Consider the following 56,286-nt stretch of genomic DNA (forward strand, 5'->3'; position numbering starts at 1 on the left):
CGCCAGTCGTTGAAGTCGCCGGCGACGATCACCGGTGCATCGTCGGGCAGGTCGGCGAGGCGTTTTCGCAGCAGTTTCAGCTGTGCGTTGCGATGACTTTCACGCAGGCCCAGGTGCACGCAGATCGCGTGCAATTCGCGAGCGTCTCCCGGCAGGCGCAGCACGCAATGCAACAGACCACGGTTTTCATGACCGCTGATGGAAACGTCGAGGTTGTCGTGGCGCACGATCTGGAATTTCGACAGCAGGGCGTTGCCGTGATCGCCCTCCGGATACACCGCGTTGCGCCCGTAGGCGAACTGCGGCCACAGGCTGTCGGCGAGGAACTCGTATTGCGGCATCGTCGGCCAATTGTTGTAGCGCTTGGGATGGTGTTCGTGGGTGCCGTGGACTTCCTGCAGGAACACCACGTCGGCGGACACGCTGCGGACCGCTTCGCGCAGTTCCGGGAGAATGAAGCGACGGTTCAGCGCGGTGAAGCCCTTGTGGGTGTTGACCGTCAGTACCGTGAAACGACGCACCGTGGTGATGACGGTGGCGTGTTCATCGGTGACGCCGACCGGCTCGGGAATGCTCATGACGGCATGCCCGCAGGGGGGTGGCGCTGGTCGCGCCAAGGGGCAGGGCGCCCCTTTGAGTCATCGATGCGAATCGCCGCCATGCCGTCCTCCCGTCGAAAGTCCTCGTACCGCCTCTGTCTATTGGGGACTGCGGGCGGTTCGAGAAAGTTTCGGCGGGACTACGGACGGTCGGTATTCGCCGGATCAGTGGCCGGTAATGACGCGAGCAGAGCCTTCAGCGGGTTCGGCATACACCGGACCCAGCCGGTCGAGGCGACCGCTCAAGGCTGTCAGGGCCAATGCCACCAGCACCACCAGCCCGCCGATCCACGCGGTGTGGATCAGGCCGATGTGTTCGACAATCAGCCCGCCACCCCAGGCACCGCCGGCGATCCCGAGGTTGAACGCCGCAATGTTCAGCCCTGAAGCCACATCGACTGCCTGCGGCGTGTGATGTTCAGCCTGACGCACCACGTACACCTGCAAACCCGGCACGTTGCCGAAGGCGACCGCGCCCCAGACCAGCACGGTGGCCAGTGCCAGCCACGGGTTGCCGGCGGTGAAAGTGAGCACGAACAGCACGGCGGCGAGCAGGGCGAAGATGATTTTCAGGGCGCTGATCGGCCCGCGCTTGTCCGCCAGTTTGCCGCCCCAGATATTGCCGACGGCGACCGATACGCCGTACACCAGCAGCACCAGGCTGACCGTGCCGGCGCTGAAGCCCGAGATGTCCTGAAGAATCGGCGCCAGGTAGGTGAAGGCAATGAACGAGCCGCCGTAACCGATGGCGGTCATGGCGTAGACCAGCAGCAGGCGCGGCTGTTTGAGCACCTGCAACTGTTGCAGCAACGAAGCCGGCTTGCTGTGGGCGATGTTTTTCGGCACATACAGCAAGCTGCCGATGAACGCGATGACGCCCAGCGCCGACACGGCGAGGAAGGTTTCACGCCAGCCGAAATGCTGACCGATGAAGGTGCCCAGCGGTACGCCGGTGACCAGTGCCACGGTCAGCCCGGTGAACATGATCGCAATCGCGCTGGCGGCCTTTTCCTTGGGCACCAGGCTGGTGGCTATGGTCGAGCCGATGGAGAAGAACACGCCGTGGGCAAGGCCGGTGACGATCCGTGCCAGCACCAGCGATTCATAACTCGGCGCCAGCCAGGCCAGCAGGTTGCCGAGGGTAAACAGCACCATCAGCGACAGCAGCAACAGTTTGCGCGGGACTTTGCCGGTGAGCGCGGTCAGCACCGGCGCACCGATGGCCACGCCGAGGGCGTAGAGACTGACCAGCAGACCGGCGGACGGCAGACTGACGCCAAGATCGGCGCCAATGGTGGGAAGCAGGCCAACGATGACGAACTCGGTCGTCCCGATGGCAAATGCGCTGAGCGTCAGCGCGAGCAAGGCAATGGGCATGACAGCACTCCGGTTGAGGATTGAATGGAGCGCAGTGTCGGGGTTTGGCGAGGGAGGAAAAATACAGGGATGGGCATTTGATATTTGACTTGGGAGCAAAGATCAAACGCTGCCCTCAAGGCGTTCTTGAGCTCAATGCCGAATCAGTTTGTTGCGCACCTGTTCCATGGAGACCTGATCCAGCTCCGGCCAGAACTGCTGCTTGCCGGCAATCTCGGCCGCCACCGGCAACCCGTCGCGATACACCAGCCGGTTGCTCGCCAGCGCCGGCACTTTCGCGCCCGGCAACAAAGTGCCGGCGAGGTTCAGCGGATCGACCCCGCACACCGCGATCAGGCTGCCGTCATGGGGGCGACGGCGCACTTCGCGCAGCAGCGGAATCGCCTCGGGCAGGGCGAATTGTTCACCGGCCAGGCCACTGACAAACCGCCCGCCGCGAATCTCGCCTCGGGCCTCCAGCCGGTGAAAGGTGCGCAGGAGTTCGCGCCAGCTCGGCAGCCAATCGGCTTCGCGTTCCAGCAGGCGCCAGAACACCACGCCGTATCGGCGCAACAGAGTCATGGCGATGTGTTCGAGTGTCTCGGGCGGCGCTGTCTGGCTGCTTTCCGCGACTGACCCACGACGTAAAAGCGCCCAGCGCCCGGCATCGTCCATGCCACCCACGAACGCCCCGCGCCCGCGTCGACTGCTGCGTTGCTGGCGCTTGCTCGCCGGGGTGATCAGTGCCCGCAGGCCGGCAAAACTGTCGGCGTTCACCAGGCCAGCGCCGACCAGTTCCTGCAAGGCGATTTCCAGTTCGGTGCGCAGCAGGTGCGCTTCATGAATCAGCTCATCGAAAAACAGCGCCCCGTGCTGATTGAGGGCCTCGAAGACTTTCTGCGTTTTAGGCGACAGTTCACTGATCGGCGTCTGCTCGGCCAGTGCGCTCCACAACCCGACCTGACTGCGCGGCAACAGCACCACGGGCGTACTGCGCAGCGCCGTGCCGCTGGTTTTTTGCCGGGCGCTGAGGCGTGTCCACACCAGTTTTCCGCTGCGGCACAAATCATCCAGCCAACTCGGTGAATAGTCCTTGAGCCGCGCCGGAAGAATGTCGCTGTCCCACGCCGAGGCGGCAGCCGGATAGCCTTCGAACTGACCGACAATCGCCGGCAACACGGCGCTGCCCTGACCCCGGGTGGACGGGGAGACATGCTGCCAGTCGAACAGGAAACGCATGAAATCCTGCAACGCCACCGGTTCGATTTCCCGGCGCAGGCGCTTGACGGTGTAGCGGTGAATTCGCGCCAGCAGATGCCGTTCGCACCATTCTTCAGTCTTCAGCCCCGGCGTGAATTGACCGCGCAGTACATAGCCTTCGCGTTCCAGTCGGGCGAGGGCTTGATGGACGTGAGCGGGCAGCAATGACAGCGGTTGCGCGATGGCCTCCAGTGGTAGCGGGCCGAATGCACTCAGCCGTGCGCGGATGACTTCCACCAAGGCATCGTCGGCGGTCCAGACTTCATCAAAACCGGGCAGGGCTTGCAGTACTGAAGATGCCTGTGGATAAAGCGCTTGCAGACAGGTCAGGCGTTCTCGCGCCAACCAGAGCGAATGCTCGGGATCGATTTGCAGTTGGCAGGCTCGACCCGTGTCGGCCAACGCATTCAGCCAATCGCGCCAATGCAGGTTGGCCTCGACTTCGCGGTCGCTGATGCAGGCCAGGCTCATCAGCGCTTCGTGCATTTCATCGGGGCTGTTCGGCGTTGGCCAGGCTTCTTCACGTACGGCGGTGATCGCGTCGGCGTCCAGCGCACCGAGGTCATCGGTGGATTGTGGATCGCTCCAGCGGCGGTTGAGCACAGCCTGGGTGCGACGCTCTTCCAGCGGCGCGTCGTCGAGAAAGGTGTAGGGGCGTGCGCTGAGGATTTCCGCCGCCAGCGGCGAGGGCGCCGGCAGATCGCGGGCGATCAGGCGCACTTCGCCGCGTTCCATCCGTCGCAGGAGAACGAGCCAGCCCTCGCTGTCCATCGCTTCGTGCAGGCAATCGTCGAGGGTCTGTTCCACCAGCGGATGCTCGGGGATTTCCCGTTCGCCGGCGAGATTTTCCAGGCAGGCGATCTGATCGGGAAACACGCTGGCGATCAGGTCTTCGCTTTTCATTCGCTGCAACTGCGGCGGGACTTTTCGCCCGCCGACAAAGCGCGGCAGGGCCAGCGCCACCCCGGCGTTCCAGCGCCAGCGTACGCCGAACAACGGCGCATCCAGCACCGCTTGAATCAGGATGTGCTCGGCGCTGTTGCTGCGCAGATAACGCCAGACCTCGTCGAGTTCGAAACTGTGGCTGGTGGACAGCGACAGCACGATGGCGTCTTCGCTGGCGGCGGCCTGCAATTCGAAATTGAAGGTGCGGCAGAAGCGCTTGCGCAGGGCCAGGCCCCAGGCGCGATTGATACGGCTGCCGAATGGCGAGTGGATGATCAGTTGGGTGCCGCCGGATTCGTCGAAAAACCGCTCCATCAGCAGCGTGTCCTGGGACGGCAGGGCGCCGAGGGAGAGGCGGGCTCGGGCCAGATAATCCACAAGCTGTTCGGCGCTGGCCAGGTCCAGTCCCAGGGTTGCGGTCAGCCAGTCGAGGGCCGGTTGCAGGTCGCCGGGGCTGGCGCTCAGCAGTTGATCGAGCTGTGCCTGCAGGCGGGCCACGGCCATCGACAATTCGGCGCTGCGACCGGGCGCCTCGCCGAGCCAGAACGGAATGGTCGGCGGTTGGCCCTGGGCATCCTCGACCCGCACCTTGCCGGTTTCCACCCGCAGGATTCGGTAGGAGGTGTTGCCGAGCTGGAACACATCGCCGGCAATGCTTTCCACGGCGAAGTCTTCGTTGACGCTGCCGATGTTCAGGCCCTGAGGTTCCAGCAGCACGCTGTAGTCGGCGTTGTCCGGGATAGTGCCGCCGCTGGTCACGGCCGTCAGTTGCGCACCGCGTCGTCCGCGCAAGGTTCGGCTTACAGCGTCGCGGTGCAGGTAGGCGCTGCGGATGCCCTGACGGCCGTTGTAGCCCTCGGCGAGCATGGTCAGCAGCGCCTGATAATGCTTTTCGTCGAGGTCGGCGTAGGGTTCCGCGTGACGAAGCAGTGCGAGTAACGTGTCCTCGGCCCACTCCTGGCAACTGACCTCGGCGATGATCTGCTGCGCCAGCACATCCAGCGGCGCTTCGGGGATGTGCAGGGTGTCGAGTTCGCCCCGGCGCACGCAGTCGAGCAGCGCGGCGCATTCGATCAAGTCATCGCGGGTGGTGGCGAACAGGCGCCCCTTGGGCGTGCCGCCAACCTGGTGTCCGGAACGGCCGACCCGTTGCAGAAAACCGGCAATCGAACGCGGTGAAGCGATCTGGCACACAAGGTCGACCTCACCGATGTCGATCCCCAGTTCCAGCGATGCAGTGGCGATCAGCACTTGCAACTCGCCACGCTTGAGTCGCTGTTCGGCGTCGAGACGAAATTCCTTGGCGAGGCTGCCGTGGTGCGCGGCCACCGCGTGTTTGCCGAGGCGTTCGCTCAGGTGCCGGCTCAGGCGTTCGGCCAGGCGCCGGGTGTTGACGAAAATCAGCGTGGTGCGGTGTTCGCGGGCGAGCGTGGCGAGGCGGTCGTAGACCAGCTCCCAGACATCATTGGCCATGACCGCCGACAACGGCACCGGCGGCACTTCGATGCCCAGATCCCGTGGACGGGCGTGGCCGATGTCGATGATTTCGCACGGGCGCTCATGGCCGACCAGAAACCGTGCGATCGCATCGATCGGTTTTTGCGTGGCCGACAGGCCGATGCGGGTCAGCGGTTCGGCGCACAGCGCCTGCAAGCGTTCGAGGCTCAGGGCCAGGTGGCTGCCACGTTTGCTGGCGGCAATGGCGTGGATTTCATCGACGATCACCGTGCGCGTGGTGCCGAGCATTTTGCGCCCGGACTCCGAACCGAGCAGTACGTAGAGCGATTCCGGGGTGGTCACCAGAATGTGCGGCGCACTTTTGCGCATGGCGGCGCGGTCTTTTTGCGGGGTGTCACCGGTGCGTACGGCGGTGGTGATTTCCAGTGCCGGCAGGTCCATTTGACGTAACTGGTCGGTTATCCCGGCCAGCGGATTCTGCAGGTTGATGCGGATGTCGTTGGACAACGCCTTGAGCGGCGAAACGTAGACCACCAGCGTCTCGTCCGGCAGACCGTCCGGGGTTTCCAGGCCACGGTGGACCAGATCGTCGAGCACCGCGAGAAATGCGGTGAGGGTCTTGCCGGAGCCGGTGGGCGCGGCGATCAGCGTCGAGCGACGCTGGCGGATCAACGGCCATGCGCGGGCCTGGGCGGCGGTGACCGTCGCGAATGTGCGGCTGAACCAGGCGCTGACAGCGGGGTGGAAGCCTGCCAGGGCCGCGTCCTTGGGGAGGGGCAGATTCATGGCTTCAGTTATGCGGGTGAGCGGGCGAAGTTGCAAGTACCGCTGGGGATCTACACTTTACGGGTGACGGTTGCGCACTAAACCCGCAAAATGCAACGATTCCGGCAATTATCGACGACGGTGCCACGAGCATCGTCGCTAAAGCCATCGTTCCAATCAGACTGGGCCTGCTGACTCTATGCGAATGCGCCTTATGTTACTGGGCGGCGGAAATGCCCTTGGGCAGGCGCTGATTCGCCTCGGTGCGGAGGAAGACATCGGTTTCCTCGCCCCCCGCCCGCCCGAAGACGGCTGGGATGCCGCGAGCCTGACACAACTGCTCGACGACACCCGTCCCGATGCATTGATCAACCTTGCCTACTATTTCGACTGGTTCCAGGCCGAGACCGTCAGCGAAAGCCGTCTGTCGGGCCAGGAACGCGCCATCGAGCGTCTGGCCGAACTGTGCCAGCACCACAACATCGTGCTGGTGCAACCGTCCAGCTACCGGGTATTCGACGGTTCCCGTGCCACCGCCTACAGCGAAAAGGACGAGCCCGTGCCGTTGGGCCTGCGCGGTCAGGCGCTGTGGCGGATCGAGCAGAGCGTACGCGCCACTTGCCCGCAGCACGTGTTGCTGCGCTTTGGCTGGCTGCTCGATGACAGCCCGGAAGGCACCCTCGGGCGATTCCTGGCCCGTGCCGAACAGCCGGAAGAATTGCTGCTGGCTGACGACCGTCGCGGCAATCCGACCCCGGTCGACGATGCGGCCCGGGTGATCATTTCGGTGCTCAAACAACTCGATTGCGCCGCGCCGCTGTGGGGCACTTACCACTACGCCGGCCACGAGGCGACCACACCGCTGGCGCTGGGGCAGGCGATTCTCACCGAGGCTCGCAGCCTGCATCCGCTGGCGATCGAAGAACCGACCGCCCAGGCCCACGCCGCGCGTGAGGATGCCGCTGAAGAGCCGCAACACGCGGTGCTGGCCTGCAAGAAAATTCTGCACACTTTCGGGATCAAGCCGCGCGCCTGGCGTGCCGCACTCCCGGGCTTACTGGATAGGTTTTATCGCCATGGCTGACGGCCCTGTTTTAATCACCGGCGGCGCCGGTTTCATCGGTTCGCACCTGACTGACGCGTTGCTCGCCAACGGCCACTCGGTACGGATCCTCGATGACTTGTCGACCGGCAAACGCAGCAACCTGCCGCTGGACAATCCCAAGGTCGAGCTGATCGTCGGCGACGTCGCCGATGCCGCGCTGGTCGCCCAGGCGATGCTGGGTTGCAGCGCAGTCGCGCACCTGGCCGCCGTGGCGTCGGTGCAGGCGTCGGTGGATGATCCGGTGAAGACTCACCAGAGCAATTTCATCGGCACGCTCAACGTCTGCGAAGCGATGCGCGAGGCCGGCGTGAAGCGCGTGCTGTTCGCCTCCAGCGCCGCGGTCTACGGCAACAATGGCGAGGGCGAGTCGATCAACGAAGACACGCCGAAAGCGCCATTGACGCCGTATGCATCGGACAAACTGGCCGGCGAGCACTACTTCGATTTCTACCGTCGCCAGCACGGTCTGGAACCGGTGATCTTCCGCTTCTTCAACATTTTCGGCCCGCGTCAGGATCCGTCCTCGCCGTACTCCGGCGTGATCAGCATCTTCAGTGAGCGCGCGCAGAAAGGCTTGCCGATCACCGTGTTCGGCGATGGCGAGCAGACCCGGGATTTCATGTACGTCGAAGATCTGGTCGACGTGCTGGTGCAGGCCCTGGAAAAACCTGAAGCACAAGTCGGCGCGGTGAACGTCGGCTGGAATCAGGCGACCAATCTCAAGCAGATGCTGGCCGCGCTGGAAGCAGTGGTCGGTGAACTGCCGCCGGTCAGCTATGGCCCGGCGCGCTCCGGTGACATCCGTCATTCGCGTGCGAACAACGCTCGGCTGCTTGAGCGATTCAAGTGCCCGACGCCAACGCCGATGAGCGTCGGCCTGGCACGTCTGCTCGGCCGCTGAGCTTCTCGCAGACATGAAAAAGGCGCCTTTTGACAGGCGCCTTTTTCACGGCCGGAAATCGGATTTCAAACACATTTCCTGTAGCGAGGGAGCTTGCTCCCCGGTCGATTGCGTAACATCGCCGTCAGTTCTGAGTCTGCCCGCCACCAAGCCTCATTCACCACCACGTGAACGTTCTTTGATTGCTCGCTTAGAACTTGTAGCCCAGACCGACCATGTACACAAATGGATCGACATCAACATTCACTTTTGCTCGGGTGCCCGGCGCAACGGCGTTGTTCTCGACGGTGGCGCGGGTGTCGATGTCGATGTAGCGCACCTGGGCGTTGAGCATGATGTTGTCGGTCAACATGTAGTCCGCACCGACCTGCCAGGCCAGGCCCCAGGAGTTTTTCGCCTTGAAGTTGCTGAAGCCGTTGGACTGGGCTTCGCTGCCGACGTGTTCGTCGTAGATCCAGGTGTAGTTGATGCCGCCGCCGATGTACGGCTGGAACGCCGACTTCGCGTCCAGCGGGTAGTAGACGACGCTCAGGGTCGGCGGCAGGTGTTTCAGGGTGCCGAGCTTGCCGTTGGCGGCTGGCAGTGCGGTGCCCTTGAGCTTCACGTCATGCTCGAACGGGGATGCGGCCAACAGCTCGATACCGATGTTGTTGGTCAGCATGTAGGCGAAGTTCAGACCCAGTTGGGTGTCGCTGCTCATGGTCGCCTTGCCGCCCAGGTTGGTGCCGCTCAGCGGACCCTGATCGACCTTGACGCTGGAGCTGTCGGCCTTCGGGTTGACGGTGATCGCACCGGCACGAACGATGATGTCGCCGGCTTCGTGGGCGTGGGCGAGCGGGGCTGCGAGCGCGAGGGCAAACAGCGAAGCGCTGAGCAAGGACTTGTTCATGGAAGCTCCCAAAGGACGTTAAAAATGTTTGATGTCCTATGGTACGAATCCGTCTGATACGGTCTTTTGACTCAGCTCAATGAAACAGTGATGGACGGTTTTTTTGTGGAACCTTTGCTCGCGAAGCCGATTTGGCGGGCTATAACTGATTGCCGGATTTACTCCGGCAGCTCGTAGACGTAAATCTTGTCTGCGTCCATCTGATACCCGGCATCGGCCAGTTCGCTGGTGGACGCCTTGACCTGCAACGGCCCCTCGACCCAGTACGGCTGATACAGCTCGTCGAGCTTCACGCCGACGGCGCTTTTCACATGCACGATCTGGTTCGACGGTGGTGGCGGCACGTGGATGCAGGCGCCGAAATACGGCACCAGCAGGAAGTCCGTGGTGCGGCCTTCCTCGCTGACTTCCAGCGGCACGATGTAGCCCGGCAGGCGGATGTTCTGGCCGTCGAGGCTTTGCACCACCGGTGCGTTGGGCAAGTCCTGCTTGGCTGCCGGCGCGGATTCGGCGGACAGCGCGTCGCTCATCTTCGACAGGTCATGCAGCGGCGTCATGTTCGGCACTTCGGGCGCCGCGTCCGGCGGGATCATCTCCGACCAGGTCAGGTCTTTCGGCGCCGCTGCCCACACGGGCAGGGCGACCAGCAACAGCAGCGCAAGGACAGCGCGGGGCATGGTGAACATCCTCATAAACGGATCGACAGGCCATCGGCCAATGATTGGCGATACGCGCGCCAGGCCGGCACGCTGCCCATCAGCAGCGCGGCAGCCAGAATGCCACCGAGCAGCGTCCATTCATACTCGCTTGGCCATGCGAGCGGCAGATACAAGCCGTAATTGGCCTGCACATAACCCTGTGCCGCGGCGATGCCGATGTACAGCAACGCCAGCCCGGCGATCACCCCGGTCAGCGCCAAAGCAAATGCCTCCAGCACCAGCAGGCTCGCGATGTGCCACGGCCGCGCACCCACCGAACGCAGGATCGCCATCTCGCGGCGGCGTTCGTTGAGGCTGGTGAGAATCGCCGTGAGCATGCCGATCAACCCGGTCAGCACCACGAACAACGAGACCACGAACAGCGCTTTTTCAGCGGTGCTCATCAGGCTCCAGAGTTCCTGCAAGGCCACACCTGGCAGGATCGCCAGCATCGGTTCGCCACGGAATTCGTTGATCTCCCGTTGCAGCGCGAAGGTGGAAATCTTGCTGTTGAGGCCGAGCATGAACGCGGTGATCGCTTGCGGCGTCAGGTCCATGTTGCGCGCCTGATCGGCACTGATCCGCCCGTTGCCACGGGCCGGCACACCGTTGTGCCAGTCGATGTGGATTGCCTCCATGCCACCGAGGCTGATGTGCAACGTGCGGTCCACCGGCGTGCCGGTGCGCTTGAGAATGCCGACCACGGTGAACGGTTTGTCATCGTGCTTGACCAGACTGATCGCCGCCACACCGTGGGCCAGTACCAGTTGGTCGCCGAGCTTGTAATGCAGCGCCTCGGCCACTTCGGCACCGAGTACCACTTCGAACGGATCGGTAGCAAAGGCGCGGCCGTCGGCCAGTTCCAGATGCTGCTGGCGACCGTACTGGTAATGCTCGAAATAGGCTTCGGTGGTGCCCATCACCCGATAGCCGCGATGGGAATCGCCGAGGGACATCGGGATCGCCCACTTCACCTTCGGGTTGCTGGCGAAGTGTTCGAAGCTGTCCCAGCGGATGTTGTTGGTGGCGTTGCCGATGCGAAACACCGAATACAGCAGCAGGTTCACCGAACCGGAACGGGCGCCGACGATCAGGTCGGTGCCGCTGATGGTGCTGGCGAAACTGGCCTTGGCTTCGGTGCGCACCCGTTCCACTGCCAACAGCAGACAGACGGAGAGGGCGATGGCGAACGCGGTGAGCAGGGCGGTGAAGCGGCGGTTGGCGAGGCTGGCCATGGCCAGACGGAACAGATACATCTCAGACCTCGGCAGACGTGGCGGCGCGATTGAGTTCGGCCAGGGACAGGTGACGGTCGAACAGCGGCGCCAGACTCTGGTCGTGGCTGACGAACAACAGGCTCGACCCGGCCTCACGGCACTCGGCGAACAACAGGCGAATGAAGTTTTCCCGGGCGTCGTAATCCAATGCCGAGGTCGGCTCGTCGGCGATCACCAGTTCCGGCTGACCGATCAACGCGCGCGCAGCGGCAACCCGTTGCTGTTGACCGATCGACAGCGAATCGGCACGGCGTCCGAGAATGCCTTCGTCCTTCAAGCCCAGGTGGGCGAGCAGGGTGGCGGCTGCCTGATCGACACTGCCATGACGCTGTTTCGCACGTTCTGCGCGCAGCTTCGAAAAGTGGCACGGCAGCTCGACGTTCTCGCGCACCGAGAGAAACGGCAGCAGGTTGAACTGCTGGAAGATGTAGCCGGTGTGATCGACACGAAAGCGATCGCGAGCGCCGGCACCCAGTTCGGTCAGTTCCTGGCCGAGCAGGCGAATGCTGCCGCGACCGGGCTTCTGCACCCCGCCGAGGAGGCCGAGCAGGGTGGTCTTGCCGCTGCCGCTGGGGCCCTTGAGGAACAGGGTTTCACCCGGTTCCAGACGAAACGCCGGGATGTCCAGCAGCGGCGGGTGACCGGGCCAGTTGAAGCCCAGGTCGGACAGTTCGATGAGTGCTTGGGTCATGGTGCCGGTTCGTGATCAGAATTTCAGGGCGGCGGATTTGGCCGTCACTTCCGTGCCTTGCTGGCCGTTCGGGCTGATCAGTTGTACCTGAATTTTCTGGGTCGCCGGGAAGGTATTGAAAATGTTCGCCAGATCCAGAGTAGTCAAGGCGCCCGGTGCTGCGCAGGTGAACTGGTAGTGAGCGTGGATTTCGCTGTGATCGTGGTGATGCGCTTCGCCGCCCTTGGCGTCTTCATCGTGGTCATCGTCGTCATGATCGTCGGCATCCGGCTTGTCACCGAACAGCGGGCTCGACAGTTCCTGACGGGTGACCTTGCAACCGGCGGCGGCCGGCAGGCTGAACAGCGCCAGCGGTTTTTCGAGTTGCGCGCGAGCGGCAGCGACCTTGGCCTTGTCGGCATCGCTGGTGGCGACGTGTTCGAAGCCGACCAGGTTCATCGCCGGGCTTTCCAGCTCCAGTTCCAGGGTCTGGCCGTCGAGCGCAGCGTTCAGGCGACCGACGCCATGTTCGTGGGCACCGAGGCTGCCGTGTTCATGATCGTGGTCATGCTCATCGGCAGCCTGGGCGATGGCCAGTGGCAACAGGGCAAACGGCAAAGCGAGCAGCAGACGACGCATGGCGAACTCCGGGAAGTAAAGTGAAGAGTTTGTTATGTAATCTTATAACGAAAGTGCGCAGAGTTTGCCCGCCCCGCACGCTTTGCGCAAGGCATCACTGAGCACCGTCCGGGATGTTCCCGGAGCGGCACGTAGATTGAATGTCACGATTTTTGAATCAGAATCCGGCGCCGGGATAGTCGAACCAGTAGCCTCCCGTTAGCACATGGCGGATCAGACTTTCGTCGAGCAGGTTCGGAGCATCGCGAGTGAAGCGCTGGCGCCAGGCTGGAAGCCACCAGTAGTTGATCGCCGTTCCACGCGGAAGTACCACCACCTTCATGACCTCCGGATCTATTTTGTGCTCTGAGTAGAGTTGATGGCTGCGATCCATGAAGCCCATGTACTGACTGATCGGCAACTGGAACATCAACGCCGTAGTGAAGATTTTTTCACTCTCACTGAACGCGGGATTTTGCAGTATCTGTAACGCTTCACATGCGTACGGCTTTGGTTGGCCGGCAATTTTTTGGCCTTCGGGAGTAGAGAGTATGTCGAAGCGGTCATCCATATCGCGCCATCCGATACGTCTATTACTTTCAAAGTAATTGTGAATGATGGCGCTCAACGGCCCTGGTGCTGCGCCTTCGGAGGTGCAGGCTGAAAGGTCGGCAGGCGACCAAAAGCGCCATGCCACAACGAGCAGGAGTGAAGCAGCCAGGATTATCCAGAGTCGTTTCATTGTGGTTTGCTGTACTTGTAACGTCGGAAGATGGTGAAGTCGTGGTCACTGCGAGCAGCATTACCCGATGCGATTCGAAAACCTGCGTCGTTGACTTCGATTTTGTCCCAGCCTGCTGAAATGCAGACACCTTGAGTCAGAACAAATCCGACGTGACCGCTGGCATCAGAGTAATTGACAGCATACGCACCAACGTCTCCGGGTAGGGGAGATTTCTCTGCGTTCCAACTATTGAGCAGCCGGGTCTCATCTGCCCATTCCCCTGCGGTTGGCGGGCTCACTTTGGAATAGCCCGGGATGTATTTTGAAGAGCCATGTTCGATCATCGCCACGTTGACACCGATGGCAGTCAATACGTCATAGACGAACACATTGCACTTGTTTGATTCCGCCCTGAACTCCACGCTTTTCTTAAGCGTTGGATGCGGTAAAGAATGTTTGACTTTGTTGCCGGCCCATTCAGTCGAACCTCGGTGTGATAGCGCCTCCATCAGTATGCGGCGCGGCATGTCCTGGATGACCACCTTTACGGTGCGGGTTTCATCCCTCCGTTTGACGCCATACTCGACCTCGTAGAATGTGTCGTTAGAGACTTTGCCGCTGGTGGATAGGGGCACTTTTACCCAAGGTGATACTGCAACTATCGACAGCGATTTACCTGAATTCAGCGTGGCTGTATGCATTGCCTTTTTTGCGCCGGAGTTACCAACAATTTGAACGGTGACTTCGTAGCTGTCACGGCTTTTTATCGAAGGTAATTTCTGGGCGTCCAAGCGGGTAATAGCGGTTTGAGTCTTGTCCGAAACGAGTGAGTAGATGCGGGGTTTGTCATCGTTTTGAACGATGTTGTCATCAATGACAAGTCCGTCGATCAGCAACTGAAACTTCACGCCTTTTGGTGGCTGCATCAGAAAGTCTTTAAAGACGAGTTTGATTTCCGACTTCATGGCAAGTCCTGATTCAGGGATTCTTCATAAGCGTAAAACGTCCACTCGGACTCTTCACCGACCAACAGAGTGTCGTAATCCGAATGGCTTTCCACAGGGTGTTCGCAGCCTTCGCCTGTTGCATTACAGGTGATGTCTTGCAGGACGGCTGTTTTTTTCTTGTCTTTGAGTCTGTAGGCAAGTCCTGGTTTCTGGGAGTCGTCCAGGCGTTCGATGATGACTTGCAGATAGCGATGTGAAGTCGGGGCGGTAATCGAAGGGCCCATATCGATGGGCGCTGGACGGCCAATGCCGGCGAAGCCGCTGTGTTGCTGAGTGAGCAGTTTGTTGGCCATGGGCGGGCAGCCGCAGGCGATATAGTCACCCTCCAGTGCAGCTGGGCCGGCGGGCAGGATCAGAGTTCTTTCGCCAACGGCGACAATCGGTCCTTGGCCAGCACTGCACGCCGGGCAACTGGCAAGTTGCCCGATCGAGGCGATGATTTTGCCTTCGATACGCAGGTTTTCGTTTCCTTCGAGAATCACGCCACCTGTAGAGGTGGGGCCTCCCTTCGACGCCAGTTTTCTTCCTGAAGACATGGGGTTCCTTCCCATGAAAAAAAGAAGAAATGTAGCCGATAAGGCAAGCGTCGCCAGCTTCTGACACTTGGCGTTACACAAGTCCCATGGGAGCATGCAGGTCAGAAATGTGCGGGAGCGAAGTTATGTTGCGGATACGCGGAACCGTTGGCGAGTTGCCGGTGGATTTGACCCTGGAACTGGATGAAAGCGACTGGGCGCGGCTCGGTTCGCAGTTTGGCGTGCAGGTGCAGGCGGCCCAGCCGCAAGCAGCCGTGGCGCCGGTGGCGAAACCGGTGAATCAGGATGACGCGTTGTGGCAGGTCGCCAGGGATTTGTTGCGCAAGGCCGGGCAACTCAGCGGGCCGGAGCTGCTGGATCAACTCGAAGGGCTGACCGGCAGCGCGGCGGCGGGCAAGCGCTTGCTGGTGCGCCTGCGTCATTCATCCGACGTGAAAGTGCTGAGCGGCGGGGATACGCCGCTCTACAGCTGGATCGAGTAAGCGCTTAGTACAGCGCCGCAAACACCTTGCGCCGGTAAGCGGTCACCAACGGGTGATCGTTACCCAGCAGTTCGAACACTTGCAGCAAGGTCTTGTGTGGCAGGCCTTCGCCGTAGCTGCGGTTGCGGATGAACAGCTTGAGCAGAGCGTCCAGCGCCGCTTCGTATTGCTGACGGGCCAGTTGCTGGATCGCCAGTTGATACACCGCTTCATCGTCCTGCGGGTTCTGCGCCAGACGGCTTTTCAGGTCGGCGGCGTCCGGCAGGTCGCGGGCCAGACCAAGGAACTTGATCTGCGCCTTGGCACCGGCCAGTGCGGCTTTGTGCTCGTCGCTTTTGACCGCGTCGAGCACGGTTTGCGCTTCGCCCAGTTCACCGCGCTCGGTCAGGCAGCGGGCATACAGGATCAGCGCCTTGGCGTTGGTGTTGTCTTCATTGAGCATCACCACCAGCGCGGCTTCGGCATCGGCGTAACGGCCTTCGTCGAACAGCGCCTGAGCCTGTTCGAATGGATCGGCGGCTGCCGGTGGCGGCATCTTCACATGCGGTTCGAGCAGGGCACGCACGGCGGACTCCGGCTGGGCCCCGGCGAAACCGTCCACCGGTTGACCGTCCTTGAACAGCACCACGGTCGGCAGGCTGCGGATACCGAAGCGGGCGACGATGTCCTGCTCGACGTCGCAGTCAACCTTGGCCAGCAGCAACTCGCCCTGATAGCTCTCGGCAATGCCTTGCAGCATCGGCATCAGCGCCTTGCACGGCGCGCACCATTCGGCCCAGAAATCCACCAGCACCGGTTTTTGAAAAGAAGCCTCGATCACCGACTGGTCGAAGTCGGCCGTCGTGGCGTCGAAAATGTACGGCGTTTGCTGACTCATGGGGTATCTCGTAAAAGCGTGAATGGGGCAACTATACGGTCAGGCGCGGGCCGCGTGGTAGAGGCTGACATGGCGAAACTCTTCGGGCTCGGCCAGATCCGGCAGGGTCATGGCTTCGAGCATTTCGATCCGCCGGTACAGCGGATGACGGAAATCCCTGACCCGCGAATCCGCCACCAATGCTTCGCGACCGCGACTGAGAAACGCATCGAGCAGCGGCAGGTTCTCGCGGTCGTACAGAACGTCGGCCACCAGGATCAGATCGAAGCGATCCGCCTCGGCGAAGAAGTCCGTGGAATAACTCATCTGCACGTCATTGAGTTCAGCGTTGGCCCGGCAGGCGGCAATCGCCAGCGGATCAAGGTCGCAGGCCACCACTTCCAGTGCTCCTGCCTTCACGGCGGCAATCCCGGCGATCCCGGAACCGGCGCCGAAATCCAGTACGCGTTTGCCACGCACCCACTCGGGAAATTCCGCCAGGTAACGCGCCACCGCCAGGCCGCTGGCCCAGCAGAAACTCCAGTACGGCGGTTCGTGCAGGATTCGCCGGGTTTCGTCCGGGCTGAACTCCCGGGCCATGTTGTCGCCGTCGATCAGCCACAGTTTCAGATCAGTGTCCGGCAGCGGGCAGGCCACCAGCCGGGCATCACCGAGCAACTCGCCCAGCGCCTGTTGCAGGTCTAACGGTGCATTCATGGGGCTTTGACAAATTGCAGTTGGCCCAGCGCCTGGGTGGTCGGCTGGCTGATGGTCTGCGACGGCAGGTGCAGGATCAACTGGCCGGATTGAGTGGCGCGGCCCCGCAGTTCGACCCGCGCGCCGGCCGGGAAGGCGTCAGGGTTGAAACGCAGGCGAAACGGCAGAACCTGGTTGTTGCCGATCAGGCTGGAGCTGGCGAGTAACTGCTGTGGGCGACCTTTCTCGTCGATCACCAGCAGCGCCAGTTCGACTTCGGCGCCAGCCGGCACGCCTTGCAGGGTGCCACTCAGTTCACGTTGATACGCAGGCAGCGGGCCGAGGTCGGCAGCTTCCTTGGCCTTTTTCTGCGCCTGTTGCGGCGCCGGGCCCGGTGTTGGCGGCTGCGGCTTGGGCGCGTCGCTGCCACAGGCCACCAGCAGGCTGAAAACACTGAGCAAAACGAGCGGTCGTAACGACATTGGCGGCTCCAGCAAAATGAAATCCATGGATCAAACGATCATGGCAGTCTGTATACCGCAAAGCCTATGGCTTGTCTTGCCACCGGGATGCGCTACCATGGCCCTCCCTTTTTTTGTTGCCAGCCACCATGCACTGTCCCTTCTGCGGTGCCAACGACACCAAGGTCATCGACTCGCGTCTGGTCGCCGAGGGCGAACAGGTGCGCCGCCGGCGTGAATGCCTGGCCTGCGGCGAACGTTTCACGACGTTCGAGACGGCCGAACTGGTGTTGCCGCGCCTGATCAAAACCGACGGCAGCCGCCAACCGTTCGACGAAGAAAAACTCCGCGCCGGCATGCAGCGCGCCCTGGAGAAACGTCCGGTGAGCGTCGAGCGTCTCGAGTCCTCGCTGGTGCACATCAAACACAAGCTGCGCGCCACCGGCGAACGCGAGGTCAAATCCCTCGTGGTCGGCGAACTGGTGATGGCCGAGCTGCAAAAGCTCGATGAAGTCGCCTACATCCGTTTCGCTTCCGTGTATCGCCGCTTCCAGGACCTCAACGAGTTCCGCGAAGAGATCGACCGCCTCGCCCGTGAACCGGTGAAAGAATGACCAGCGCCGCCGAACAGGCCATCCTCGACGCCCACTTCATGGCCCGGGCCCTGGAATTGGCGCGCAAAGGGCATTACACGACCCATCCCAATCCACGGGTCGGCTGTGTGATCGTGCGCGACGGGCAGATTGTCGGCGAAGGCTGGCATGAACGTGCCGGCGAACCCCACGCTGAAGTACACGCCCTGCGCGCCGCCGGTGAGCTGGCCCGGGGCGCCACGGCTTACGTCACCCTCGAACCTTGCAGCCATCACGGTCGTACACCGCCGTGCGCCGATGCACTGGTGAATGCCGGCGTCGGTCGGGTGGTTGCGGCGATGCGCGATCCCAATCCGCAAGTCGCCGGACGCGGATTGCAGCGTCTGGCCGATGCCGGCATCGCCACCGAAAGCGGTGTGCTGGAAGGCGAAGCGCGCAAGCTCAATCAAGGTTTTCTGAAACGCATGGAACACGGCTTGCCGTTCGTTCGTGTGAAGCTGGCCATGAGCCTCGACGGTCGCACGGCGATGGAGAGCGGTGAGAGCCAATGGATCACCGGGCCTGCCGCACGTTCGGCGGTGCAGCGTTTGCGCGCCCAGGCCAGCGTGGTGCTGACAGGCGCCGACACGGTGCTGGCCGATGGCGCACGACTGACCGTTCGTGCCGATGAGCTGGGTCTGGATGCCGAGCAAACCGCGCTGGCCCTGAGCCGTCCGCCGCTGCGCGTGCTGATCGACGGGCGTCTGCGGGTGCCGCTGGATGCGCCGTTCTTCAAGGCTGGCCCGGCGCTGGTCGCGACCTGCGTGGCCATCGAAGAGCAATATGCCCACGGCCCGGAATGCCTGATCGTGCCGGGTGATGACGGTCAGGTCGATCTGCGCCAATTGCTGATTGAACTGGCCAGCCGTGGCGTCAACGAAGTGCTGGTCGAGGCCGGCCCGCGACTGGCCGGTGCGTTTGCCCAGCTCGGCCTGGTCGATGAGTTCGTGATCTTCATCGCCGGCAAGTTTCTCGGCTCCACGGCGCGTCCGTTGCTGGACTGGCCGCTAGCCTATATGAAGGATGCGCCGGAGCTGAAAATCACAGAAATTCGCGCGGTTGGCGATGACTGGCGAGTCACTGCAATCCCTGTCTCATCGGCGAGCGTATAATTCCCGGCCATCGCGTTAGCGCTGGCTTCGTTCTCAAGGAGAACCCCATGTTTACCGGCATCATCGAATCCATCGGCAGTATCCGCGCACTGACCCCAAAGGGCGGTGATGTGCGGGTGCATGTCGAAACCGGCAAGCTCGACCTGAGCGACGTCAAACTCGGCGACAGCATCGCGGTCAACGGCGTGTGCCTGACCGCTGTAGAGCTGCCGGGCGACGGCTTTGCCGCCGACGTCAGTCGCGAAACCCTCGACTGCACCGCCATGAATGACCTGAAGAGCGGTAGCCCGGTCAACCTGGAAAAAGCCCTGACCCCGACCACCCGTCTCGGCGGACATCTGGTCAGCGGTCACGTCGACGGTGTCGGCGAAGTGGTCTCGCGCAGCGATAATGCCCGCGCCGTGGAATTTCGCATCCGCGCGCCGAAAGAGCTGGCCAAGTACATCGCCCACAAAGGCTCGATCACCGTCGACGGCACCAGTCTGACCGTGAACGCGGTCGATGGCGCCGAATTTCTGCTGACGATCATCCCGCACACCTTGAGCGAAACCATCATGGCGTCCTACAAGCCAGGTCGCCGGGTGAACCTGGAAGTCGACTTGCTGGCGCGTTATCTCGAACGCCTGCTGTTGGGCGACAAGGCTGCAGAGCCGACCGCCGGCGGTACGATCACTGAAAGCTTTCTGGCCGCCAACGGCTACCTCAAATCCTGACTGAAGGGGGTGCCTTGTGGCGCTCAATAGCATCGAAGAACTGGTTGAAGACATCCGCCAAGGCAAGATGGTCATCCTCATGGATGACGAAGACCGCGAGAACGAAGGCGACCTGATCATGGCCGCCGAATGCTGCAAGGCCGAGCACATCAACTTCATGGCCAAGCACGCCCGTGGCCTGATCTGCATGCCGATGAGCCGCGAGCGCTGCGAAACCCTGAAGCTGCCGCTGATGGCGCCGCGCAACGGTTCCGGTTTCGGCACCAAGTTCACCGTATCGATCGAGGCCGCCGAAGGCGTGACCACCGGCATCTCCGCCGCTGACCGCGCGCGCACCGTGCAAGCGGCTGCGGCGAAAGACGCGAAAGCCGAAGACATCGTCAGCCCGGGCCACATCTTCCCGCTGATGGCTCAGGCCGGTGGCACCCTGGCGCGCGCCGGTCACACCGAAGCGGCTTGCGACCTGGCACGCATGGCCGGTTTCGAGCCGAGCGGCGTGATCTGCGAAGTGATGAACGACGACGGCACCATGTCCCGTCGCGCCGAACTGGAAGCTTTCGCGGCCGAACACAACATCAAGATCGGCACCATCGCCGACCTGATTCACTACCGGATGATCCACGAACGTACCGTTCAGCGGATTGCCGAGCAGCCACTGGACAGCGAACTGGGCCAATTCAACCTGGTGACCTATCGTGATTCCGTGGAAGGCGACGTGCACATGGCACTGACCCTGGGCACCGTTTGCGCCGAAGAACCGACCCTGGTTCGCGTGCACAACATGGACCCGCTGCGCGACCTGCTGATGGTCAAGCAACCGGGTCGCTGGAGCCTGCGCGCCGCCATGGCTGCGGTTGCCGAGGCCGGCAGCGGTGTGGTGCTGCTGCTCGGTCACCCGCTCGATGGCGACGTGTTGCTGGCGCACATCCGCGAAACCGGCGATCAGGCGGCGGTGAAAAAACCGACCACCTACAGCATCGTCGGTGCCGGTTCGCAGATCCTGCGTGACCTCGGTGTGCGCAAAATGCGCCTGATGTCCGCACCGATGAAATTTAATGCGATATCCGGTTTCGATCTGGAAGTTGTAGAATACGTGCCCTCCGAATAATGACCGGTTGTTTCCGGACCCGAATTCGCGGCAAATAAATCACTGAGGGACGCGAAACAGACGCGTCCCGGCTCTTTAAGAGATCTGACGAATGACCCTGAAGACCATCGAAGGTACCTTCATCGCCCCTAAAGGCCGCTACGCTTTGGTAGTAGGCCGTTTCAACAGTTTCGTGGTTGAAAGCCTGGTCAGCGGTGCAGTTGATGCCCTGGTTCGCCACGGCGTGAGCGAAAGCGACATCACCATCATCCGCGCACCTGGCGCCTTCGAAATCCCGCTGGTTGCGCAAAAAGTCGCCCAGAAAGGCGAGTTCGCAGCAATCATCGCCCTGGGCGCGGTCATTCGTGGCGGCACTCCGCACTTCGAATACGTGGCTGGCGAGTGCACCAAGGGCCTGGCCCAGGTGTCCATGGAATTCGGCGTACCGGTCGCTTTCGGCGTCCTGACCGTTGATTCCATCGAGCAAGCCATCGAACGTTCCGGCACCAAGGCCGGCAACAAAGGTGCTGAAGCTGCCCTGTCCGCTCTGGAAATGGTCAGCCTGCTGGCGCAGTTGGAGGCCAAGTGATTAGCGACGAAAGCGATCGTTTCAACCCGCGCGATCCGAAACCTGCGGATGCCGGCAAGCCATCGAAGAGCGTCAAGCGCCGCGAAGCCCGTCAGCTCGCGACTCAGGCTCTGTATCAATGGCACATGGCCAAGGCTTCGCTGAACGAGATCGAAGCGCAATTCCGGGTCGATAACGATTTTACCGATGTCGATGGCGCGTATTTCCGCGAAATCCTGCACGGGGTTCCGGCCAGCCGCACCGAAATCGACAACGCGCTCACGCCTTGCCTGGATCTGGCGATCGAAGAGTTGGACCCGGTTGAACTGGCGGTTCTGCGTCTGTCCACCTGGGAGCTGCTCAAGCGCGTCGACGTGCCGTACCGCGTTGTGATCAACGAAGGTATCGAACTGGCCAAGGTGTTCGGTTCCACCGACGGCCACAAGTTCGTCAACGGCGTTCTCGACAAGCTGGCTCCGCGCCTGCGTGAAGCTGAAGTCAAGGCGTTCAAGCGCTGATCAGCGCTTGATATCGCAATGGGCGAGTTTGAGCTGATCCGCAATTTCTTCGCCGCCGCGCCTTGTGCGCAGGGTGGCGAAGGCGTTGCACTGGGGATCGGCGACGACTGCGCCTTGCTGGCGGTTCCTTCCGGGGAGCAGCTGGCGATTTCCACCGATACGCTGGTGGCCGGCGTGCATTTCGCCGATCCCTGCGATCCGTTTCTGCTCGGTCAGCGCTCGCTGGCCGTGGCGGTCAGCGACCTCGCTGCCATGGGCGCCACGCCCGTTGCCTTTACCCTTGCCCTGACCTTGCCGACGGTGACTGCCGATTGGCTGCAAGCCTATGCCCGTGGTTTGAACCGTATGGCGCAAAGCTGCAGCGTGGCACTGGTTGGCGGTGACACGACGCGTGGGCCGTTGAGCCTGACCGTCACCGTGTTCGGTCGCGTCCCGGCCGGAAAGGCCCTGACCCGCAGCGGCGCGCAGCCGGGCGATCTGCTGTGCGTCGGCGGCGAACTGGGCAATGCCGCAGGGGCCTTGCCGCTGGTGCTCGGCCAGCGCGAAGCCGAGCCGGACATCGCACAGCCGTTGCTCGATCATTACTGGTCGCCGCAACCGCAACTCGCCCTCGGTCAGGCCTTGCGTGGCAAGGCTACGTCGGCGCTGGATATCTCCGATGGCTTGCTCGCCGATTGCGGCCACATTGCACTGGCCTCGAAGGTTCGCCTCGAAGTCGAGCGTGAGCGCGTGCCGCTGTCGGAGGCGCTGGTGGCGTTTCTCGGTCAGCGCGGCGCCGAGCGTGCGGCGTTGAGTGGTGGCGATGATTACGTGCTGGCCTTTACCTTGCCGTCCGTCGAATTGCCGGCGCTGCTGGCCGATGGCTGGCCGATCCATGTGATCGGGCGCGTGGCCGAGGGGCAGGGCGTGGTGCTGCTGGATCGCGAAGGGCATGACATCACCCCGCAAATCCGGGGTTATCAACATTTTCAGGAGTCACCGTGACAGATCACCCGAAACAGGTTCCCGGCGAGTTCGTTCCGCCGTCGGTCTGGCGCAACCCCTGGCATTTCCTCGCGTTCGGCTTCGGTTCCGGCACCTTGCCGAAAGCACCGGGCACGTGGGGGTCGTTAGTTGCGCTACCCTTTATTCCGTTGTGGCAGATGTTGCCCGACTGGGGTTACTGGCTGATGCTCGGGATCACCATGCTGTTCGGCTTCTGGCTGTGCGGCAAGGTCGCCGACGATCTGCGGGTACACGACCACGAAGGCATCGTCTGGGACGAAATGGTCGGGATGTGGATCACCCTGTGGCTGGTGCCGGAAGGCTGGTACTGGTTGCTCGCCGGGTTTTTGATGTTCCGCTTCTTCGACATCCTCAAGCCATGGCCGATCCGCTGGATCGACCGGCATGTGCATGGCGGCGTCGGCATCATGCTCGACGACGTGCTGGCGGGCGTGTTCGCCTGGCTGGCGATGCAGGGACTGGTGTGGATTTTCGCCTGATTTCAAGGCGTGGATGAGGGACACAGGGATGGCTCGACGCGGCTTGGCGATACTGTTTTTTACCCTGCTGGGTGTACTGGTCGGTGCGGTGGCACAGGCGCAGGACGCCCCACCGTCAGTCATTCACCTGGCCAGCGAAGAGTGGGAAGACTACACCGCTGCCGACGGCCACGGCCTGGGCTGGGACGTGTTGCGCAAAGTGTTCGAGCCGGCCGGTGTGACTCTGGATATCCGCTCCGTGCCGTACACCCGTTCGGTGGGCCTGGTGCAACTGAAGGAAGTCGACGCACTGGTCGGCTCCTATCGCGGTGAAGCCGAGCAGGTGCTGTACCCGAAATGGAACTTCGATTCCGACCACATCTACGCACTCGGCCTTGCCAGCAATCCGTCGCCGACCCAGGCGAACCTTGGCAAGTACCGACTGGCCTGGGTGCGGGGTTATCGGTATGAAACCTACCTGCCGAACGTCAAGCGCTTCAACCAGATCGAACGCCGCACCGGAATCCTGTCGATGCTCAAGCAGGGGCGGGCGGATTACTACATCGATGCGCTGACGGAAATCGAAGCGGTGGTGAGAAACGCCGCCGACCCTTCGCAATACCATTACTCGCATCTGGCGGAGTTGCCGCTGTACCTCGGTTTCGCCGACACCCCGCAGGCCCGCGCACTGATGTCGATCTACGACCAGCGCATGGAACAACTGGTGAAAAGCGGCGAGCTGAAACCGATCTTCGAGCACTGGAAGCAGCCGTATCCGTTCGAGTAAACGCGATGATCTCGGGCCTGTTATCAAACTTTTTGATCGTTATGGCCGATAATTCAGCCTAAGCGTCTGCAGGAACCTGCTGTTACAATGCCGCCCAGCGAATCTTCAGACTTTTTAGATCAGGAGCACACCGGTGCCTGTCGTTTTTGTCGCCGCTTCCAAGCTGCCAACGCCTTTTGCGCAATTCACCATGCACGGTTTTCTCGATGAAGCCACCGGCCGCGAGCACGTTGTGCTGAGCCTGGGTGAGATTGCCGACGGTGCCCCGGTACTCGGCCGGTTGCACTCCGAATGCCTGACCGGCGATGCCTTGTTCAGTCAGCGTTGCGACTGCGGCTCGCAACTGGAGGCCGCCCTCAAGGCGATCGCCCGTGAAGGTCGTGGCGTGTTGCTGTACCTGCGTCAGGAAGGCCGTGGCATTGGCCTGCTGAACAAGATCCGTGCCTACGAGTTGCAGGACGGTGGCGCCGATACCGTTGAAGCCAACGAGCGTCTGGGTTTTGCCGCCGACCAGCGTGACTACGCCATGTGCCTGCCGATGCTTGAGCATCTGGGCGTGAAATCCCTGCGCCTGATGACCAACAACCCGCGCAAGGTCAAAGCCCTGACCGACATGAATATCGTCGTCGCCGAGCGCGTGCCGCTGCACACAGGCCACAACCCGCACAACAAACTCTACCTGGCGACCAAGGCCAGCAAACTCGACCACATGATGGGCAACGAACATCAGGGCGAGGTAGACCGGGCGTGACTCGCGGTCAGGTGCGGCGCCGTCTGTCAGTCGCCTGGTGGAAATACCTGGCGCTGGCGCTGGTGCCGCTGTTTGTTCTCAATGCCGTGTTCGGCGAGAGCGAAGCGATCATGCCGGTGCTGGCGATGCCGTTTTTCATTGCCGGCGTGGCCTCGATGTTTGTCAGCCTGAAGTTTTTCGGCCGTTACAAACATGCGCTGATCGCCACGCAAAAAGCCCTCGATACCCCTGAAGAACCCGCTGCGTGGATAGCCCTTGCGGCTCGTCGTCGCACAGCGTTTCTGGTGGCGGGGTTGCCGGCGTGGATCGGTGCACTGGCGGTGTTCGTCGGCCTGGAGGCCGTGCCGCTGATGTTGCTGGCGCTGTCCACGGCGGTGCTGTTCTACCTCTACCGTATCCCGCGTCAACTCGGTTGATGCGTCGTCTCTGGCTGGCAGTTCTGCTACTGGCCGTCAGCAGCGAAACCCTGGCCGCTCTGCGAGTGGTCAGTCTCGCGCCATCCTTGTCTGAAATCGTCGTCGAGCTGGATTCGGCCGATCTGTTGGTGGGTGTGCTGGATGCCGGTGACCGGCCGTCTGCGATCAAGGATGTGCCTTCGGTGGGTCGTTATGGTCAGCTCGACATGGAGCGGCTGCTCAGCCTCAAGCCTGACTTGTTGCTGCTGTGGCCCGGCAGTGTCGGCCCGGCCCAGCGCGATCAGCTCAAACGCCTGAACATCCCGACTTTCGTTGCCGAACCCCACAGTTTCGAGCAGTTGATCACGCAGATCGAAGCCATCGCTGCGCAGCTTGGTCGCCCTGAGCGCGGGGTTGAGCGGGCGACCGGGTTGCGGCGCAAGCTTGATGACCTGCGCCAGCGCTATCGGCGGGAAACACCGTTGCGGGTGTTCTACCAGGTCTGGGACAAGCCGCTGTACACCGTCGGTGGCGGGCAGATCATCAGCGATGCGCTTGAAGTGTGCGGTGCACGCAATGTGTTTGCCGACCTGACATTGCCGGCGCCGCAGGTGAGCATCGAAGCCGTTTTACAGCGTGACCCCGAAGTGATTTTGGCCGGCGACCAGTCACAACTGAACGCATGGAGCGCCTGGCCGCAGGTGGCAGCGGTCAAGCACAGGCAGTTGCTGCTGGTCACCGACAAAGGTCTGGAGCGTCCGAGCGGGCAGATGATCGAGGCGACCGCCAAACTCTGCCAACTGATTGCGCCAGACCGTTGACCGCTACAGCTGTGGCGTCCAGGTCACCCCGAACATGAACGCCCGACCTTCCTCGCGATAGCCATACTGACTGCCGTCATGGCTGTACAGCGCTCGGCTGTAACCCTTGTCCAGCAGGTTATCCACCTTGAAATCCAGCTTGATTTCACGGTTCAGCGCCCAGCTGCTGCGCAGTCCGAGCAGCGCATAACCACCCAATGGTTGTTGATTGTTCAGGTCGTCATAACTGCTGCTGACGGCCTGCCAACTGGCACCGAGACCGAGACGATCGAACTGCCGGTCCAGATCCCAGCTCAACGTCCGGCGTGCACGGCGCGCCAAGGTGTGGCCGGTGTCGCGGTCGCGGGGGTCGATGATTGCGACGCCGAGGTTGCTCTGCCAGCCCAGCAGTTCCTGTTTCAGCGCTGCCTCAAAGCCGTTGATCCGCGCCGACGCGACGTTCTCTGGCCGGGAGTTGCTGCCGAAGATGATCGCGTCTTCCAGGTCTGTCCGATACAGCGAGGCTTCGAGGCGGCTGCTGTCGCTCAACTGGCTGCGCCATTGCAGCTCGTAGCTTTTCGAGGTTTCCGGTTTCAGATCAGGGTTGTTGAAGTCCGGGTAGTACAGGTCGTTGAAGGTCGGTGCGCGGAAACCTTCGCTGTAGCTGAGCAACAGATCGTTGTCCGGGTTGACCGGCAATGTCAGCGTGCCGCTCCAGCTGTTCTGCCCGCCGAACTGCTGATTGTCGTCACGGCGCAGGCCGAGCTCGGTGGAGAAACTGTCGGCCTGGAAGCGATGCTGGATGAACGCAGCACGGTTCCAACGGCTGTCTTCGTCGAACGCGGTGCTGCTGTTGACCCGGTCTTCGTACCAGTCACCGCCGAGGATCAGGCTGTTGCGCGCATCCAGGGTCAGGTCGTTCTGCCAGGTCACCGAGTCGCGGTAGGTGTTGAACACCGAGCGTTCGTCGCTGAGCTTGTCGAACGTCTTCTCGCGGTTTTCGCTGTGGCCGAGTTCCAGGCGCGATTTCCAGCGCTCGTTGATCCGCGCGTCGATGTAGCTGCTGAAACTGCTGACGGTGAAATCGCTGTAGGGCTGCTGCTGGACGGAGTCGAAGGTGACTGGGTCGAAGCGTCCGAACGGGTTGTCGAACTCGCTTTTGCCACGGTTATCCAGCAGGTTGGCGCCGACTTCGACATCATCGGTCAGCGCATGGCTGAGGCTCAGACTGATGGATTTGTTGCGGTAGGCGTCGTGGTCGCTGTCGCTGGGATACGACTCGTGGGTGCGGTCGAGGCCGGCGGTTTCATCAAGGCTGGCGCCGAGGTTGAAGCGGGTTTTCTCGTCGCCGCCGGACAGGCCGACACTGCGCTCCCAGGTCTGATGGCTGCCGAATCCGACATGCATCCGCGGCTGCAAGCCTTGTTCGCCGCCGCGCCGGGTGAAGATCTGAATCACCCCACCAATTGCATCGCTGCCATAGATCACCGAACGCGAACCGCGCAGCACTTCGACGCGTTCGATTTGCTCGATGTTCAGGTGTTGCAGGTTGCTGTCGCCGGAGGTGGAGTTGCCGATGCGCTGGCCATCGACCAGCACCAGGCTTTGCGCCGACTGGGTACCACGAATGTAGATCCCCGGCAGACTGCCGCGCCCGCCGGTTTGCGCCACTTGCACGCCCGGTACCCGTTGCAGCAGGTCGGTGACGCTGCTCGGTTGCAGGCGCTCGATGTCTTCGCGGGTGAACACGGTGTTGGCGGCGCTGCTGTCGTTGCGAGCTTCCACCTGGCGGTTGGCGCTGATCAGCATGTCCGGCAGCTTCAGGGCCTGATCGCGTTCGAAGGTATCGGCGAGGGCGTTGGCGGTTGGCAGCAGGAGAAGGGGCAAGGCGAGGCGCGAGAGGTTCATCGGTATTCCGTTGGTATTTCCGGTGTGCGCAAATCAATGTGGGAGCGAGCCTGCTCGCGATTGCGGTGTGTCAGTCGACATTGAAGTGACTGACAGTGCGCTATCGCGAGCAGGCTCGCTCCCACATGGGCATTGCGTTTTACTTGTTAAGCAGCTCCAGGCGCTCGCGCACCGCCGCTTCGATCCCTGCCTCGTCCAGCCCGCACTCGGCCAGCATCTGCGCCGGTTTGGCGTGTTCGACGTAAACGTCCGGCAAGCCCAGGTGCAGCACCGACTTGAGAATGTTTTCACGGGCGAGGAATTCGCTGACCGCGCCACCGGCACCGCCCATGATCGCGTTCTCTTCGATGGTCACCAGCAGGTCGTGGCTGGCGGCGATTTCACGCACCAGCGCTTCGTCCATCGGTTTGACGAAACGCATGTCGACCACGGTGGCGTCCAGTGTTTCGGCGACGTTCAGCGCTTCGGCCAGTTGCACGCCGAACACCAGCAGGGCGACCTTGCTGCCCTGACGACGAACCACACCCTTGCCGATCTCGATCGGTTCGAGGTCTTTCTCGATGGTCGCGTTCGGGCCGGTGCCGCGCGGGTAACGCACCGCCGCCGGGCCGTTGTACAGGTGACCGGTGGTGAGCATCTTGCGCAGTTCGTTTTCATCGCTCGGGGTCATGATGACCATGCCCGGGATGCAGCGCAGGAACGACAGATCGAAACTGCCGGCGTGGGTCGGGCCGTCTTCGCCCACCAGACCGGCGCGGTCGATGGCGAACAGCACGTCGAGGTTCTGCACCGCGACGTCATGCACCAACTGGTCGTAGCCGCGCTGCAGGAACGTCGAGTAGATCGCCACCACCGGTTTGGCGCCTTCGCAGGCCATGCCGGCCGCGAGGGTCACGGCGTGTTGCTCGGCAATCGCCACGTCGAAGTAGCGCAGCGGGAAACGCTCGCTGAACGCCACCAGATCCGAACCTTCCTTCATCGCCGGGGTGATGCCCACCAGACGCGGGTCGGCAGCGGCCATGTCGCACAGCCATTCACCGAACACGCCGGAATACTTCGGCCCGCCGGCCTTCTTCGGCGCAGCGGCCGGGGCGCCCAGCGGTTCGAGCTTGGTGATGGCGTGGTAACCGATCGGGTCGACTTCCGCCGGGGCGAAGCCTTTGCCTTTCTTGGTGACGATGTGCAGGAACTGCGGGCCTTTCAGATCGCGCATGTTGCGCAAGGTGGCGATCAGGGTCGGCAGGTCGTGGCCATCGATCGGGCCGATGTAGTTCCAGCCCAGTTCTTCGAAGAGGGTGCCGGGAACCAGCATGCCTTTTGCGTATTCTTCGGTGCGACGGGCGATTTCCCAGGCGCCTGGCAGGCGCGACAGGACTTTCTTGCTGCCTTCACGCATGCTCGCGTAAGTGCGGCTGGAAAGGATCTTCGCCAGATAGTTCGACAGACCGCCGACGTTGCGCGAGATCGACATATCGTTGTCGTTGAGGATCACCAGCATGTTGGCGTTCACTTCCGGCGCATGGTTCAGCGCCTCGAAGGCCATGCCGGCGGTCAATGCGCCGTCACCGATCACGGCAATCGCCTTGCGATCACTGTTCTGCAGGCGGGCGGCGATGGCCATGCCCAGCGCGGCACTGATCGAGGTGCTGGAGTGGCCGACGCCAAAGGTGTCGTACTCGCTCTCGGAGCGACGCGGGAAGGCAGCGATGCCGTCCTTCTGGCGCAGGGTTTCCATGCGCTCGCGGCGACCGGTGAGGATCTTGTGCGGATAGGCCTGATGACCGACGTCCCACACCAGCCGGTCGTCCGGGGTGTCGAAGACGTAATGCAACGCGATGGTCAGCTCGATGACGCCCAGGCCGGCACCGAAATGCCCACCGGTCTGGCCGACCGTGTAGAGCAATTCCAGGCGCAACTCATCAGCCAGGGTTTCCAGCTCGGCTTCGCCTAACCGGCGCAGGCCGTCCGGCGTGTTCGCGCGGTCGAGCAGGGGCGTGGTCGGGCGCTTGCGGGGAATCTCATGGAACGTCGTGGGCATCAGGCGAATCGTTATAGGTATAAAAGATGCGGCAGTTTACCTGATGCATCGTCCCCTGCCCACGCGTTGGTCTTTTTTGGCTGATTAGCCTTTAGTTGCGCCGGTCGACGATATACCGGGCCAGATCGCGCAATGGCTCGGCGGCCGCGTCAAACGGTCGCAGTGCATGCAACGCCTGATCGCGCAGTTCCAGGGCATAGGCCTTGGCTGCGTCCAGACCCAACAGGGCCGGGTAGGTCGGCTTGTCGCGGGCAATGTCGGCACCCTGGCGTTTGCCGAGGGTTTCGGTATCGCTTTCGACGTCGAGGATGTCGTCCTGCACCTGGAACGCCAGGCCGATGGCCTGTGCATAACTTTGCAGGGCCTTGAGTTCATCCTTCTCGGCGCGGCCGCTGGCCAGGGCGCCGAGCTTGACGCTGACTTCGATCAGCGCGCCGGTCTTGTGCCGGTGCATTTGTTCAAGGGCTTTCTGATCGAGCTTCAGACCGACCGAACCGAGGTCGATGGCCTGACCGCCGACCATGCCGGCCGGGCCTGCCGCGTGCGCCAGCGCCGTGACCTGTTGCAGACGGATATCCGCGCTCAGGTCGCTCATGCGCGGGTCGAGCAGGGCGCTGAACGCCAGGCTCTGCAAACCGTCGCCGGCAAGAATCGCGCAGGCTTCATCGAATTTCTTGTGGGTGGTCGGCTGGCCGCGACGCAGATCGTCGTCGTCCATCGCCGGCAAATCGTCGTGTACCAGCGAATAGGCGTGGATCAACTCCACTGCACTCGCCGCGCCGTTGGCCTGCTCGGCCTTGCCGCCGAGGGCTTCGCACGCGGCGTAGGCCAGCAATGGACGCACGCGTTTGCCGCCGTTCATCACGCTGTAGCGCATTGCTTCGTAAAGCCGCGCCAGCTCTGGCAGTGGTGCGTTGAACAGGGTTTCCAGTGCCGCATTGACCCGCGCCTGGCTGGTCGCCGAATACGCCGCGATCATTCTGGCTGATCCGCGTCGAAGGGTTCCTCGGCCAGCTCGCCATCGCGCTCCAGCAACACCTGGACCTTCTGCTCGGCCTGGGCCAGCGCTGCCTGGCAGTCACGGGTCAGGCCGATGCCCTGCTCGAAAGCGGTCAGCGAGTCTTCCAGCGACAATTCACCGTTCTCCAGACGCTCGACCAGTGTTTGCAGGTCGGCGAGGGACTGTTCGAAATCCAGTGCAGCTTTTTTGCGGGCCATGGCGGCTAATTCCGGTTGACGTTAAACCGGCGCGACACTAGCAGATAGGGGGTTTATGGGCAAATGAGCGGCGGTTTTCCGGCCATGGCGGACGGATGGGAAACGGGTTTTGAAGGATATGAAAATTATTCGGCTCATTTTGTGAGCCGAATAAGTCCGCTATTCGGCTCACGCCTGGTAAATGTGCGTGATTCCTACCGCATTTCAAGATGTATCCGATTGTTAAAAAACTGCCGAATCGCTAACCTTCGCGCCTTCTACGACCCGACAGTCACGGGTCTTTCAGACGAAACGCAGTTTTCACCGCTGTGAAGTACCGAGGATCGGGTGCAAGGTTTCGTTCAGGCATGGCAGGAGGCATCACATGCGTTCATTTCTTTTGCTGCTGGTCGGGTTGGCCTGCGCCCCCGCTCTATGGGCGGCGCCGAGCGCTGATCTGTCAGAACCAGTGGGCGGCTGGCGCTATAACGGTTTGCTCGACCGCAGTGAAAACCCGCAAGTCGCCTATCCCACGCCGCCGATCGATCGCGGCATCCAGCGTAATCGCACGATGATCCAGGGCCAGCTCAAGGCCATCGGCAACCAGCGCGGGCCGCACACCCTGGCGGTCAACGGCAATCCGCTGAACCTGTACACCGACGACGATGGGCGTTTCGCCCGGCCTTATGCATTTGGCGCAGGCTCCAACAGCGTCGAAGTGCGCAGCGCCGAAGGCCAGTCGCTCAAGCGCGTGCAGTTCTACGAAGCGAACAACCTGCGTACGCCGGCGCGGATTCGCGTGGTGCTCGGCTGGGACGATCCCAAGGCTGAACTCGACCTGCACATCATTACGCCTGACGGCCAGCATGCGTTTTTCGCCCACACGGCGTTGACCAACGGCGGCGGTCTGGACCCGGACGGTGTCGACGGCCCCGGCCCGGAAATGTTCACCATGACCGCGCCGTTGCATGGCACCTATCTGGTTTACGTCAACTATTGGGGCAACTTCGGCGACGGCGGCTATAACTTCGAGGAGACCAGCAACCAGAACGAGGTCATCACCTCGCAGATCACGCTGGTGCTCAACGAAAACACTGTCGACGAAAAACGCGAAACGTTCATCGTGCCCCTGCGGGCCATCGGTGATCTGCTGCTGGTCAAGACTTTCAACTATTAAGCATCCCGCACCACGGATGAACTGCCGAGCTTTGGGAAGATGAGCGAGAAGATGAGCGAAAACACTGAGACCCCGGTTACCAATGCACCTGCCGCCAAACCTTCCCGGCGCTGGCCGTTGCTGGTGGTCGGGCTGTGCCTGGTGGCCGGCGTGGCGGGCGGGCTCGGCTGGCTGATGCACAAACCCAAGCTGCCTGCGGCGGCACTGGCCAGCGACAAGCTCGGCCTCAGCCGCCCGGACGCGCTGCTGGAAACCCGCTCCCTGAGCCAGTTGCCCAAGGACCTGCTGACAGTACCGTTCCTCAAGGCCACGCTCACCGAGGATTTCGTCTTCTATTACGAGACTCATGCTGATCGCCTCGGGCTGATCGGCAGTCTGCGGCGGATCATTTACGAACATGACCTGAAGCTGCAGGACAGCCTCATAGAGCAGATCTTCGATCAACCGGCAGACGTGGCGTTGTGGCGTGGCGCCGATGGTCGTCTGAAGGATTTCCTGCTGGTGATGGATCGCGGCGGTTTGGCCAAGCTGTTGGAGCCGCTGGCGAAAGTCGCGCTGGATGATTCGCAACTGAGCGTGTTGAGCACACTGAAAGTCGGCAGTGACGAGGTGCCGCTGTATCAACTGACCTACAACGCCAGCAAATCACTGTTGTTCGCTTCCCGTGGCGACAAACTGGTGGTGCTGTCCAACCCGACCAAATTCTACGACCCTGAAAGTGGCGCCTCCGAAGAGTCTGGCCATGTTTCGCCACAAGCGCTGGCGGCGCTGCTCAATGGCGAAAAACTGTTCCCCGAAGCGTTCGGGCTGCCAGCTAAAACACCTGAAACCAAACAGCGTCTGTCGGTCAATTCCAGCGTCCTCGCCATGGGTTACCAGCGCTTCATCCCGAACTTCGCCGGCCTGCGTTTCGACATGGACGACAAGGGCTGGCACAGCTTCCTCGCCATGGATGAACTGGAGAACCAGCCGGACTTCGATTTCAAACCGGTCTGGCAAGCCATGCCGCTGGGTGCCAGTGCCTGCGTGACCTTGCCGGTCGCTGCCGAGCCGCAGAAACCATTGCTGGTTAAACTCGGCGCCGAAGAAGCAGTAGCGCAGACGCTTACCGAACACGTGGCCGGCGCGGCGGGCCTGTGCTGGTATGCCGATTCGCGGCTGTACACGCCGTTGCTGGTGGCCAGTCTGAAAGACGAGGACAGCGGCAAGCTCGACGGCGATATCGGCACGTTGTTCGATTCGATGGTCGGTGCCTATGAAGGCAACGTCGATGAGCACGCGTTCCCGGTGGTGGAAAAACAGGAAGGTCAGAGCCACCTCTGGCAGCGTCAGGTCAGCTCCAACTTCGGCCCTTACGCGGCCAAGGATGCCGAGAACCCGGACGCGATCACCGGCAAGGCTTTCATGAAAGTCAGCCTGGCGCGCCACGGTTCGACGCTGCTGTTTTCCCTCGACGACAAACTGGTCGACAAGGCTCTCGGCACCCTCGACAAACGCTTCCCGCCGATGGCCGATGTGCTGCCCAAAGACGTGCTGATGCCAATCTACTTTGGTCCGGACTCGATGGCGCAACTGATGCAGCAGGAAACCCTCGACAGCCTGCCGCAGGACATGGAGCCGGTGTTCTACAACGCCGCGCAAACCTACCTGATCCCGAAACTGCGCACCCTCGGCGGTTACGGCAAATACGCCCTGACGTTGCCGGAAGGCAGTGAGCCCGACGGTCACTGGCAATGGCTGCCGCTGGAGTGGAAAGCGCTGTGACGGCACTGATCCGCAGCCTCGGCTTGCTCGCGCTGTTACTGAGCGCGGGTGCCCGAGCGGTCGAAGCGCCGGCGCTCGATCCTGCGCAGTCCCAGGTCTTTCGCGCCTGGTTCGTGCGCATCGCTCAGGAGCAGTTGAGCAAAGGCCCGAGCCCGCGCTGGTATCAGCAGGACTGCGCCGGGCTGGTGCGGTTTGCCGCCAACGAAGCGCTGAAAGTCCATGACGACAAATGGCTGCGCAGCAATGGCGTGTCCAACCGCTACCTGCCGCCGGAGCTGGCGTTGAGCGACGAGCAACGCAAGTTTGCCCAGCAATGGCAACAGGGCGGCGGCAAGGTCGGGCCCTACGTCAACGCGATCAAACTGATTCAGTTCAACAGCCATCTGATCGGCCGCGACGTGTCTCAGGCACGGCCCGGCGATCTGATGTTTTTCGATCAGGGCGACGACCAGCACCTGATGATCTGGATGGGCCGTTACATCGCCTATCACACCGGCACGACCACCCCCACTGACAACGGCATGCGTTCGGCAAGCCTGCAGCAACTCATGACATGGAAGGACACCCGATGGATACCCGACGCAGCCAACCCCAACTTCATCGGCGTCTATCGACTGAACTTTCTCTCCCAATGACCGGTGCCCGCATGCTGCGTTTACTGCCTTTTCTGTTGCTGTTAGTCCTGCCGTTTTCGGCCGTGAATGCCGAAGACTCCGTCGAGCCAAGCGGCTACACGCCGGTCTCCGGTGAAAGCTTCTTCCTGCTGGCCGACAGCAGTTTCGCCAGCGACGAACAGGCGGTTGTGCGCCTCGAAGCGCCGGGCCGTGACTACCGTCGTTTCCGCATGGAACCGTACGGCGGCGCCGACATTCGCGTGTACAAGATCGACAAGCCGCTGGACTTCCTCAAGCGCCAGAAGAACCTGCACCGCGTGGTCAGCGACGGCCAGTTCAAGGGCGAAGGCCTGTCGAACACCCTCGCGTACCTGTGGGACAACTGGTACCGCAAATCCCGTCGAGTGATGCAGCGTGCGTTCTCCTACGAATCGCGTCAGCAAGTCACCGAGGAAGTGCCGGAGCTGAAGATGGGCAACGCCATCGCCGCGCCGACGCCGTACGACGCGCAGCCGCAGTTCGCCTTGATTCCGGGCCTGCCGGTGGTCAGCCAGTTCCGTTATCCGCTGTGGCAGGCCAAGCCGATTCAGCCGCCGGAAGGCGTGAATCTGGCCGGTTCTTCCAGCGAGTTCGTCAGCGTTGCGCCGGGCAACGTCTACATCCCGCTGGGCAACCTGAAACCGGGCCTGTACCTGGTTGAAGCGCTGATCGGCAAGTACCGCGCGACCACCATGGTTTTCGTTTCCAACACCGTCGCGGTGAGCAAGATTGCTGGTGATGAGTTGCTGGTGTGGGCCGCGCGCAAACACGAAGGCAGTTCGGTGCCGAAGGTCAATGTGCTGTGGACCGACGGCCTCGGCGTGATGAGCAGTGGCGCCACCGATACCGATGGTTTGCTGCGCCTGAAACACGTCAGCCCGGAGCGTTCGTTCGTGATCGGCGAGGACGAAGAGGGCGGCGTGTTCGTCTCGGAAAACTTCTATTACGACAGCGAAATCTACGACACCAAACTCTACGCCTTCACCGACCGGCCGCTGTATCGCCCGGGCGATTGGGTGTCGCTGAAAATCGTCGGCCGCGAATTCAAGAACGCGCGGGACTCGGTATTGCCGGGTGCGGCGGACGTCAATGTCAGCGTGCTCGATGCGACCGGTACCGAGTTGCAGCGGCTCGACCTGAAACTCGATTCGAAGGCCGGCACCCAGGGCCGTTTCCAGTTGCCGGACAACGCGGTGGCCGGTGGTTACGAGCTGCGTTTCAACTACAAGGATCAGGCCTACAGCAGCGCGTTCCGTGTGGCGGAGTACATCAAGCCGCACTTCGAAATTTCGCTGAATCTGGCCAAGCAGGATTACCGCACCGGCGAACCGGTGAAGGGCAGTCTGGTGCTGCTGTACCCGGACGGTAAACCGGTGGCCAACGCCAAATTGACCCTGAGCCTGCGCGCCCAGCAACTGTCGATGGTCGACAACGAGCTGCAATACCTCGGGCAATTCCCGGTAGAGCTGACCAGCACCGAACTGACCACCGACAGCAAAGGCAACGCGACCCTCGACCTGCCGGCCGCCGACAAACCGAGCCGCTACATGCTCACCGTGTTCGCCAGCGATGGTGCGGCGTATCGGGTCAAGACCACCAAGGAAATCCTCATCGACCGGGGCGCCGCCAGCTTCCGCCTGACTGCGCCGCAGCGTTTCAGCGCGGTGGGTGACAAGGTCGCGTTCAGCTACGCCAACGAAGGTGGCAGCGAACAGGCTCAGGCCGTTGTGCCGAGCAGCTACAGCTGGGTGCGTCTGGAAGACCAGACCACCGGCGAAGGCAAACTGGCGGCGAAAGACAAAGGTTTCAGCGTGGCGTTCGATCGCCCGGGCACCTACAACCTGTCGCTGAAAGATCAGCACGGTCGAGTGCTTGGTGCGACCGGCCATTCGGTCACCGGCGACGGCGTCAAGGCGGTGCCGGGCACCGTGGAAATCGTCCTCGACAAAACTGAGTACAAGGCCGGCGACGAAGCGCTGGCGCTGATCACTTTCCCGGAGCCGGTGAGTGATGCCCTGTTGTCGCTGGAGCGCGACAAGGTCGAAGCCACCGCGCTGCTGGCCAAGGGCGGCGACTGGCTGAAACTGGAAAAACTCAGCGACACCCAATACCGCGCACGCATCCCGGTGAAGGACAACTTTGCGCCGAACCTGACGTTCTCCGTGCTCTACACCAAGGGCGGTCAGTACAGCTTCCAGAACGCCGGGATCAAGGTCGTCGCGCCGCAGATCGACGTGGCAATCAAGACTGACAAAGAGACCTATCAGCCGGGCGATACCGTGACGGTCGACCTGACCACGCAGTTCGCCGGCAAGGCAGTGCCGGCGCACCTGACGGTCAGCGTGGTCGACGAAATGGTCTACGCGCTGCAACCGGAAGTCGCGCCGACCATCGACCAGTTCTTCTATCACCCGCGCCGCAACAACGTGCGTACCAGCGCCAGCCTGTCGTTCATCAGCTACGACGTGGCATTGCCGGGCAGCCCGGGCGCACCGGGCAAGGCCAACCGCAGCGAACGCGGGGTAAAAGTGCTGGAGCGGCCGCGCCGCGAAGACGTCGATACCGCCGCGTGGCAGCCAGAGTTGCTGACCGACGCCGACGGCAAGACCCGCTTCACCTTCAAGATGCCGGACTCGCTGACCCGCTGGCGCATTACCGCGCGGGCGATTGCCGATGACGGTCAGGTCGGGCAGAAGAAGCAGTTCGTGCGCTCGGAAAAACCGCTGTACCTGAAGTGGAGCGGGCCGAGCAAATTCCGCAAGGGCGATCAGCCGCAACTCGGCGTGTTCGCCTTCAGCCAGGCCGAAAAACCGGTCAAGGCTGAACTGGTGACGCACTACGCCGGCGCCGAACAGCGCCTGCCGGTGACGCTCAACAACGGCATCAACTACCTGCCGCTGCCGGCCTTCGCATTGGCCACCGGCGAATGGACCGCCGAACTGGTGCAGGACGGCAAGACCGCCGACGCCCTCGCTGTGCGCCTGACCGCGACCGGAGAAGGCTGGCAAGTGACGCAGACTCAGAGCCTCGACGTGGCCAGCGGCGACACGCCGTTGACTCTGCCGGCGGACGCCACCGACATTCGCCTGCGTCTGGATGACAGTCCGCAAGCGCTGTTCCGTTCCGCCCTCGACGATCTGCTGAGCTATCCGTACGGCGGCGTCGAGCAGACCGCCAGCCGCTTGCTGCCGCTGAGCATCGCTTATCCGTCGCTGGCGTCGAGCCCGCAGATCCGCGACCGCTTGCGTCTGATCATGCAGAACAGCCGTCTGCGCCTGGTGCAAATGGCCGGGCCGTCGGCGAGCTTCACCTGGTGGGGCTTCGACGGTGAACCGGATGCGTTCCTCACCGCTTACGCCTACTACGCCGACTGGAACGCCAGCCAAGTGCTGGATCTGACCCTGCCGCCGGAGCACTGGCAGCGGGTGCTGGAGGTTTACGCCAAGCAGGCGCCGAACACGCCGTTGCTGCAACGGGCGCTGATCCTGTCGTTCGCCAAGCAGATGCATCTGCCGGTCAACACGCTGCTCAGCGGTTTGATGGACGATCTGGCGAAGGCCGGTGAGGGCAATGCCGCGAACCTGATGGACGACGGTGAGGACAGTCTGGTGATGAGCGATCCGGATTCGGCGCTCGGTCTGGCGGCGGCGCGGGTCCTGACCGCATCGCTGGCCACCCAGTCGAAAGTTGCTCTGCCGGAAGCATTCAATCGTCAGTTGGGCGCTGCGCAACAGCGCTTGTCGGTCAGTTCGCAGCCGTTTATCGAAGCGCTGAACCTGTCGCTGCAACCGTTCGATCAGGCTCGTGCGAACGCGCTGCTGCAACGCCTGTTGCCGCAGCAATCGACCCTCGAACGCGCGCTGGCGCTGACCTGGCTGCAACGCAGCATCGCTCAGGCCTCGCCGACCATCGCGCTGGCTCCGGGCGAAGGCTGGAAGAAAAACTACGGAGCGACCGGCGAGATGTACTGGACGTGGCAGGGTGCGGCGCCGGTGCCGAGCGTGTTGTCGGTGTCGGGTACTCAGGAGCGTCCGTTGCGTGCCGCGCTGAGCTTCCAGACCCAGCAACCGGCGGTTGATCCGATGGCGGTGACCATCACTCGTCGTCTGTCGCGTCTGGTGCCGGGTGACGAAGCCTTCACTTTCAAACTGGAGCCGGTCGGCACCAAGCCGCTGTCCAGCGACAGCCTGTACCTGGACGAAGTGATCCTCACCAGCAAGGCACCGAAACCGCTGCGCTACGGCATGCTCGAAGTGCCGCTGCCGCCGGGCGCGGATGTCGAGCGCACCACGTGGGGCATCAAGCTGCAGGGCAAGGACGGCACCGAGCCGACCGCGCTGGAGAAAGCACGGTTCGAACCGGGCCAACTGGCCTACGCCGTGCCGGTGGATGCGCTGAGCGGTGAATTGCGTCTGCGGCATCTGGTGCGGTTCTCGCAGAAAGGCCAGTTCAATCTGCCGCCGGTGCGCTTCACTCAGGTCTACGCGCCGCAGCATCAGGCCCAGGAAGCGAAAGCCGCCCTCGGTCAGGTCACGGTCAACTGACATGCCACGGCCGCTGCTGTGGCTGCTGATGTGTGTGATTCCTGCGCTGGCGACGGCGCAGGATGAACCGTTGCGCATGGCCTACAAGGGCGAGTTGCTGTCGCTGAACACCACGCAACTGACCGCTCGCGAGCCGCTGCCTTCGTCTCTGGATACGCCGCTGGGCAGTCTGTGGAAGATGTTCGTTTACGCGTGGCTGGTGGATACCGGCGCGCAAGAGCCGGCGTATGAATGCCGCGGGCAGTCGAAGGAAGAAGTCTATTGCTGCACCGCGGGCGGCAAGATCGAACGTGATCAGGCGCTGGTGAAATCCTGCGGGCTGTATTTCGAGCCGGCGCGGTTGGGCATAACCGCTGGCGATTGGAAAACCTATTGGCAGGCGCGACAGGCGCCGTCGTGGTTGCTGGACCTGCCATCGGTGCAACCGGCTACTCGGGTTTCCGTGGCTGACTTGCTGAAGGTTTTGTCTTTGTTGCCGGCTCAGGATCAGATGCGCCGTGTGCTGCTCGACGTGGTGCTGAACGCGGCGGACGGCAATGTCGTCGGTGAACTGGGTGGCCGCTTGCGGGTGAAAACCTGGAGCTGGCTCGGCGATCTGGACCCGCAATCACGTCAGGGCGGATTCGCCGGCTGGACCGCGGACGGCTCGCCGATCTGGGCCGGTGGCCGGGGTACCAGTCAGATGGTTTTGCGGCATTACGGTTCGGCGTTGGCGACGGTGTTGCCCGCATCGTGGCCGGCGGAGGCGGGGCGTTGTGTTGAGGTGGGATTGTTCTCGCGTTATCCGGTTTCGCGGGTTCTGGTCGGTGATCGAGTGGTGAGTTCCGGCCCGTTGCAGGGCGATTACCGCGTGGAATTCGCCAATGGCAATGCGCTGGATATCCACAGCGACGGCGAACTGTTTCTGCTCAACGACAAGCTTGTTGCTCGGCTGGATCGCGAAGAGTACGTCGCCCGTGTGCTGGAGCGTGAAGCCAAACCCGAACCCGCCGAAGCCGCCAAAGCACTGGCCGTGGCAATCCGCACGTATCTGCTGCAAAACGCCACGCGCAACGGCGAATGCCTGAGCATCGATGACAGCAGCACCCGCCAACGGGTCGCACCGCGTCCGGCCTCCGCCGAGTCGCGCAGCATTGCGGCGTGGACGGCGGATCTGGTGTTGGCCGGCAGCACCGTCACCTATCACTCCGATCAACCTGGCCCCGACAAACTTGCCTGGCAGCAAGCCGTCGAACAAGCCAATGCCGGCCAGCGCTACGACGCGATTCTGCTGCACGCCTATCGCCGGGCCAGCCTTAGCCGTTGGGACAACCCGGTGGCGTCCTGCGAAGCGTTGCCCGCTGCGCAAGACTGGCTGCAAAAACAACGGCGCGGCTGGCGTCCGAGGCTGGAAAGCGAAACCGGCTACAACGAAGTCAGCACTTTCGCCGTCTGCAAACTCGCCTTCGGACGACCCTTCGTCGACCGCGAACGTCAGCGCATCTACGTGCGCGGCGTGCTGTCTTTGCAGGATCGCCTCGACCTGACTCACGAATACCTGCACCTGGCCTTTGAAGCACACCCCAACGGCCAGGATGAAACCTATATCGAAGGGCTCGCCCGTCACCTTTTGCTGGAATAGACCATGACACTCCGTTATCCACAGGTCTTGCTGTTGCTCTGCGCGCTCAATGCATTGCCGATGGCGATGGCCGCCGACAGCGTCAAACTCGACACCCCGATCGGCGGCTGGCGCAGCGGCGCGCCCGAGGGCGACGGCGAAAACTTCCGCCAGACCGTCAACTACCCGGCCTCCTCGGTGAACACCCCGGTCGGCCAGGCCAACACCGCACGCATCAGCGGCGAAATCAAAGCCACACCGAAAAACAAAGAGCCCGGCCGGCTGATCGTCAATGGCGTCAGCATGCCGCTGAAAATCGACGACAGCGGCCGCTTCGACCGCCCATTCTCGTTCCCCAACGGCAGCAACAGCGTCGAAGTCCGCAGCCCCGACGGCCAGCAACGCCACCGCACGCAATTCCTCAACGTCAGCGGCGGCGCCACCCCGGCCAAACTGCGCGTGCTGCTGTCCTGGGACAGCGACGGCACCGACCTCGACTTGCACCTGGTCACACCGGACGGCGCGCACATCTGGTACGGCAACCGCGTCGCCCCCAACGGCGCTGCATTGGACGTTGACGTGACCACCGGTTACGGCCCGGAAATCTTCGCCATGCCGGCGCCGATCAAGGGGCAGTATCTGGTGTATGTGAACTACTTCGGCGGTGGTTATCGCGGTGATGACGAGGGCGGGGAGGAGGCGGTGCAGCCGCTGACCACGGCGCAGGTGACGGTGATTACCGAGGAAGGGACGCCGAGCGAGAAGATGGAGACGTTCCTGGTGCCGATGCGGGCGGTGGGGGAGTTGACGTTGGTGAAGTCGTTTAGTTATCCGTGAGTCAATCGGGAAAAACGCCGCACAGTGCATTGCCTTCATATCCGTGAACGATTGGTCCCAGCACCATGAATGGGCCACAAGCGTATAGCGGAGATGGCACTTTTTGCTGGGTGTTGAGCAGAACGGCTTCGTTTCCGAACTCGTCTTTGCCGAAGGACTGTTCGAAGTACGACGTGCACACCGGCAGCTTCAACGGCACCGGAACTACCAGCGCCCAGACAGTAATTCCGCACCATTCTCGAGCGGGTGTCGATTTTACTGTTCTGGTGATCTGTGGGGGAATCGAGCGGTAGCTTTGTGCTCTGTAGGCGTCGGTTTTTAGTGTGGTTTTTTCAGGGAGGGAAACGCCTACTCCCACGCAAGCTGTCAGGCAGAGGCATATGGTCGAAACCAGTCCGACGGATTTCAGGCGTGAATTCAGGGCAGATGGGAGCAATCTTGAACGTCCTTGTAGTGGATTAAGCATCGAAGTTGCCAAGAGCCTTTTCGCTGAACAATTGTGCAAGTACCTGCTGCACAATTTGGTGTTGATCAGCAATTGTCTGAACGCCTCTCGAAAATCACTTTTCCAACAGGCATTAAAAAGCCGGCTTGTGGCCGGCTTCTCGGGGACTGGCTTGGTTTATTTTTGGTAAACCGCGCCAGCCTTCAAAACGTACACCCGGATCTTGCGTCCGGCTGTGGGACTTGGTCAGACAGTGGTCTGCCGCGTCAGGCGTCATCTGGGCCGCAGGGCGGTCGATGCGCGAATGTGGGGCGCAGGATACTGAGTTTTGCCGGGGATTCCCAGCCTGAAGTGCGGTTTAGAGCGACCGCAGCAGAACAAATTCGGGATTTGTACTGATTTTCCGGGCCTCATCGCCAGCCGGCGAGTTCCCACAACAGCAGTAACCTCAGAGAAACGGCACCACCGGCCGCCGCTTGCCTAGCGTCGACCACCAGAACACCCACCCCAACACATGAATCCTTTGTTCTTCGATCTGCGCTGCCCGGAAGATCTCGTCCGGGTATTCGGCGCTGTTGTGGCTGCGCAGGCGCAGGGCATTGCCGGGCATGCGGTGCAGGTATTTGATGCGCAGCATGCCGTCGTGTTCGATGGCGTAGATTTCGCCGTCCACCACCTGGGTGAGGCCGCGGTCGATGGCGAGGGTGGAGCCGTCTTCGATCTTCTCGGCCATGCTGTTGCCGATCATGTGCGTGCAGATGGCGTCGGTGTGGCGGATTTCCAGGGTTTCGAGGTGGCTGCGGGGCAGGCGGATGGTTTGCTCCGGGTCTTTGATGACATGGGTCTTGTCGGAGCCAGGGGCCGTCGGGGCTTCCTTGTAGAGCGGCAGTTCGATGTCGGTGGATTCGAGCACCGTATAGACGCCCTGAATCGCCTGTGCATCCAGCGTGTCGCCGGCGGTGTACAGGTGCGGCGCTTCTTTCGGGCCTTCACCGGTTTTCAGCCATTGGCTGTTGACGGACAGCAGGCGCGCGACTTCTTCCATGCGGTACGCGGGTACGCCCCGGGTGTACCAGTTATGAACGTTTTGGGCTTCCGTGCCCCAGAACTTTGCGAATCCCGTGGTGGTGATATTCGCAGCTTCCAGGAGCGCCTTGAATCTTGGACCGCTAGTGTTCTTTCTCATAAACACGAGTCTACGGCCGGCCTAGAGCGGTTTGAATAAACCTGGCGTTCAAAATCGCGGCAAATTTTGCGACGGGATGTAAGACGTACTTGTGGGAAATTACACACACTAAAACTTTTCTGTAGGCAGCCATAAACAAGCTGTTTAAGCCCCTGCCAGTCAGGCACAAAAAACCCCGGATCAACCGGGGTTTTCTTCAAGCGTGTCGCAGGTCGCGAGGCTTAGCCTTTGTAGGCAGCAACCGACTTGGTGATCGCTTCGCGGGCGGCGTCTGCACCGGCCCAGCCTTCGATTTTCACCCATTTGCCTTTTTCGAGATCTTTGTAGTTCGCGAAGAAGTGCTCGATCTGCTGGATCAGCAGGGCTGGCAGGTCGGTGTATTCCTTCACGTCCACGTACAGCTGGGACAGCTTGTCGTGTGGGACTGCGATGACTTTGGCATCGCCGCCGCCGTCGTCGGTCATGTTCAGGATGCCGACTGGACGAGCGCGGATCACCGAACCTGGAGCAACCGGGTAAGGGGTTACGACCAGCACGTCCAGGGGATCACCGTCGTCAGCCAGGGTGTTCGGGATGTAACCGTAGTTGGCCGGGTAGAACATCGGGGTGGCCATGAAACGGTCAACGAACAGGCAATCGCTGTCTTTGTCGATTTCGTATTTGATCGGCGCGTGGTTGGCCGGGATCTCGATCGCGACGTAGATGTCGTTCGGCAGGTCTTTGCCAGCCGGAATCTTGCTGTAGCTCATTGGGCGTTGCCCCCGTTAGTAGACCAAAACACTTGGCCGGATTGACCAAAAAGTGGCGGCGATTATAGGCATATTCCACCCGCGATGCCATGCACCGAAGGTCGTCCAGGCCTTACTCGTGTGCCTGATAGACCGGGTCCGTGGCCTGAAGTTGCTTCAGTCGTGCCAGCGGATCCTGTCGATAGAAAAGCCGCAGCTGCGCATACACCTGTGGATAAGCCTCGTGCAGCAGATCCGGGGCGCTGAAAAAGTACTCGCTGGTGACGGCGAAGAACTCGGCCGGGTTCTCGGCGGCATACGGGTCGATGGCGGTTTCGGCGTCGGGATGGCGGTCGAGCTGGCGGTTGAGATCGTCGTAGGCCGCTTGCATCACCTGGGCCCAGTCGCTGACTCGCATGTCGGCATGCAGCGGCGGCAGGCCGTTGGCGTCGCCATTGAGCATGTCGAGTTTGTGCGCCAGTTCGTGGATCACCAGGTTGTAGCCTTCCCAGCCACCACTGGCCATCACCCCGGGCCAGGCGAGGATGATCGGCCCTTGCTGCCAGGCTTCACCGCTGTGTTCGCCGTCCCATTCGTGTTCCACACCACTGGCATCGCGATGGCGCTGGGGGCTGAGGAAGTCGTCGGGGTAGAGGACGATTTCGTGAAAACCCTGATACCAGTTCAGATCGTCGAGGTGTAAAAGCGGCAATTGCGCCTGGACGGCGAGCAGCAGGCGTTGTTCCTGATGCAGCTCGACACCGGGCAGGGCGGTCAGGTGTTTGTCTTCAAGGAACAGGACGCTGGTTTCGCGCAGCCACTGATCCTCCTCGGCGCTGATGCCGTCGAGAAAGGTCAGGTGGTGGCGCACCCGCTGCCACATATCATCGGCAATCGGGTGCTTTGCCAGGATGCGCCGGCGTCGCCAGGCGCTCAGCGACCACATCGACTTAGTTCGATTGGGCTTTGGCGCCGCCGAAACGACTGCGAACCACGCCAATGATCATCGGTACCAGCGACAGCAGGATGATGCCGACGACCAGCAGCGACAGGTTTTTCTTGATGAACGGTACGTTGCCGAAGAAGTAGCCCAATGTCACCAGACCACCGACCCACAGGACGGTGCCGAACACGCTGAAACCGAAGAAACGCGCGTAAGGCATTTTTGCGACACCGGCGACGAACGGCGCAAAGGTGCGGATGATCGGCAGGAAGCGCGCCAGGGTTACGGTCTTGCCGCCGTGCTTGTCGTAGAAGTCGTGAGTCTGTTGCAGATAGTCGCGGCGGAAGATCTTCGAGTTCGGATTGCTGAACAGTTTTTCGCCGGCCGTTCGTCCGATCACGTAGTTGGTGCTGTCACCGAGGATCGCCGCCAGCATCAGCAGGCCGCCCAGCAGCACCGGGTCCATGCCGCCACCTGCGGCAACGGCGCCGGCGATGAACAGCAGCGAATCACCCGGCAGGAATGGCATGACCACCAGGCCGGTCTCGCAAAAGATCACCAGAAACAGGATGGCGTAGATCCAGGTCCCATAGTTGTTCACCAGCATGTCGAGATAGACGTCGAGATGCAGGATGAGGTCGATCGGGTTGAAATCCATGTGGGCACCTGTGGTGACGGCCCGACTCGGCAGGCCTGTGCGGATGATTCGGTGTAAGCCTACAAGCGGGTGTAGTTTTTCTTACAAGCCGGAAAGCTCAGGATTATACGAGCTGATAGGTGAAAAGCGCGTTGGTTTTGTAGCGGGGCGTTTCGAGGGGGGAACGAGGCGCCAGCCTTGGTGGCGAGGAGGTTTGCTCCTTCGCCACGATGGCCGGCTTGCGCATTGTTAGAAAAAATCAGAGTTCGTCGCTGATCGGCAGCACGTAGTTCTTGAACTCGGTGTCTTCCTTGAATCCGATGGATTCGTAGGTTTTCTGCGCCACTTCGTTGTTGCTGCTGGTGGATACGCGCATACGCACGGCCTGGGTTTCCTTGGCCATTCTCTTCGCGGTGCGGATCAGGTTGTCGGCGACCAGCTGGCGGCGGGCGTCTTCGGCGACGTAGATGTCGTTGAGGATCCACACACGCTTGAGCGACAGCGAGGAAAAGCTCGGGTAGAGCTGACAGAACCCCATGAGCTTCTTGTCGTCGTCATCGGCCAGGGCCAGGTAAATCACCGATTCCTTGCGCCGCAGGCGTTTTTCAAGGAATGCCCGGGACGAGTCCGGATAGGGCAGGGAACCGTAGAACTCGCGATATTTGACGAACAGCGGGGCCAGCAGGTCCAGGTGTTCGAGGGTCGCTTGAATAATCCGCATGATAGGTCTCGTCTTCAAGTGGCTGTCTTCAACTGCTCTGACGGCGATGGGAAACCCGTGCGGCCGTGCATCGATCCTGCCTGAAACCGGCGCAGAAACGCAATGCGGAAACGGTTCAGGCTGGGGGCGGATCGAGTAGGAAATTACTCTTCATATCTGCACCGGCTTCCGATTCCAGCGTCTGAACCTGCGCTTCGTCCTTCAGATTGACGCCCGACAGTTGTCGCCGACAGGCTTCACGCATCAGATACAGCAAGCGATGGGCCGCCATGCCGTAGCTGAGGCCCTCCAGCCGCACATTGGAGATGCAATTGCGGTAGGCATCCGTGAGGCCGACCTTTGGATTGTAGGTGAAATATAAACCGAGGCTGTCCGGCGAACTGAGGCCGGGGCGCTCTCCGATCAGCATCACGACCATTTTTGCGCCCAGCAATTGGCCGATTTCATCGCCAACCGCCACTCGGCCTTGCTCTACCAGCACTACCGGCGCGGTCGACCATTCGTCGGCGGTCATCTGTTCTTCCAGACGGGTGAGAAAGGGCAGGGTGTGCCGATGCACCGCCAGTGCCGAGAGGCCGTCGGCCACGACGATCACCAGGTCCACGCCGCCCGGATGCGCCAGGGCGTATTCACGCAGGGCTTGCGCCGATTGATCGCTCAATTTGCGCCCCAGGTCCGGGCGTTGCAGGTAGCTGTTGCGATCCGCAGCCGCGCTGTGCAGCAGCAGGCTGTCACGCTGACGCTCCGTCAGTTGGGCACTGAGCCCTGCATGGTCGAAGGGTAAATGCACCGCATCACGGGCCTGAGCGTGGGCGAACTGGAAATCCAGCTGCGCGCGGGTCGGCAGGCTGGTGCCGGTGCGGCCGAGAGCGATCCGCGCCGGGGTCAGGCGGCGCAGCTCAAGCCAGGGGTTTTGTGGATCGACGGGCGGTTTTTCCATCTGACTCATCCCAGTTGCGCCAACGCCTGGCGGAAGGCCGGCGGCAGGTTGTTGCCGAAGCGGACCTTGCCGTCCGCCTGGGTGAAGATGCCCATGTTCGCCAGCCACTGCTCGAACTCCGGCGCCGGTTTCAGGCCCAGGGTCTGACGCGCGTAGAGGGCGTCGTGGAACGAAGTGGTCTGGTAGTTGAGCATGATGTCGTCGGAGCCGGGGATGCCCATGATGAAATTGATCCCCGCCACGCCCAGCAGGGTCAGCAGGGTGTCCATGTCGTCCTGGTCGGCTTCGGCGTGGTTGGTGTAGCAGATGTCGCAGCCCATCGGCACGCCGAGCAGCTTGCCGCAGAAGTGGTCTTCGAGGCCGGCGCGGATGATCTGCTTGCCGTTGTAGAGGTACTCCGGGCCGATGAATCCTACGACGGTGTTCACCAGGAACGGTTTGAAATGCCGCGCCACGGCGTAGGCCCGGGTTTCGCAGGTCTGTTGATCGACGCCGTGGTGGGCATTGGCCGACAGCGCACTGCCCTGGCCGGTTTCGAAATACATCAGGTTCTGCCCGAGCGTGCCGCGATTGAGGCTCAGCCCGGCGTCATAGCCTTCCTGCAAGATATTCAGATTGATGCCGAAACTGGCATTGGCCGCTTCGGTGCCGGCAATCGACTGGAACACCAGATCCAGCGGCACCCCACGGTTGATCGCTTCTATAGATGTGGTGACGTGGGTCAGCACGCAGGCCTGGGTCGGAATGTCGTAGCGCTGGATGATCGCGTCGAGCATTTCCAGCATCGCGCAGATCGAGGCGATGCTGTCGGTGGCCGGGTTGATGCCGATCATCGCATCGCCGTTGCCGTACAACAGACCGTCGAGAATGCTCGCGGCGATGCCGGACGGTTCGTCGGTCGGGTGATTGGGTTGCAGCCTTGTGGATAACCGTCCACGCAGGCCCAAGGTGCCGCGAAACTTGGTGACGACGCGGATCTTCTGCGCCACCAGCACCAGATCCTGCACGCGCATGATCTTCGACACTGCCGCGACCATTTCCGGCGTCAGGCCGGGGGCGAGGGCCCGCAGGCTGGACTCGTCGGCCGCTTCGCTCAGAAGCCAGTCGCGAAAGCCGCCAACGGTGAGATGGCTGACGACCGCAAAGGCCTGCTTGTCATGGCTGTCGATGATCAGTCGGGTGACTTCATCGGATTCGTAGGGAATCAGCGCTTCCTGCAGGAAATGTGTCAGCGGGATGTCGGCCAGCGTCATTTGCGCGGCCACCCGCTCGCCATCGTTGAGCGCGGCGACGCCGGCCAGAAAATCCCCGGAGCGCGCCGGGCTGGCCTTGGCCATCACGTCTTTCAGGCTGTCGAAGCGATAGGTCTGGGCGCCGACGGTATGGGCAAATGCGGCCATGGGGCGCGTTCCTCCTGAATGAATGCTTTTAGTGCGGGCACCGAGCTCGAGGCCCGATGCCGGTGCAGCTCAGTTAGCGTTTAGATACCTTCGAGCATAGCGTCTGCCGGTGCTTCGGAGCGTTGCTTGGCGGTCAGCTGGAAGTACAGGTAACCGGCGGCCATGAACCCGAGGAACACACAACCGATCAGCGTGTTGAACCAGGCCATCGCCACCAGGCACACCACCGCCAGGAACAGCGCGATGGCCGGCACCATCGGATAGCCCGGCGCGCGGAAGGTGCGTTCCAGGTTCGGCTCGGTTTTACGCAGTTTGAACAGGCTGAGCATACTGATGATGTACATCACGATGGCGCCGAACACCGACATGGTGATCATCGCCGCCGTCAGGGTCATGCCTTGCAGATTGACCAGTCCGTCGCTGTAGATTGCCGCGATGCCGATCACGCCGCCGGCCAGAATCGCCCGGTGCGGCGTCTGGAAACGCGAGAGTTTGGCCAGGCTTTTCGGCAGATAACCGGCCCGGGCGAGGGCGAAGAACTGCCGCGAGTAACCGAGGATGATCCCGTGGAAACTCGCCACCAGCCCGAACAGGCCGATCCAGACCAGCATGTGCATCCACGTCGAATTGTTGCCGACCACTGCTTTCATCGCTTGAGGCAACGGGTCGTTGATGTTCGACAGTTGACGCCAGTCGCCAACGCCGCCGGCCATCACCATGACGCCGATGGCCAGGAACACCAGGGTCAGGATGCCGCTGACATAAGCCTTGGGAATCGTGCGTTTCGGGTCTTTGGCTTCCTCGGCCGCCATGGCCGCGCCTTCGATGGCGAGAAAGAACCAGATCGCGAAGGGAATGGCGGCGAAAATGCCGGGAATCGAGCCCATCGTGAATTCATTGGCGCCCGACCAGCCGTTCAGCACGAAGTTGCTGAAACTGAAGCCCGGTGCAACGACGCCCATGAACACCAGCAGTTCGGCGACGGCGAGCACGGTGACCACCAGTTCGAAGGTCGCGGCGATGCTGACGCCGAGGATGTTCAGGGTCATGAACACGAAATACGCGCCGACCGCCGCGACTTTCGGATCAAGTTCCGGATATTGCACATTGAGATAGGCACCGATGGCCATGGCGATGGCTGGCGGGGCGAACACGAACTCGATCAGCGTGGCGATCCCGGCGATCAATCCGCCTTTCTCGCCAAAGGCTCGGCGGCTGTAGGCGAACGGCCCGCCCGCGTGGGGAATCGCGGTGGTCAGTTCGGTGAAACTGAAGATGAAGCAGGTGTACATGGTCGCGACCATCAGGGCCGTGACCAGGAAACCCAGGGTTCCCGCCGTGCCCCAGCCGTAACTCCAGCCGAAGTATTCGCCGGAAATCACCAGGCCGACGGCAATGCCCCAGAGATGCAGGGTGCCGAGTGTGGGTTTGAGTTGTGTGGTGGAAGTCATAAGTCCTCTCTGTCTTTTTTATTGTTCGATCTGTTGGACTTTCGGGTGCAGAGGTTGAGTGGGTGGGCGCTGTTCACGCAGCGGCAGTGTTCACGCAAATCCTGAATGACGGGTACGCAAGGCCCGTGCCAGAGCGGCCAGGCCAGGGAGTAGTCATCGGGATGAAAAGGGCGGTACCGAAATCTCGGCACCGCCCTCGGTTTTTTAGAAGAAGCCCAGCGGATTGATGTCGTAGCTCACCAGCAGGTTTTTGGTCTGTTGGTAATGATCGAGCATCATCTTGTGGGTTTCACGGCCGACGCCGGACTTCTTGTACCCGCCGAACGCGGCGTGCGCCGGGTACAGGTGGTAGCAGTTGGTCCACACACGACCGGCCTTGATGGCGCGGCCCATACGATAGGCGCGGTTGATGTCGCGGGTCCAGAGGCCGGCGCCCAGGCCGAACTCGGTGTCGTTGGCGATTGCCAGGGCTTCGGCTTCGTCCTTGAAGGTGGTGATGCTCACCACCGGGCCGAAGATTTCTTCCTGGAACACACGCATCTTGTTGGTGCCCTTGAGCAGGGTCGGCTGGATGTAATAACCGGAGGCCAGGTTGCCTTCGAGTTTTTCCACCTTGCCGCCGGTCAGCAGTTCGGCACCTTCGCCCTTGGCGATTTCCAGGTACGAAAGAATCTTGTCGAATTGCTGCTCGGACGCCTGGGCGCCGACCATGGTGTCGGTGTCCAGCGGATCGCCACGTTTGATTTGCAGGACTTTCTTCATGACGACGGCCATGAATTCGTCGTAGATCGATTCCTGTACCAGCGCACGGGACGGGCAGGTGCAGACTTCGCCCTGGTTGAAGAACGCCAGCACCAGACCTTCAGCGGCTTTTTCGATGAAGCTCGGCTCGGCCTTCATGATGTCTTCGAAGAAGATGTTCGGCGACTTGCCGCCCAGTTCCACGGTGGACGGAATGATGTTTTCGGCCGCGCATTTCATGATGTGCGAGCCGACCGGGGTCGAGCCGGTGAAGGCGATCTTGGCGATGCGCTTGCTGGTGGCCAGGGCTTCGCCAGCTTCTTTGCCGAACCCTTGCACCACGTTGAGCACGCCCGGTGGCAGCAGGTCGCCGATCAGCTCCAGCAGCACGCTGATACCCAGCGGTGTTTGCTCGGCAGGCTTGAGCACCACGCAGTTGCCCGCGGCGAGGGCCGGGGCGAGTTTCCACGCGGCCATCAGGATCGGGAAGTTCCACGGGATGATCTGGCCGACCACGCCCAGCGGTTCATGGATGTGATAAGCGACGGTATTGCCATCGATTTCGGCGGCGCTGCCTTCCTGGGCGCGCAGGCACCCGGCGAAATAGCGGAAGTGGTCGGCGGCCAGCGGGATGTCGGCGTTGAGGGTTTCGCGGATGGCTTTGCCGTTGTCCCAGGTTTCGGTGATCGCCAGCAGTTCGAGGTTCTGTTCGATGCGGTCGGCGATTTTCAGCAGGATCAGCGAGCGGGCCTGGGCGGAGGTCGAGCCCCAGGCATCGGCAGCGGCGTGAGCGGCGTCCAGGGCCTTGTCGATGTCTTCGGCAGTGGAACGCGGGAATTCGGCAATCGGCTGGCCATTCACTGGCGAGGTATTGGTGAAGTACTGACCTTTGACAGGCGCGACGAACTCGCCGCCGATGTAGTTACCGTACTTGCTCTTGAACGAGACTTTGGCGCCTTCAGTACCGGGGTGAGCGTAACGCATGATGATGTTCTCCTTGGCTTTGTACTTATTAGAGAAACGCGCATGAGCGCTTGCTATAAGCGTAGAGCAAAGGTCGGGCCACCGCCGTGCAGGTCAGGCAAATCAAGGCCTTGCGTGATTTCTGTCGGACAAGTGGCAAGCGTCTGTGACGGTATCGGTACAGCTCGGGTGACAGTTTGTACCGCTTCTGGCACAACCTGTGACCAGGCGGTCTTGCCAGCATTGCAAAGACCGGTTGGCTGGAGGATGCTGGGCACCACTTCACGCATGGGCCGATGAGCCTCGGGGAGAATAATAAGAAATGCACGACAACCATTTGAGTCGCCATGCCCAACAGGTTCTCACCGTCACCCAGGGCAAGCCGCACCTGCACGGCCCCGGTGCCGACCCGTCGATCGCCCGCTCGTGGCTGCGTTGTCTTGAGGACTATCACCTCGACCCGGCCCTGACCATGGCGCCGACCGTGCTCGAACACGGTCGTGTCCTCGAAAGCCGCGAACGGTTGCAACAGGTGTTGCAGATCGCCGGCAACGAAATGAGCAGCCTGCATCAACAACTCTCCGGTGCCGGCCACGCGGTGCTGCTGACCGACGCCCGTGGGGTGATCCTCAACTGCGTCACCGCCCCCGCCGAACGCAAGATCTTCGAACGCGCAGGGCTCTGGCTCGGTTCCGACTGGAGCGAGGCCTGTGAAGGCACCAACGGCATCGGCACCTGCCTGGTGGAACGTCAGGCCCTGACCATCCATCAGGACGAACACTTTCGCGGCCGCCACACCGGCCTGACCTGCTCGGCGAGCCCGGTGTTCGACCCGCACGGTGAACTGCTGGCGGTGCTCGATGTTTCCTCTGCGCGGCATGACGTCTCGCGCCAGAGCCAGTTCCACACCATGGCGCTGGTCAATCTGTCGGCGAAGATGATCGAGAGCTGCTACTTCCTGCGCTGTTTCGATAACCAATGGTTGTTGCGATTCCATCTCCAGGCCGAGTCTGTCGGGCTGTTCAGCGAAGGGCTGCTGGCGTTTGACGGGGAAGGGCGGATCAGTGCGGTCAATCAGAGCGCCTTGAACCTGCTGGGGCACATTCGCGGTGGTTTGCTCGGCAAACCGGTGGAGGCGTTTTTCGATTGTTCACTGGATGAATTGCTGGGGCGTGCGAGTGCCAATGCCAGCGCCAGTTGGCCGTTGCGCACCCGTGACGGACGGCATCTGTTCGCGGTGCTGCGCGGCGAGTCGCGCAAGCCATCCATCGTCTTGCCGAAACCTCAGGCTCCCGAGGCGCCACGCCTGGCTGGCATTTGCCTGGGCGACGCCGGACTGCAAGCGGATTTCCGCAAGGCCTTGCGGGTGTTCGAGCGTGACGTTCCACTGCTGATCAATGGCGAAACCGGCTCCGGCAAGGAAGCGTTCGCCAAGGCTGTGCACATCGCCAGTCAACGCGCCGGCAAAGCGTTCGTCGCCCTCAACTGCGCGGCCATTCCCGAAAGCCTGATCGAGAGCGAACTGTTCGGCTATCGCGGTGGCAGCTTCACTGGCGCGCGCAAGGACGGCATGCGCGGCAAGTTGCAGCAGGCCGACGGCGGCACGCTGTTTCTCGATGAAATCGGCGACATGCCGCTGGCCTTGCAGACCCGTCTGTTGCGGGTGCTTGAAGACCGGCAAGTGGTGCCGATCGGCGGTGAGCCGGAAGCGGTCAACGTGCGGATCATCAGTGCCACTCACCGCAATTTGCTGGAGCGGGTTGGCGACGGCAGTTTCCGTGAAGACCTTTATTACCGGCTCAATGGGCTGGAAGTGGCGCTGCCGCCGTTGCGCGAGCGCAGTGACAAGTCACAGTTGCTGGATTTCCTGCTGGCCGAAGAGGCGGGCGGTGAAACGATCCTGATCGAAGAACCGGCGCGCCAGGCGTTGCTGGGCTTCAACTGGCCGGGCAACGTGCGGCAGTTGCGCAACGTGCTGCGAACGCTGGCGGCGTTGTGCGATGAGGGGCGGATCGGGCTGGATGATCTGCCGGCGATGTTCCGGCAGGTACAACCGCTGCTGGTCAAAGTCGATGAAGCGTCATCCGGGCAGCCGCTGGAGGATGCCGAGCGGCTGGCGTTGCTCAATGCGCTGGAACACACGCGCTGGCACATGACCCACACGGCGCAACAACTGGGTGTCAGCCGCAATACGCTCTATAGAAAGCTGCGCAAGCACGGGATCGCCCGCAGCGCTTGACCCCCTGAAAACGAGGATGCGGTTTTCCCCTGCCTGGGCTACCCTGCGGCCATGTTTTACGAGGTCGACTATGCACATTCATATTCTGGGTATCTGCGGGACTTTCATGGGCTCGATGGCGGTTCTGGCCAAAGAGCTGGGCCATCACGTGACCGGCTCCGATGCCAACGTCTATCCGCCGATGAGCACTCAGCTCGAAGCCCAGGGCATTCAGCTGACTCAGGGCTACGACCCGGCGCAGCTTGATCCGGCGCCGGATCTGGTGGTGATCGGCAACGCCATGTCCCGCGGCAATCCGGCGGTGGAATATGTGCTGAACAAAGGCCTGCCGTACGTCTCCGGCCCGCAGTGGCTGGCCGACCATGTGCTGCAAGGTCGCTGGGTGCTGGCGGTTGCCGGTACTCACGGCAAGACCACCACCAGCAGCATGCTCGCCTGGGTGCTGGAACATGCCGGCATGAGCCCGGGCTTCCTGATCGGCGGCGTTCCGCAGAATTTCTCGGTGTCGGCGCGTCTGGGCGGCACGCCGTTCTTCGTGATCGAGGCCGACGAGTACGACAGCGCGTTCTTCGACAAACGCTCGAAGTTTGTCCACTACCGTCCACGTACGGCGATCCTCAACAACCTTGAGTTCGATCACGCTGACATCTTCCCGGATCTGCCGGCCATCGAGCGCCAGTTCCACCACTTGGTGCGGACTATTCCGAGCGAAGGCCTGGTGATCCACCCGACCACCGAACCGGCCTTGCAGCGCGTGATCGAGATGGGCTGCTGGACCCCGGTGCAAACCACCGGTGCTGGAGGTCAGTGGCAGGTCAAGTTGCTGAAGGACGACGGCTCGGCATTCGAAGTGATGTTCGAGGGCGTCTCCCAAGGCGTCGTCGAGTGGGAATTGACGGGGCAGCACAACGTAGCCAACGCATTGGCTACTCTGGCGGCAGCGCGTCACGTTGGTGTTGTGCCATCGATGGGCATCGCCGGGTTGAGCGCGTTCAAGAGCGTCAAGCGTCGGATGGAAAAAGTCGCGGAAGTGCGCGGCATCACCATCTACGACGACTTCGCCCACCACCCGACCGCCATTGCGACCACCCTCGACGGCCTGCGCAAACGCATTGGCGACGCACCGCTGATCGCGATCATCGAGCCGCGTTCCAACTCGATGAAGCTCGGCGCACACCGTGACGGCTTGCCGGACAGCGTGGTCGATGCCGATCAGGTGATCTGGTACGCCCCGGCCAACCTCGGTTGGGATCTGGCGGGCACTGCTGCGTTGTGCACCGTGCCGTCGATCGTCAGCGATTCGCTGGAAGGCATCATCGAACGCGTGAAAAGCCAGGCCCAGCCCGGCACCCACGTGGTGATCATGAGCAACGGCGGCTTCGGCGGTCTGCACGGCAAACTCGCCGAGGCGCTGAAATGAACAACAACGGCCCGGAACGCATCACTCTGGCGATGACCGGCGCGTCCGGCGCCCAGTACGGCTTGCGTCTGCTGGATTGCCTGGTGCGTGAGGATCGCGAAGTGCACTTCCTGATCTCCAAGGCCGCGCAACTGGTGATGGCTACCGAGACGGACGTGTCACTGCCGGCCAAGCCGCAAATGATGCAGGCGTTCCTCACCGAATACACCGGCGCCGCCGCCGGGCAGATCCGCGTGTATGGCAAGGAAGACTGGATGTCGCCAGTCGCCTCGGGTTCCGGTGCCCCGGCCGCCATGGTGGTGGTTCCGTGTTCGACCGGCACCTTGTCGGCTATCGCTACCGGCGCCTGCAACAACTTGATCGAACGGGCGGCGGACGTGACGTTGAAAGAGCGTCGCCAGTTGATTCTGGTGCCGCGCGAAGCGCCGTATTCGAGCATTCATCTGGAGCACATGCTCAAGCTGTCGAACATGGGCGTGACCATCCTGCCAGCCTCGCCGGGCTTCTATCACCAGCCGCAGACCATCGATGACCTGATCGATTTCGTGGTGGCGCGGATTCTCAATCTGCTGGGCATTCCCCAGGACATGCTGCCGCGCTGGGGCGAGCATCACCTGAGCAGCGA

The 56,286-nt window shown here is 62.0% G+C and carries 53 protein-coding genes (3 of these 53 only partly in view); 25 read left to right on the forward strand and 28 right to left on the reverse strand.

The annotated features are described in order from the left end of the window. From AC3WRD_RS10375 to AC3WRD_RS10385, 3 genes are all read right to left on the reverse strand, one after another. A protein-coding gene (locus AC3WRD_RS10375) for an endonuclease/exonuclease/phosphatase family protein (protein ID WP_102620877.1) crosses the window boundary here: on the reverse strand, positions 1-578 show its 5' portion. It extends 220 nt beyond the left edge of the window; the window shows 578 of its 798 coding nt (coding positions 1-578); the start codon lies at positions 576-578; its stop codon lies beyond the left edge, outside the window. Positions 579-764: 186 nt separating this feature from the next. Beyond that, positions 765-1,976, reverse strand: a complete 1,212-nt coding sequence (locus AC3WRD_RS10380; RefSeq protein WP_096820739.1) for an MFS transporter — start codon at positions 1,974-1,976, stop codon at positions 765-767. 132 nt (positions 1,977-2,108) lie between these two features. Next, the gene (locus AC3WRD_RS10385; protein WP_102620876.1) at positions 2,109-6,404 is read right to left on the reverse strand and encodes a DEAD/DEAH box helicase; all 4,296 of its coding nucleotides are present in this window, start codon (positions 6,402-6,404) and stop codon (positions 2,109-2,111) included. 178 nt (positions 6,405-6,582) lie between these two features. Here AC3WRD_RS10385 and AC3WRD_RS10390 point away from each other — a divergent pair, with 178 nt between their 5' ends. Beyond that, on the forward strand, positions 6,583-7,467 hold the full coding sequence (locus AC3WRD_RS10390; RefSeq protein ID WP_096820741.1) for a sugar nucleotide-binding protein: 885 nt from the start codon (positions 6,583-6,585) through the stop codon (positions 7,465-7,467). After that, on the forward strand, positions 7,460-8,389 hold the full coding sequence (locus AC3WRD_RS10395) for an NAD-dependent epimerase/dehydratase family protein (protein ID WP_102620875.1): 930 nt from the start codon (positions 7,460-7,462) through the stop codon (positions 8,387-8,389). Before AC3WRD_RS10390 ends, AC3WRD_RS10395 begins: the two co-directional genes overlap by 8 nt. 190 nt (positions 8,390-8,579) lie before the next feature. On the opposite strand, the gene AC3WRD_RS10400 is transcribed toward AC3WRD_RS10395, so the two are convergent. From AC3WRD_RS10400 to AC3WRD_RS10435, 8 genes are all read right to left on the reverse strand, one after another. Beyond that, positions 8,580-9,278 (reverse strand): OmpW/AlkL family protein, encoded by a 699-nt coding sequence (locus AC3WRD_RS10400; protein ID WP_007955593.1) that lies wholly within the window; start codon positions 9,276-9,278, stop codon positions 8,580-8,582. Between the two features lie 158 nt (positions 9,279-9,436). Next, entirely contained in the window at positions 9,437-9,955 is a 519-nt protein-coding gene (locus tag AC3WRD_RS10405; RefSeq protein WP_096820927.1) for a DUF3299 domain-containing protein, read from the reverse strand. Positions 9,956-9,966: 11 nt separating this feature from the next. Then, the gene (locus AC3WRD_RS10410; protein WP_096820743.1) at positions 9,967-11,232 is read right to left on the reverse strand and encodes an ABC transporter permease; all 1,266 of its coding nucleotides are present in this window, start codon (positions 11,230-11,232) and stop codon (positions 9,967-9,969) included. A 1-nt stretch (position 11,233) separates the two neighbouring features. Continuing rightward, positions 11,234-11,944, reverse strand: a complete 711-nt coding sequence (locus AC3WRD_RS10415) for an ABC transporter ATP-binding protein (RefSeq protein ID WP_096820744.1) — start codon at positions 11,942-11,944, stop codon at positions 11,234-11,236. Between the two features lie 15 nt (positions 11,945-11,959). Further along, positions 11,960-12,562, reverse strand: a complete 603-nt coding sequence (locus AC3WRD_RS10420) for a DUF2796 domain-containing protein (RefSeq protein ID WP_102620874.1) — start codon at positions 12,560-12,562, stop codon at positions 11,960-11,962. Between the two features lie 157 nt (positions 12,563-12,719). Continuing rightward, complete coding sequence (locus AC3WRD_RS10425; protein WP_096820746.1) at positions 12,720-13,283, reverse strand: hypothetical protein; 564 nt, start codon at positions 13,281-13,283, stop codon at positions 12,720-12,722. Beyond that, positions 13,280-14,230, reverse strand: a complete 951-nt coding sequence (locus AC3WRD_RS10430; protein WP_096820747.1) for a CHAP domain-containing protein — start codon at positions 14,228-14,230, stop codon at positions 13,280-13,282. Before AC3WRD_RS10430 ends, AC3WRD_RS10425 begins: the two co-directional genes overlap by 4 nt. Continuing rightward, positions 14,227-14,808 (reverse strand): PAAR domain-containing protein, encoded by a 582-nt coding sequence (locus AC3WRD_RS10435; protein ID WP_255261922.1) that lies wholly within the window; start codon positions 14,806-14,808, stop codon positions 14,227-14,229. The genes AC3WRD_RS10430 and AC3WRD_RS10435 overlap by 4 nt, the downstream gene beginning before the upstream one ends. Before the next feature lie 125 nt (positions 14,809-14,933). Between AC3WRD_RS10435 and AC3WRD_RS10440 the strand changes: the two genes are divergently transcribed. Next, entirely contained in the window at positions 14,934-15,290 is a 357-nt protein-coding gene (locus AC3WRD_RS10440; protein WP_096820748.1) for a hypothetical protein, read from the forward strand. A gap of 4 nt (positions 15,291-15,294) precedes the next feature. Here AC3WRD_RS10440 and trxA read toward each other — a convergent pair whose 3' ends face one another. From trxA to AC3WRD_RS10455, 3 genes are read right to left on the reverse strand one after another with little or no spacing between them, the layout of a single operon-like run. After that, on the reverse strand, positions 15,295-16,167 hold the full coding sequence (gene trxA, locus AC3WRD_RS10445) for a thioredoxin (RefSeq protein WP_102620873.1): 873 nt from the start codon (positions 16,165-16,167) through the stop codon (positions 15,295-15,297). A gap of 39 nt (positions 16,168-16,206) precedes the next feature. Then, a complete protein-coding gene (locus AC3WRD_RS10450) occupies positions 16,207-16,863 on the reverse strand; it encodes a class I SAM-dependent methyltransferase (RefSeq protein ID WP_085712325.1) in 657 nt (218 codons plus the stop codon). Then, entirely contained in the window at positions 16,860-17,324 is a 465-nt protein-coding gene (locus AC3WRD_RS10455) for a YbaY family lipoprotein (protein ID WP_102620892.1), read from the reverse strand. Before AC3WRD_RS10455 ends, AC3WRD_RS10450 begins: the two co-directional genes overlap by 4 nt. Positions 17,325-17,452: 128 nt before the next feature. Between AC3WRD_RS10455 and nrdR the strand changes: the two genes are divergently transcribed. The 12 genes from nrdR (at position 17,453) to AC3WRD_RS10515 (ending at position 26,150) form a co-directional block, all read left to right on the forward strand. After that, positions 17,453-17,917, forward strand: a complete 465-nt coding sequence (nrdR, locus tag AC3WRD_RS10460) for a transcriptional regulator NrdR (RefSeq protein WP_003228656.1) — start codon at positions 17,453-17,455, stop codon at positions 17,915-17,917. Continuing rightward, positions 17,914-19,047 (forward strand): bifunctional diaminohydroxyphosphoribosylaminopyrimidine deaminase/5-amino-6-(5-phosphoribosylamino)uracil reductase RibD, encoded by a 1,134-nt coding sequence (ribD, locus tag AC3WRD_RS10465; protein WP_102620872.1) that lies wholly within the window; start codon positions 17,914-17,916, stop codon positions 19,045-19,047. Before nrdR ends, ribD begins: the two co-directional genes overlap by 4 nt. A gap of 47 nt (positions 19,048-19,094) precedes the next feature. Beyond that, entirely contained in the window at positions 19,095-19,760 is a 666-nt protein-coding gene (locus tag AC3WRD_RS10470; protein ID WP_102620871.1) for a riboflavin synthase, read from the forward strand. A 16-nt stretch (positions 19,761-19,776) separates the two neighbouring features. Next, positions 19,777-20,868, forward strand: coding sequence for a bifunctional 3,4-dihydroxy-2-butanone-4-phosphate synthase/GTP cyclohydrolase II (ribBA, locus tag AC3WRD_RS10475; RefSeq protein ID WP_065259547.1), 1,092 nt, complete (start codon positions 19,777-19,779; stop codon positions 20,866-20,868). A 91-nt stretch (positions 20,869-20,959) separates the two neighbouring features. Further along, entirely contained in the window at positions 20,960-21,436 is a 477-nt protein-coding gene (gene ribH / locus AC3WRD_RS10480) for a 6,7-dimethyl-8-ribityllumazine synthase (RefSeq protein WP_003228649.1), read from the forward strand. After that, complete coding sequence (gene nusB / locus AC3WRD_RS10485) at positions 21,433-21,933, forward strand: transcription antitermination factor NusB (protein ID WP_096820751.1); 501 nt, start codon at positions 21,433-21,435, stop codon at positions 21,931-21,933. Before ribH ends, nusB begins: the two co-directional genes overlap by 4 nt. A gap of 18 nt (positions 21,934-21,951) precedes the next feature. Then, the gene (gene thiL, locus AC3WRD_RS10490) at positions 21,952-22,917 is read left to right on the forward strand and encodes a thiamine-phosphate kinase (protein ID WP_096820752.1); all 966 of its coding nucleotides are present in this window, start codon (positions 21,952-21,954) and stop codon (positions 22,915-22,917) included. Next, complete coding sequence (locus AC3WRD_RS10495; RefSeq protein ID WP_096820753.1) at positions 22,914-23,417, forward strand: phosphatidylglycerophosphatase A family protein; 504 nt, start codon at positions 22,914-22,916, stop codon at positions 23,415-23,417. Before thiL ends, AC3WRD_RS10495 begins: the two co-directional genes overlap by 4 nt. A 28-nt stretch (positions 23,418-23,445) precedes the next feature. Next, entirely contained in the window at positions 23,446-24,183 is a 738-nt protein-coding gene (locus tag AC3WRD_RS10500) for a substrate-binding periplasmic protein (protein ID WP_102620870.1), read from the forward strand. Positions 24,184-24,316: 133 nt separating this feature from the next. Next, complete coding sequence (gene ribA / locus AC3WRD_RS10505) at positions 24,317-24,934, forward strand: GTP cyclohydrolase II (RefSeq protein WP_065259552.1); 618 nt, start codon at positions 24,317-24,319, stop codon at positions 24,932-24,934. Further along, the gene (locus AC3WRD_RS10510) at positions 24,931-25,350 is read left to right on the forward strand and encodes an MFS transporter (protein WP_096820755.1); all 420 of its coding nucleotides are present in this window, start codon (positions 24,931-24,933) and stop codon (positions 25,348-25,350) included. The genes ribA and AC3WRD_RS10510 overlap by 4 nt, the downstream gene beginning before the upstream one ends. Then, positions 25,350-26,150: a cobalamin-binding protein gene (locus AC3WRD_RS10515; protein ID WP_102620869.1), complete on the forward strand. Its 801-nt coding sequence runs from the start codon at positions 25,350-25,352 to the stop codon at positions 26,148-26,150. The genes AC3WRD_RS10510 and AC3WRD_RS10515 overlap by 1 nt, the downstream gene beginning before the upstream one ends. Positions 26,151-26,153: 3 nt before the next feature. Here AC3WRD_RS10515 and AC3WRD_RS10520 read toward each other — a convergent pair whose 3' ends face one another. The 4 genes from AC3WRD_RS10520 to AC3WRD_RS10535 all read right to left on the reverse strand — a co-directional run bounded on the left by AC3WRD_RS10520 (position 26,154) and on the right by AC3WRD_RS10535 (position 31,293). Then, the gene (locus AC3WRD_RS10520) at positions 26,154-28,037 is read right to left on the reverse strand and encodes a TonB-dependent receptor domain-containing protein (RefSeq protein ID WP_102620868.1); all 1,884 of its coding nucleotides are present in this window, start codon (positions 28,035-28,037) and stop codon (positions 26,154-26,156) included. A 139-nt stretch (positions 28,038-28,176) separates the two neighbouring features. Next, a complete protein-coding gene (gene dxs, locus AC3WRD_RS10525; RefSeq protein WP_102620867.1) occupies positions 28,177-30,075 on the reverse strand; it encodes a 1-deoxy-D-xylulose-5-phosphate synthase in 1,899 nt (632 codons plus the stop codon). A 91-nt stretch (positions 30,076-30,166) separates the two neighbouring features. Further along, positions 30,167-31,054: a (2E,6E)-farnesyl diphosphate synthase gene (ispA, locus tag AC3WRD_RS10530; RefSeq protein ID WP_102620866.1), complete on the reverse strand. Its 888-nt coding sequence runs from the start codon at positions 31,052-31,054 to the stop codon at positions 30,167-30,169. Further along, positions 31,051-31,293 carry an exodeoxyribonuclease VII small subunit gene (locus AC3WRD_RS10535; protein WP_007894317.1) on the reverse strand — a complete coding sequence of 81 codons (243 nt, stop codon included), beginning with the start codon at positions 31,291-31,293 and terminating at the stop codon, positions 31,051-31,053. The genes ispA and AC3WRD_RS10535 overlap by 4 nt, the downstream gene beginning before the upstream one ends. 364 nt (positions 31,294-31,657) lie before the next feature. On the opposite strand from AC3WRD_RS10535, the gene AC3WRD_RS10540 reads away from it, so the two are divergent. From AC3WRD_RS10540 to AC3WRD_RS10565, 6 genes are read left to right on the forward strand one after another with little or no spacing between them, the layout of a single operon-like run. Then, positions 31,658-32,449 carry a YfaP family protein gene (locus tag AC3WRD_RS10540; RefSeq protein ID WP_096820761.1) on the forward strand — a complete coding sequence of 264 codons (792 nt, stop codon included), beginning with the start codon at positions 31,658-31,660 and terminating at the stop codon, positions 32,447-32,449. A 51-nt stretch (positions 32,450-32,500) separates the two neighbouring features. Next, on the forward strand, positions 32,501-34,213 hold the full coding sequence (locus AC3WRD_RS10545) for a DUF2138 domain-containing protein (RefSeq protein WP_102620891.1): 1,713 nt from the start codon (positions 32,501-32,503) through the stop codon (positions 34,211-34,213). Continuing rightward, positions 34,183-34,848 carry a DUF1175 domain-containing protein gene (locus AC3WRD_RS10550; RefSeq protein WP_170931650.1) on the forward strand — a complete coding sequence of 222 codons (666 nt, stop codon included), beginning with the start codon at positions 34,183-34,185 and terminating at the stop codon, positions 34,846-34,848. The genes AC3WRD_RS10545 and AC3WRD_RS10550 overlap by 31 nt, the downstream gene beginning before the upstream one ends. Further along, positions 34,845-39,410 carry an alpha-2-macroglobulin family protein gene (locus tag AC3WRD_RS10555; protein WP_102620865.1) on the forward strand — a complete coding sequence of 1,522 codons (4,566 nt, stop codon included), beginning with the start codon at positions 34,845-34,847 and terminating at the stop codon, positions 39,408-39,410. Before AC3WRD_RS10550 ends, AC3WRD_RS10555 begins: the two co-directional genes overlap by 4 nt. A gap of 1 nt (position 39,411) precedes the next feature. Next, positions 39,412-41,031 (forward strand): DUF2300 domain-containing protein, encoded by a 1,620-nt coding sequence (locus tag AC3WRD_RS10560; RefSeq protein ID WP_102620864.1) that lies wholly within the window; start codon positions 39,412-39,414, stop codon positions 41,029-41,031. Positions 41,032-41,034: 3 nt separating this feature from the next. Further along, the gene (locus AC3WRD_RS10565; RefSeq protein WP_102620863.1) at positions 41,035-41,847 is read left to right on the forward strand and encodes a YfaP family protein; all 813 of its coding nucleotides are present in this window, start codon (positions 41,035-41,037) and stop codon (positions 41,845-41,847) included. Between the two features lies 1 nt (position 41,848). On the opposite strand, the gene AC3WRD_RS10570 is transcribed toward AC3WRD_RS10565, so the two are convergent. The 10 genes from AC3WRD_RS10570 to exaC all read right to left on the reverse strand — a co-directional run bounded on the left by AC3WRD_RS10570 (position 41,849) and on the right by exaC (position 52,023). Beyond that, positions 41,849-42,325 (reverse strand): hypothetical protein, encoded by a 477-nt coding sequence (locus tag AC3WRD_RS10570; RefSeq protein WP_256580622.1) that lies wholly within the window; start codon positions 42,323-42,325, stop codon positions 41,849-41,851. Between the two features lie 415 nt (positions 42,326-42,740). Further along, entirely contained in the window at positions 42,741-43,478 is a 738-nt protein-coding gene (locus AC3WRD_RS10575) for a S24 family peptidase (RefSeq protein ID WP_085732972.1), read from the reverse strand. A gap of 221 nt (positions 43,479-43,699) precedes the next feature. After that, the gene (ppa, locus tag AC3WRD_RS10580; protein WP_007990564.1) at positions 43,700-44,227 is read right to left on the reverse strand and encodes an inorganic diphosphatase; all 528 of its coding nucleotides are present in this window, start codon (positions 44,225-44,227) and stop codon (positions 43,700-43,702) included. A 112-nt stretch (positions 44,228-44,339) separates the two neighbouring features. Then, on the reverse strand, positions 44,340-45,152 hold the full coding sequence (locus AC3WRD_RS10585) for a M90 family metallopeptidase (RefSeq protein WP_096820768.1): 813 nt from the start codon (positions 45,150-45,152) through the stop codon (positions 44,340-44,342). 4 nt (positions 45,153-45,156) lie between these two features. Further along, positions 45,157-45,807, reverse strand: a complete 651-nt coding sequence (locus AC3WRD_RS10590) for a DedA family protein (RefSeq protein WP_096820769.1) — start codon at positions 45,805-45,807, stop codon at positions 45,157-45,159. 238 nt (positions 45,808-46,045) lie between these two features. Further along, positions 46,046-46,507, reverse strand: a complete 462-nt coding sequence (locus AC3WRD_RS10595) for a GNAT family N-acetyltransferase (RefSeq protein ID WP_096820770.1) — start codon at positions 46,505-46,507, stop codon at positions 46,046-46,048. Positions 46,508-46,622: 115 nt separating this feature from the next. After that, on the reverse strand, positions 46,623-47,456 hold the full coding sequence (gene eutC, locus AC3WRD_RS10600; RefSeq protein WP_371858315.1) for an ethanolamine ammonia-lyase subunit EutC: 834 nt from the start codon (positions 47,454-47,456) through the stop codon (positions 46,623-46,625). Further along, entirely contained in the window at positions 47,453-48,847 is a 1,395-nt protein-coding gene (locus AC3WRD_RS10605; RefSeq protein WP_102620861.1) for an ethanolamine ammonia-lyase subunit EutB, read from the reverse strand. Before AC3WRD_RS10605 ends, eutC begins: the two co-directional genes overlap by 4 nt. Before the next feature lie 80 nt (positions 48,848-48,927). Further along, positions 48,928-50,298, reverse strand: coding sequence for an ethanolamine permease (gene eat / locus AC3WRD_RS10610; RefSeq protein WP_102620860.1), 1,371 nt, complete (start codon positions 50,296-50,298; stop codon positions 48,928-48,930). Between the two features lie 204 nt (positions 50,299-50,502). After that, a complete protein-coding gene (gene exaC, locus AC3WRD_RS10615; RefSeq protein ID WP_096820773.1) occupies positions 50,503-52,023 on the reverse strand; it encodes an acetaldehyde dehydrogenase ExaC in 1,521 nt (506 codons plus the stop codon). 301 nt (positions 52,024-52,324) lie between these two features. Between exaC and AC3WRD_RS10620 the strand changes: the two genes are divergently transcribed. Continuing rightward, entirely contained in the window at positions 52,325-54,241 is a 1,917-nt protein-coding gene (locus AC3WRD_RS10620; protein ID WP_102620859.1) for a sigma-54-dependent Fis family transcriptional regulator, read from the forward strand. A gap of 70 nt (positions 54,242-54,311) precedes the next feature. Next, a complete protein-coding gene (gene mpl, locus AC3WRD_RS10625; RefSeq protein WP_007958628.1) occupies positions 54,312-55,661 on the forward strand; it encodes a UDP-N-acetylmuramate:L-alanyl-gamma-D-glutamyl-meso-diaminopimelate ligase in 1,350 nt (449 codons plus the stop codon). Then, positions 55,658-56,286: the 5' portion of a flavin prenyltransferase UbiX gene (gene ubiX, locus AC3WRD_RS10630; protein WP_011336112.1), read on the forward strand. The gene runs 7 nt beyond the window's last position; only the first 629 of its 636 coding nucleotides appear in the window; it begins with the start codon at positions 55,658-55,660; its stop codon lies off the right edge, out of view. The genes mpl and ubiX overlap by 4 nt, the downstream gene beginning before the upstream one ends. After that, position 56,286, forward strand: partial view of a YceK/YidQ family lipoprotein gene (locus tag AC3WRD_RS10635; RefSeq protein ID WP_039771878.1) — a 1-nt sliver only. It continues 284 nt past the right edge of the window; only 1 of the gene's 285 nt is visible here; the start codon is cut by the window's right edge — 1 of its three bases falls inside, at position 56,286; its stop codon lies beyond the right edge, outside the window. The genes ubiX and AC3WRD_RS10635 overlap by 8 nt, the downstream gene beginning before the upstream one ends.

Source organism: Pseudomonas sp. FW215-R2 (assembly GCF_058789255.1).

Excerpts from the sequence above, each read along its gene's own strand:
- AC3WRD_RS10380 (WP_096820739.1), bottom strand. The coding sequence starts at position 1,976 with ATGCCCATTGCCTTGCTCGCGCTGACGCTCAGCGCATTTGCCATCGGG.
- AC3WRD_RS10385 (WP_102620876.1), bottom strand. The coding sequence starts at position 6,404 with ATGAATCTGCCCCTCCCCAAGGACGCGGCCCTGGCAGGCTTCCACCCC.
- AC3WRD_RS10390 (WP_096820741.1), top strand. The coding sequence starts at position 6,583 with ATGCGAATGCGCCTTATGTTACTGGGCGGCGGAAATGCCCTTGGGCAG.
- AC3WRD_RS10395 (WP_102620875.1), top strand. The coding sequence starts at position 7,460 with ATGGCTGACGGCCCTGTTTTAATCACCGGCGGCGCCGGTTTCATCGGT.
- AC3WRD_RS10400 (WP_007955593.1), bottom strand. The coding sequence starts at position 9,278 with ATGAACAAGTCCTTGCTCAGCGCTTCGCTGTTTGCCCTCGCGCTCGCA.
- AC3WRD_RS10405 (WP_096820927.1), bottom strand. The coding sequence starts at position 9,955 with ATGCCCCGCGCTGTCCTTGCGCTGCTGTTGCTGGTCGCCCTGCCCGTG.
- AC3WRD_RS10410 (WP_096820743.1), bottom strand. The coding sequence starts at position 11,232 with ATGTATCTGTTCCGTCTGGCCATGGCCAGCCTCGCCAACCGCCGCTTC.
- AC3WRD_RS10415 (WP_096820744.1), bottom strand. The coding sequence starts at position 11,944 with ATGACCCAAGCACTCATCGAACTGTCCGACCTGGGCTTCAACTGGCCC.
- AC3WRD_RS10420 (WP_102620874.1), bottom strand. The coding sequence starts at position 12,562 with ATGCGTCGTCTGCTGCTCGCTTTGCCGTTTGCCCTGTTGCCACTGGCC.
- AC3WRD_RS10425 (WP_096820746.1), bottom strand. The coding sequence starts at position 13,283 with ATGAAACGACTCTGGATAATCCTGGCTGCTTCACTCCTGCTCGTTGTG.
- AC3WRD_RS10430 (WP_096820747.1), bottom strand. The coding sequence starts at position 14,230 with ATGAAGTCGGAAATCAAACTCGTCTTTAAAGACTTTCTGATGCAGCCA.
- AC3WRD_RS10435 (WP_255261922.1), bottom strand. The coding sequence starts at position 14,808 with ATGTCTTCAGGAAGAAAACTGGCGTCGAAGGGAGGCCCCACCTCTACA.
- AC3WRD_RS10440 (WP_096820748.1), top strand. The coding sequence starts at position 14,934 with ATGTTGCGGATACGCGGAACCGTTGGCGAGTTGCCGGTGGATTTGACC.
- trxA (WP_102620873.1), bottom strand. The coding sequence starts at position 16,167 with ATGAGTCAGCAAACGCCGTACATTTTCGACGCCACGACGGCCGACTTC.
- AC3WRD_RS10450 (WP_085712325.1), bottom strand. The coding sequence starts at position 16,863 with ATGAATGCACCGTTAGACCTGCAACAGGCGCTGGGCGAGTTGCTCGGT.
- AC3WRD_RS10455 (WP_102620892.1), bottom strand. The coding sequence starts at position 17,324 with ATGTCGTTACGACCGCTCGTTTTGCTCAGTGTTTTCAGCCTGCTGGTG.
- nrdR (WP_003228656.1), top strand. The coding sequence starts at position 17,453 with ATGCACTGTCCCTTCTGCGGTGCCAACGACACCAAGGTCATCGACTCG.
- ribD (WP_102620872.1), top strand. The coding sequence starts at position 17,914 with ATGACCAGCGCCGCCGAACAGGCCATCCTCGACGCCCACTTCATGGCC.
- AC3WRD_RS10470 (WP_102620871.1), top strand. The coding sequence starts at position 19,095 with ATGTTTACCGGCATCATCGAATCCATCGGCAGTATCCGCGCACTGACC.
- ribH (WP_003228649.1), top strand. The coding sequence starts at position 20,960 with ATGACCCTGAAGACCATCGAAGGTACCTTCATCGCCCCTAAAGGCCGC.
- thiL (WP_096820752.1), top strand. The coding sequence starts at position 21,952 with ATGGGCGAGTTTGAGCTGATCCGCAATTTCTTCGCCGCCGCGCCTTGT.
- AC3WRD_RS10500 (WP_102620870.1), top strand. The coding sequence starts at position 23,446 with ATGGCTCGACGCGGCTTGGCGATACTGTTTTTTACCCTGCTGGGTGTA.
- AC3WRD_RS10515 (WP_102620869.1), top strand. The coding sequence starts at position 25,350 with ATGCGTCGTCTCTGGCTGGCAGTTCTGCTACTGGCCGTCAGCAGCGAA.
- AC3WRD_RS10520 (WP_102620868.1), bottom strand. The coding sequence starts at position 28,037 with ATGAACCTCTCGCGCCTCGCCTTGCCCCTTCTCCTGCTGCCAACCGCC.
- dxs (WP_102620867.1), bottom strand. The coding sequence starts at position 30,075 with ATGCCCACGACGTTCCATGAGATTCCCCGCAAGCGCCCGACCACGCCC.
- ispA (WP_102620866.1), bottom strand. The coding sequence starts at position 31,054 with ATGATCGCGGCGTATTCGGCGACCAGCCAGGCGCGGGTCAATGCGGCA.
- AC3WRD_RS10535 (WP_007894317.1), bottom strand. The coding sequence starts at position 31,293 with ATGGCCCGCAAAAAAGCTGCACTGGATTTCGAACAGTCCCTCGCCGAC.
- AC3WRD_RS10540 (WP_096820761.1), top strand. The coding sequence starts at position 31,658 with ATGCGTTCATTTCTTTTGCTGCTGGTCGGGTTGGCCTGCGCCCCCGCT.
- AC3WRD_RS10545 (WP_102620891.1), top strand. The coding sequence starts at position 32,501 with ATGAGCGAAAACACTGAGACCCCGGTTACCAATGCACCTGCCGCCAAA.
- AC3WRD_RS10550 (WP_170931650.1), top strand. The coding sequence starts at position 34,183 with ATGGCTGCCGCTGGAGTGGAAAGCGCTGTGACGGCACTGATCCGCAGC.
- AC3WRD_RS10555 (WP_102620865.1), top strand. The coding sequence starts at position 34,845 with ATGACCGGTGCCCGCATGCTGCGTTTACTGCCTTTTCTGTTGCTGTTA.
- AC3WRD_RS10560 (WP_102620864.1), top strand. The coding sequence starts at position 39,412 with ATGCCACGGCCGCTGCTGTGGCTGCTGATGTGTGTGATTCCTGCGCTG.
- AC3WRD_RS10565 (WP_102620863.1), top strand. The coding sequence starts at position 41,035 with ATGACACTCCGTTATCCACAGGTCTTGCTGTTGCTCTGCGCGCTCAAT.
- AC3WRD_RS10575 (WP_085732972.1), bottom strand. The coding sequence starts at position 43,478 with ATGAGAAAGAACACTAGCGGTCCAAGATTCAAGGCGCTCCTGGAAGCT.
- ppa (WP_007990564.1), bottom strand. The coding sequence starts at position 44,227 with ATGAGCTACAGCAAGATTCCGGCTGGCAAAGACCTGCCGAACGACATC.
- AC3WRD_RS10585 (WP_096820768.1), bottom strand. The coding sequence starts at position 45,152 with ATGTGGTCGCTGAGCGCCTGGCGACGCCGGCGCATCCTGGCAAAGCAC.
- AC3WRD_RS10590 (WP_096820769.1), bottom strand. The coding sequence starts at position 45,807 with ATGGATTTCAACCCGATCGACCTCATCCTGCATCTCGACGTCTATCTC.
- AC3WRD_RS10595 (WP_096820770.1), bottom strand. The coding sequence starts at position 46,507 with ATGCGGATTATTCAAGCGACCCTCGAACACCTGGACCTGCTGGCCCCG.
- eutC (WP_371858315.1), bottom strand. The coding sequence starts at position 47,456 with ATGAGTCAGATGGAAAAACCGCCCGTCGATCCACAAAACCCCTGGCTT.
- AC3WRD_RS10605 (WP_102620861.1), bottom strand. The coding sequence starts at position 48,847 with ATGGCCGCATTTGCCCATACCGTCGGCGCCCAGACCTATCGCTTCGAC.
- eat (WP_102620860.1), bottom strand. The coding sequence starts at position 50,298 with ATGACTTCCACCACACAACTCAAACCCACACTCGGCACCCTGCATCTC.
- exaC (WP_096820773.1), bottom strand. The coding sequence starts at position 52,023 with ATGCGTTACGCTCACCCCGGTACTGAAGGCGCCAAAGTCTCGTTCAAG.
- AC3WRD_RS10620 (WP_102620859.1), top strand. The coding sequence starts at position 52,325 with ATGCACGACAACCATTTGAGTCGCCATGCCCAACAGGTTCTCACCGTC.
- mpl (WP_007958628.1), top strand. The coding sequence starts at position 54,312 with ATGCACATTCATATTCTGGGTATCTGCGGGACTTTCATGGGCTCGATG.